This is a genomic window from Desulfuromonas carbonis (assembly GCF_054658035.1).
The window spans coordinates 1,809,499-1,867,169 of sequence record NZ_BAAHXR010000003.1 but is presented as its reverse complement, the minus strand read 5'-3'; the positions used below and the strand labels follow the sequence as shown (position 1 = coordinate 1,867,169).

General features: G+C 63.1%; 48 protein-coding genes and 2 pseudogenes (2 of these 50 only partly in view). 29 read left to right on the top strand and 21 right to left on the bottom strand.

The window, feature by feature from the left end; genetic code table 11:
- Positions 1–2,066, top strand: the 3' portion of a protein-coding gene (gene glnE / locus ACYQ8E_RS15385) for a bifunctional [glutamate--ammonia ligase]-adenylyl-L-tyrosine phosphorylase/[glutamate--ammonia-ligase] adenylyltransferase (protein WP_066724581.1). It extends 1,117 nt beyond the left edge of the window; 2,066 of the gene's 3,183 nt are visible here — the last part of the coding sequence; the start codon falls outside the window, past its left edge; its stop codon occupies positions 2,064–2,066.
- Between the two features lie 26 nt (positions 2,067–2,092).
- Positions 2,093–3,988, top strand: a complete 1,896-nt coding sequence (locus ACYQ8E_RS15380; RefSeq protein WP_066724579.1) for a response regulator — start codon at positions 2,093–2,095, stop codon at positions 3,986–3,988.
- Between the two features lie 72 nt (positions 3,989–4,060).
- Here the strand turns inward: ACYQ8E_RS15380 and ACYQ8E_RS15375 are convergent, their stop codons facing one another.
- The 6 genes and pseudogenes from ACYQ8E_RS15375 to ACYQ8E_RS15350 all read right to left on the bottom strand — a co-directional run bounded on the left by ACYQ8E_RS15375 (position 4,061) and on the right by ACYQ8E_RS15350 (position 8,094).
- Complete coding sequence (locus tag ACYQ8E_RS15375; protein ID WP_066724576.1) at positions 4,061–4,768, bottom strand: PilZ domain-containing protein; 708 nt, start codon at positions 4,766–4,768, stop codon at positions 4,061–4,063.
- Positions 4,758–5,540, bottom strand: a complete 783-nt coding sequence (locus ACYQ8E_RS15370; protein ID WP_066724573.1) for a PP2C family protein-serine/threonine phosphatase — start codon at positions 5,538–5,540, stop codon at positions 4,758–4,760. Before ACYQ8E_RS15370 ends, ACYQ8E_RS15375 begins: the two co-directional genes overlap by 11 nt.
- Before the next feature lie 61 nt (positions 5,541–5,601).
- Positions 5,602–6,363 carry a tRNA 2-thiocytidine(32) synthetase TtcA gene (ttcA, locus tag ACYQ8E_RS15365; RefSeq protein ID WP_066724570.1) on the bottom strand — a complete coding sequence of 254 codons (762 nt, stop codon included), beginning with the start codon at positions 6,361–6,363 and terminating at the stop codon, positions 5,602–5,604.
- A gap of 120 nt (positions 6,364–6,483) precedes the next feature.
- On the bottom strand, positions 6,484–6,741 hold the full coding sequence (locus ACYQ8E_RS15360) for a GSU3128 family (seleno)protein (RefSeq protein ID WP_257722363.1): 258 nt from the start codon (positions 6,739–6,741) through the stop codon (positions 6,484–6,486).
- Between the two features lie 42 nt (positions 6,742–6,783).
- A pseudogene (locus ACYQ8E_RS15355) lies at positions 6,784–7,740 on the bottom strand (IS1595 family transposase).
- A gap of 132 nt (positions 7,741–7,872) precedes the next feature.
- Positions 7,873–8,094 (bottom strand): acetone carboxylase subunit gamma, encoded by a 222-nt coding sequence (locus tag ACYQ8E_RS15350; RefSeq protein ID WP_066724565.1) that lies wholly within the window; start codon positions 8,092–8,094, stop codon positions 7,873–7,875.
- 438 nt (positions 8,095–8,532) lie between these two features.
- On the opposite strand from ACYQ8E_RS15350, the gene leuC reads away from it, so the two are divergent.
- From leuC to ilvD, 5 genes are all read left to right on the top strand, one after another.
- The gene (gene leuC, locus ACYQ8E_RS15345; protein ID WP_066724562.1) at positions 8,533–9,939 is read left to right on the top strand and encodes a 3-isopropylmalate dehydratase large subunit; all 1,407 of its coding nucleotides are present in this window, start codon (positions 8,533–8,535) and stop codon (positions 9,937–9,939) included.
- Positions 9,940–9,943: 4 nt separating this feature from the next.
- The gene (gene leuD / locus ACYQ8E_RS15340; RefSeq protein ID WP_066724559.1) at positions 9,944–10,585 is read left to right on the top strand and encodes a 3-isopropylmalate dehydratase small subunit; all 642 of its coding nucleotides are present in this window, start codon (positions 9,944–9,946) and stop codon (positions 10,583–10,585) included.
- A gap of 76 nt (positions 10,586–10,661) precedes the next feature.
- The gene (ilvB, locus tag ACYQ8E_RS15335; protein WP_066724555.1) at positions 10,662–12,392 is read left to right on the top strand and encodes a biosynthetic-type acetolactate synthase large subunit; all 1,731 of its coding nucleotides are present in this window, start codon (positions 10,662–10,664) and stop codon (positions 12,390–12,392) included.
- Positions 12,393–12,453: 61 nt separating this feature from the next.
- Positions 12,454–12,939, top strand: coding sequence for an acetolactate synthase small subunit (ilvN, locus tag ACYQ8E_RS15330; protein ID WP_082820170.1), 486 nt, complete (start codon positions 12,454–12,456; stop codon positions 12,937–12,939).
- Positions 12,940–12,946: 7 nt separating this feature from the next.
- On the top strand, positions 12,947–14,650 hold the full coding sequence (gene ilvD / locus ACYQ8E_RS15325; RefSeq protein ID WP_459861355.1) for a dihydroxy-acid dehydratase: 1,704 nt from the start codon (positions 12,947–12,949) through the stop codon (positions 14,648–14,650).
- A 421-nt stretch (positions 14,651–15,071) separates the two neighbouring features.
- Here ilvD and ACYQ8E_RS15320 read toward each other — a convergent pair whose 3' ends face one another.
- Both ACYQ8E_RS15320 and ACYQ8E_RS15315 read right to left on the bottom strand, forming a co-directional pair.
- Positions 15,072–17,918: an ankyrin repeat domain-containing protein gene (locus ACYQ8E_RS15320; protein ID WP_066724547.1), complete on the bottom strand. Its 2,847-nt coding sequence runs from the start codon at positions 17,916–17,918 to the stop codon at positions 15,072–15,074.
- A 187-nt stretch (positions 17,919–18,105) separates the two neighbouring features.
- Entirely contained in the window at positions 18,106–19,080 is a 975-nt protein-coding gene (locus ACYQ8E_RS15315) for a hypothetical protein (protein WP_197463726.1), read from the bottom strand.
- A gap of 195 nt (positions 19,081–19,275) precedes the next feature.
- Between ACYQ8E_RS15315 and ACYQ8E_RS15310 the strand changes: the two are divergent.
- The 5 genes and pseudogenes from ACYQ8E_RS15310 to ACYQ8E_RS15290 form a co-directional block, all read left to right on the top strand.
- Positions 19,276–20,376: pseudogene (locus ACYQ8E_RS15310) on the top strand (IS4 family transposase); the annotation flags it as partial.
- 236 nt (positions 20,377–20,612) lie between these two features.
- Positions 20,613–21,242 carry a hypothetical protein gene (locus ACYQ8E_RS15305; RefSeq protein ID WP_082820168.1) on the top strand — a complete coding sequence of 210 codons (630 nt, stop codon included), beginning with the start codon at positions 20,613–20,615 and terminating at the stop codon, positions 21,240–21,242.
- Between the two features lie 246 nt (positions 21,243–21,488).
- Positions 21,489–22,259, top strand: a complete 771-nt coding sequence (locus tag ACYQ8E_RS15300; RefSeq protein ID WP_197463725.1) for a caspase family protein — start codon at positions 21,489–21,491, stop codon at positions 22,257–22,259.
- A 65-nt stretch (positions 22,260–22,324) separates the two neighbouring features.
- The gene (locus ACYQ8E_RS15295; RefSeq protein ID WP_066724537.1) at positions 22,325–23,554 is read left to right on the top strand and encodes a COG3014 family protein; all 1,230 of its coding nucleotides are present in this window, start codon (positions 22,325–22,327) and stop codon (positions 23,552–23,554) included.
- 437 nt (positions 23,555–23,991) lie between these two features.
- Entirely contained in the window at positions 23,992–24,351 is a 360-nt protein-coding gene (locus ACYQ8E_RS15290) for a DUF4398 domain-containing protein (RefSeq protein ID WP_066724535.1), read from the top strand.
- Between the two features lie 178 nt (positions 24,352–24,529).
- Here ACYQ8E_RS15290 and ACYQ8E_RS15285 read toward each other — a convergent pair whose 3' ends face one another.
- From ACYQ8E_RS15285 to ACYQ8E_RS15270, 4 genes are all read right to left on the bottom strand, one after another.
- Positions 24,530–26,839 carry an FAD-dependent oxidoreductase gene (locus ACYQ8E_RS15285; RefSeq protein WP_066724533.1) on the bottom strand — a complete coding sequence of 770 codons (2,310 nt, stop codon included), beginning with the start codon at positions 26,837–26,839 and terminating at the stop codon, positions 24,530–24,532.
- 90 nt (positions 26,840–26,929) lie between these two features.
- Complete coding sequence (locus tag ACYQ8E_RS15280) at positions 26,930–28,573, bottom strand: glutamate synthase-related protein (protein ID WP_066724531.1); 1,644 nt, start codon at positions 28,571–28,573, stop codon at positions 26,930–26,932.
- Positions 28,561–29,667, bottom strand: a complete 1,107-nt coding sequence (locus ACYQ8E_RS15275) for a class II glutamine amidotransferase (RefSeq protein WP_066724529.1) — start codon at positions 29,665–29,667, stop codon at positions 28,561–28,563. The genes ACYQ8E_RS15280 and ACYQ8E_RS15275 overlap by 13 nt, the downstream gene beginning before the upstream one ends.
- 296 nt (positions 29,668–29,963) lie before the next feature.
- Positions 29,964–31,238 carry an ammonium transporter gene (locus ACYQ8E_RS15270; RefSeq protein WP_066724527.1) on the bottom strand — a complete coding sequence of 425 codons (1,275 nt, stop codon included), beginning with the start codon at positions 31,236–31,238 and terminating at the stop codon, positions 29,964–29,966.
- A 474-nt stretch (positions 31,239–31,712) separates the two neighbouring features.
- Between ACYQ8E_RS15270 and ACYQ8E_RS15265 the strand changes: the two genes are divergently transcribed.
- Positions 31,713–32,162, top strand: a complete 450-nt coding sequence (locus ACYQ8E_RS15265; RefSeq protein ID WP_066724525.1) for a response regulator — start codon at positions 31,713–31,715, stop codon at positions 32,160–32,162.
- Between the two features lie 102 nt (positions 32,163–32,264).
- Here the strand turns inward: ACYQ8E_RS15265 and ACYQ8E_RS15260 are convergent, their stop codons facing one another.
- Positions 32,265–33,329 carry a branched-chain amino acid aminotransferase gene (locus ACYQ8E_RS15260; protein ID WP_066724522.1) on the bottom strand — a complete coding sequence of 355 codons (1,065 nt, stop codon included), beginning with the start codon at positions 33,327–33,329 and terminating at the stop codon, positions 32,265–32,267.
- A gap of 153 nt (positions 33,330–33,482) precedes the next feature.
- Complete coding sequence (locus ACYQ8E_RS15255) at positions 33,483–33,662, bottom strand: hypothetical protein (protein ID WP_066724519.1); 180 nt, start codon at positions 33,660–33,662, stop codon at positions 33,483–33,485.
- A 199-nt stretch (positions 33,663–33,861) separates the two neighbouring features.
- Between ACYQ8E_RS15255 and ACYQ8E_RS15250 the strand changes: the two genes are divergently transcribed.
- Positions 33,862–34,161, top strand: coding sequence for a J domain-containing protein (locus ACYQ8E_RS15250; RefSeq protein ID WP_066724517.1), 300 nt, complete (start codon positions 33,862–33,864; stop codon positions 34,159–34,161).
- 22 nt (positions 34,162–34,183) lie between these two features.
- Here ACYQ8E_RS15250 and ACYQ8E_RS15245 read toward each other — a convergent pair whose 3' ends face one another.
- The 3 genes from ACYQ8E_RS15245 to ACYQ8E_RS15235 all read right to left on the bottom strand — a co-directional run bounded on the left by ACYQ8E_RS15245 (position 34,184) and on the right by ACYQ8E_RS15235 (position 37,224).
- The gene (locus ACYQ8E_RS15245) at positions 34,184–34,807 is read right to left on the bottom strand and encodes a carbonic anhydrase (RefSeq protein WP_066724515.1); all 624 of its coding nucleotides are present in this window, start codon (positions 34,805–34,807) and stop codon (positions 34,184–34,186) included.
- Between the two features lie 132 nt (positions 34,808–34,939).
- On the bottom strand, positions 34,940–35,389 hold the full coding sequence (locus tag ACYQ8E_RS15240) for a response regulator (protein WP_066724512.1): 450 nt from the start codon (positions 35,387–35,389) through the stop codon (positions 34,940–34,942).
- A gap of 26 nt (positions 35,390–35,415) precedes the next feature.
- Positions 35,416–37,224: a response regulator gene (locus tag ACYQ8E_RS15235; protein WP_066724509.1), complete on the bottom strand. Its 1,809-nt coding sequence runs from the start codon at positions 37,222–37,224 to the stop codon at positions 35,416–35,418.
- A 171-nt stretch (positions 37,225–37,395) separates the two neighbouring features.
- Here ACYQ8E_RS15235 and ACYQ8E_RS15230 point away from each other — a divergent pair, with 171 nt between their 5' ends.
- Positions 37,396–39,894, top strand: a complete 2,499-nt coding sequence (locus tag ACYQ8E_RS15230; RefSeq protein ID WP_066724506.1) for a TIGR03960 family B12-binding radical SAM protein — start codon at positions 37,396–37,398, stop codon at positions 39,892–39,894.
- A gap of 205 nt (positions 39,895–40,099) precedes the next feature.
- Positions 40,100–41,608, top strand: coding sequence for an Rne/Rng family ribonuclease (locus ACYQ8E_RS15225; RefSeq protein ID WP_066724503.1), 1,509 nt, complete (start codon positions 40,100–40,102; stop codon positions 41,606–41,608).
- 117 nt (positions 41,609–41,725) lie between these two features.
- Here ACYQ8E_RS15225 and ACYQ8E_RS15220 read toward each other — a convergent pair whose 3' ends face one another.
- The 4 genes from ACYQ8E_RS15220 to ACYQ8E_RS15205 all read right to left on the bottom strand — a co-directional run bounded on the left by ACYQ8E_RS15220 (position 41,726) and on the right by ACYQ8E_RS15205 (position 47,284).
- Positions 41,726–42,622 (bottom strand): universal stress protein, encoded by an 897-nt coding sequence (locus ACYQ8E_RS15220; RefSeq protein ID WP_066724501.1) that lies wholly within the window; start codon positions 42,620–42,622, stop codon positions 41,726–41,728.
- Between the two features lie 5 nt (positions 42,623–42,627).
- On the bottom strand, positions 42,628–43,935 hold the full coding sequence (locus ACYQ8E_RS15215) for an Nramp family divalent metal transporter (RefSeq protein WP_066724498.1): 1,308 nt from the start codon (positions 43,933–43,935) through the stop codon (positions 42,628–42,630).
- Between the two features lie 128 nt (positions 43,936–44,063).
- Positions 44,064–46,598 (bottom strand): ABC transporter permease, encoded by a 2,535-nt coding sequence (locus ACYQ8E_RS15210; RefSeq protein ID WP_066724494.1) that lies wholly within the window; start codon positions 46,596–46,598, stop codon positions 44,064–44,066.
- Complete coding sequence (locus ACYQ8E_RS15205) at positions 46,595–47,284, bottom strand: ABC transporter ATP-binding protein (protein WP_066724493.1); 690 nt, start codon at positions 47,282–47,284, stop codon at positions 46,595–46,597. Before ACYQ8E_RS15205 ends, ACYQ8E_RS15210 begins: the two co-directional genes overlap by 4 nt.
- Between ACYQ8E_RS15205 and ACYQ8E_RS15200 the strand changes: the two genes are divergently transcribed.
- From ACYQ8E_RS15200 to ACYQ8E_RS15140, 13 genes are all read left to right on the top strand, one after another.
- Positions 47,283–47,915, top strand: coding sequence for an arylesterase (locus ACYQ8E_RS15200; protein ID WP_066724492.1), 633 nt, complete (start codon positions 47,283–47,285; stop codon positions 47,913–47,915). The genes ACYQ8E_RS15205 and ACYQ8E_RS15200 overlap by 2 nt on opposite strands.
- A 127-nt stretch (positions 47,916–48,042) precedes the next feature.
- Positions 48,043–48,351 carry a 50S ribosomal protein L21 gene (gene rplU, locus ACYQ8E_RS15195; RefSeq protein ID WP_066724491.1) on the top strand — a complete coding sequence of 103 codons (309 nt, stop codon included), beginning with the start codon at positions 48,043–48,045 and terminating at the stop codon, positions 48,349–48,351.
- A gap of 11 nt (positions 48,352–48,362) precedes the next feature.
- Entirely contained in the window at positions 48,363–48,617 is a 255-nt protein-coding gene (gene rpmA, locus ACYQ8E_RS15190; protein WP_066724484.1) for a 50S ribosomal protein L27, read from the top strand.
- A gap of 125 nt (positions 48,618–48,742) precedes the next feature.
- Complete coding sequence (gene obgE / locus ACYQ8E_RS15185) at positions 48,743–49,783, top strand: GTPase ObgE (protein ID WP_066724480.1); 1,041 nt, start codon at positions 48,743–48,745, stop codon at positions 49,781–49,783.
- Positions 49,784–49,858: 75 nt separating this feature from the next.
- Positions 49,859–50,980 (top strand): glutamate 5-kinase, encoded by a 1,122-nt coding sequence (gene proB, locus ACYQ8E_RS15180; RefSeq protein ID WP_066724477.1) that lies wholly within the window; start codon positions 49,859–49,861, stop codon positions 50,978–50,980.
- Between the two features lie 32 nt (positions 50,981–51,012).
- The gene (locus tag ACYQ8E_RS15175) at positions 51,013–52,269 is read left to right on the top strand and encodes a glutamate-5-semialdehyde dehydrogenase (protein WP_066724475.1); all 1,257 of its coding nucleotides are present in this window, start codon (positions 51,013–51,015) and stop codon (positions 52,267–52,269) included.
- A 71-nt stretch (positions 52,270–52,340) separates the two neighbouring features.
- Entirely contained in the window at positions 52,341–52,994 is a 654-nt protein-coding gene (nadD, locus tag ACYQ8E_RS15170) for a nicotinate-nucleotide adenylyltransferase (protein ID WP_066724473.1), read from the top strand.
- Positions 52,995–52,999: 5 nt separating this feature from the next.
- Positions 53,000–53,371 carry a ribosome silencing factor gene (gene rsfS, locus ACYQ8E_RS15165; RefSeq protein WP_066724470.1) on the top strand — a complete coding sequence of 124 codons (372 nt, stop codon included), beginning with the start codon at positions 53,000–53,002 and terminating at the stop codon, positions 53,369–53,371.
- Positions 53,371–53,844, top strand: coding sequence for a 23S rRNA (pseudouridine(1915)-N(3))-methyltransferase RlmH (gene rlmH, locus ACYQ8E_RS15160; RefSeq protein WP_066724467.1), 474 nt, complete (start codon positions 53,371–53,373; stop codon positions 53,842–53,844). The genes rsfS and rlmH overlap by 1 nt, the downstream gene beginning before the upstream one ends.
- Positions 53,845–53,866: 22 nt before the next feature.
- Positions 53,867–54,220, top strand: coding sequence for a TraR/DksA family transcriptional regulator (locus ACYQ8E_RS15155; RefSeq protein WP_066724464.1), 354 nt, complete (start codon positions 53,867–53,869; stop codon positions 54,218–54,220).
- Between the two features lie 36 nt (positions 54,221–54,256).
- Positions 54,257–55,639: a tetratricopeptide repeat protein gene (locus tag ACYQ8E_RS15150; protein WP_066724461.1), complete on the top strand. Its 1,383-nt coding sequence runs from the start codon at positions 54,257–54,259 to the stop codon at positions 55,637–55,639.
- A complete protein-coding gene (gene gpmI / locus ACYQ8E_RS15145; protein ID WP_197463774.1) occupies positions 55,636–57,174 on the top strand; it encodes a 2,3-bisphosphoglycerate-independent phosphoglycerate mutase in 1,539 nt (512 codons plus the stop codon). The genes ACYQ8E_RS15150 and gpmI overlap by 4 nt, the downstream gene beginning before the upstream one ends.
- Positions 57,175–57,230: 56 nt before the next feature.
- A protein-coding gene (locus ACYQ8E_RS15140; RefSeq protein ID WP_459861330.1) for a ComF family protein crosses the window boundary here: on the top strand, positions 57,231–57,671 show its 5' portion. The gene runs 321 nt beyond the window's last position; only the first 441 of its 762 coding nucleotides appear in the window; the start codon lies at positions 57,231–57,233; its stop codon lies off the right edge, out of view.

Below are 57,671 nucleotides of genomic sequence, written 5' to 3'. Positions count from 1 at the left end.
AGGATATCAAGCTGATGAAGCAGAAGATCGACCGCAGCCTGACCCGCGAGCGGGAGGGGGAACTCAACCTCAAGCTCGGCCAGGGGGGGATCCGCGAGATCGAGTTCTTCATCCAGGCGATGCAGCTGATCTACGCCGGCAAGAACCGCTCGCTGCGCGAGAAGAACAGCCTCAGGGCCCTTGATCTGCTCCTCAAGGAAGGCCTGATCAAGGCGAAAGAGCACCAGACCCTGCGCGAGGCCTACATCTTCCTGCGCACCGTCGAACACCGGATCCAGGTGGTGCAGGAGCGCCAGACCCACAATCTGCCGGTCAAGAGCGATGAACTGCGTGCCCTCGCCCGGCGCTGCGGCTTTGCCGACGAGCCCGCCTTCCGCTGCGAACTCGACCGCCATCGCCAGGCGGTGGCGGCGATCTACCATGACCTCTTCTACACCAGCGAGGAGGAGAGTCGCGACCAGGTCCGCCCCGAAATCGCCTTCCTCCTCGACCCCAATGCCGACAGCGACCTCGCCAAGGACATCCTCGAAGAGCGCGGCTTCAAGAATCCCGATGCCGCCTTCGAGAGCCTGCAGCTGCTGCGCGGCGCGCCCCATTCCTTTCTGACCCCCCGGGCCCGCCGCCACCTCGAACGGATCGCCCCGTTCCTGCTGCAGGAGGTGGTCGACTCCCCGGAACCGGAAATGGCGCTGCTCAACCTCGAGCGTTTTCTCGGCGCTCTGCGGGCACGGGCGACCTTCTTCGCCCTCCTCGACGAGAACAAAGGGATCATCCAGCTCCTCGTCTCCCTCTTCGGCACCAGCCAGTTCCTGTCACGGATTTTCATCCAGCACCCGGAGATTCTCGACTCCCTGGTCTCCCGTTCCTATGCCGCCCCCTTCAAGGACCGGACGACCCTGGCGCAGAACCTGGCGGAGCTGATGGATAGCGCGGTCGACTATGAACAGAAGCTCGATGTCCTGCGCCGCTTTCGCAACGAGGAGTTCCTGCGCATCGCCATCGGCGACATCCATGGCCACACTCCCCAGGGGCAGGGGACATTGCAGCTCTCCCACCTCGCCGAGGTCTGCCTCGAACAGGCCCTGGCCATCGCCCGCGGCGAGCTGCTGCCACGCTTCGGCCTGCCGATCGCCAAGGCGACCGGCGAAGAGGCCCAATTCGCCATTGTCGGCATGGGCAAGCTCGGCGGCCAGGAGCTCAATTACCACTCGGACCTCGATATCATCTTCATCTACGAGGGGGACGGCCAGACCGCCCCCGGCCCGGGGTGCGACCCGGAACGCTTCCGCGAGCAGAGCAACCAGGAGTACTTCTCCCGCCTCGCCCAGCGGATCATCTCGGTATTGACGTTGATGACCCGGGAAGGGACGGTCTACCAGATCGACACCCGGTTGCGCCCTTCCGGCAACCAGGGACCGCTGGTCACCTCCCTCGCCGCCTTCGAGCGCTACCATGACGGTTCAGCGCAGCTCTGGGAGCGCCAGGCGCTGACCAAGGCCCGCGCCGTGGCCGGTGCACCGAGCCTCGCCGCCCGCGTCGACCAGCTGATCGGGCGCTGTGTCTTTGACCGCCCGGTCCCCGACGGCCTTAAAGAAGAGATCTACCGCTTGCGCGGCCGCATGGAGGCGGAAATTGCGCGGGAGGGGGTCGAACATTTCAACATCAAGACCGGCCGCGGCGGCATGGTCGATGTCGAATTCATTGTCCAGTACCTGCAGCTCCTCTACGGCGGCAGCCATCCCGGACTGCGCACCACCAACACATTGCAGGCCTTGCACATCCTTAATGAAGAAGGTATTCTGAGCGCGGCGGACTACTTCGTGCTCGAAAGCGGCTATAAATTCCTGCGGCGCCTGGAAAACAAGCTGCGCCTGGTCCATGACCAGTCGATCAACGAACTCTCCGGTGAGCGGGACTACCTGCTGCGCCTCGCCCGGCGCCTTGGCTACCCCGAGCGCCCGCGCCATCCCGCCGATCTCTTCCTGGCCGACTACCGGCGCATCACTGAGGAGATTCGCAGGGTCTTTGAACAATATCTCGGCGCGGCGACGCCAACCCCGGAATAACCAACGCCCCCTGAGCAAGACTGCAGATGAGCAAAAAAATCGCGATTATCGATGAAGACCAGAATATCTGCCGGTTTCTCAGCGAGTCGCTCAAGCTCAAGGGCTACCAAGTTGAAGTCTTCAACAGCGCTGAGGCGGCCCAGGAAACGATCGACGCCGGCAAGTTCGATCTCGCCCTCGCCGACATCCTCCTCCCCGGCATCTCCGGGCTCGAGCTCTGTCGCAACCTGCGCAACGCGGAGGCGACGGCGACCCTGCCGATCATATTGATGACCGCCTTTCAGAAGGAGACCAGGCAGATCAACGCGGCCCGGGAAGAATTCGGTGCCAACGACTACCTGCTCAAGCCCTTCACCCTGGCGACCCTGCACGAGAGGATCGACAAGTTGATCGGAGTACCGGCGACCAGGGGCCCGGCGCGCCAGCTCCATGTCGAGGGGGATCTCGCTGTCACCCCCCTCCCCGCCCTGCTGCACAACCTCTACACCCTGCAGGCAACCGGCCTGCTCCACCTCGAACGGGGCGAGCGGCGCAAGATCGTTTACGTCAAGGACGGTTACCCGATCTTCGTCCGTTCCAACCTGATCCGCGAATGCCTCGGCAAGATGCTGGTCCATGACGGCCTGATCAGCCAGGCCCAGTGCGACGACTCCCTGCAGAAGGTCAAGGAGAGCGGCCGGCTGCAGGGGACCGTCCTCATCGAGATGGGGCTGCTGACGCCGGAGCAGCTGCACCGATTTCTCAGCCGCCAGGTTACCGAAAAGCTGCTCGAGGCCTTCGGCTGGACCGACGGCAGTTTTCGCTTCCTGCAGGGAAAAGACTTCAAGTCCGGCGTCACCAGCATCGAACTTTCACCCGCCATGCTGATTCTGCAGGGGATCCGTCGCTATTTCTCCGATACCCGAACCGCCGAGCTGCTGGCGCCCCACCGCCACCACTACCTGGTGCAGACCGAGAACCCCCATTACCGCTTCCAGGACCTGGAACTCAACCGCCGCGATGCCGAGGTACTGGCCCTGTGCCGGGGCGGGTTCACCCTCGAAGAGCTCCTCGCCCAATTCCCCCTCAGCCACCGCGAACTGGAACAGTTCCTGGCGGGGCTGCTCACCGCCGAAATCCTCGAGAGCCGGGAGGCGCCGGTGGTACAGGCCGGGGAGGAGGATCTGGCGGTGCTGCACCAGTTCGCCGACACCCGGGAGCTGCGTCAGAGGATTCTTGCCGATTATGCGCGGCTGCTTTCCCTCGATCACTTTGCCCTGTTCGAAGTAACCCGCGATGCCGGAGCGGATGAGATCCGCCGCAAGTACTTTGCCCTTGCCAAGAAGTACCACCCCGACCAGTTTCTGCAGAAACACCTCTCCGAAGATCTCACCGCAAAAATCAACGAGCTCTTCAGGCACATCGGCGAGGCCTACCAGGTCATCAGCAACCCGAAAAGCCGCCAGGATTACCTCGATCAGATCAGCGGCAGGAAGAAGGAACGGCAACAGGACGTGACAGACATCCTGCAGGCCGAAACCGCCTTCCAGAAGGGGATGGTTTTCCTCCGGGCGAAAAATTATCCGGAGGCCCTCGAAGCCTTCAGCTGGGCGGTCAAGCTCAGCCCCAAAGAACCTGAGTACCTGACCAGTTACGCCTGGGCCAAGTTCAAGGCCTATCCCGGCGACCGCGAACGCCTCGGCGAGTCGATGCAGGCGCTGCAGCACTCCCTCGACCTCAACAACAGGCTCGACCGCAGCCACCTCTATCTCGGCTACCTGCTGAAACAGGAAGGGCGGGAGCGGGAGGCCGAAAAACAGTTCGAGATGGCGATCAAGTGCAATCCGCGCTGCACCGAGGCACTGCGGGAGTTGCGCCTGATCAACATGCGCCGAACCCGTCCCGACGGCGGAGGACTGCTGGCCAAGGTTTTTAAAAAATAATCTGCTCCAAAAACGACGATGGCCCGGGAAATCCGGGCCATCGTCGTTTCTGTCCTGAGAGCGGGGACCACCTTACTCCGCAACCAGAGCCTTCCGGGTGGCAGAGGGGAGCGCAAAATGGGCCAGTCCGGCATAAAACAGCTCGGAGGGAAGACGCCGGGCAACCCGCTCCAGGTAGCGGCGAACCACCAAATTCCGCAACTCCCCCCGGGTCTCGATCGCGGGATGGATAAAGAGCATGCCGATATCAAATGCGCCGGAGCCATCGAGATCGCCGCGCGGGATGACGTAGATAACCCGCCCTTCCAGGTGCCAGGTCCTTCCGTCAAGCTCGACATCGAGCTGCAGCTGCTCGTCGTTGACCAGTTCCCGCGTCAGGGAAAAGCGGGTACCGAGATCGGAAAGGCTGACGATCCGGGTCGCCTCCCGCTCACCGCGCACCGAGACCACGGCAGGACGGTCGAGATCGATGCGGATATGGGCGCGGGGCGGCCGGTGGAAGCGGGGCTCGAGGGCGGCCCAGAGCTCTTCCACTACGATGGGCAGCGCAATCCGGTCGCGGCCGGAACTCGGAAACCGGGCCAGCCGTACCACTTCCACCCCCGAAGCAGAAAACGCCAGTCCTTCCTCCAGCAAAACCAGGGTCGCTTCTTCCGCTCGCGGCACCACCGCGTACAGCCACTCCTCCAGCAGGGCACCGAGAATGGCCTGCAGCGCCGGATCGCGGACCGCCACGGCCAGTTGACGGTTTTTCCCGGCAGGCATCCGGCTATGCAGCATCGAGGCCTCCGCGCGGCGTATGAAAATCGATCACAATGGCGGTGCAGTCATCCTCCGGCGCAGTGTCGCCGGCAAAATCCCCCCGCACCGCGAAGAGCTGGTTAAGGAAATTCCGGTAGTCGCCGTCCTTTTCCCGCAGCACCTGCTGCAGCCTCTCGGTACCGAACAGTTCCCCCGCGGGGTTGGATGACTCGGTTATGCCATCGGTGTAGAGGAGCAGCCGGTCCTGGGGGTGAAAACGGAACGAACCGCTTTGAATCTCCGGTGCGTCGAAAAATCCAACCGGGGCCGAGGTGGCCGGCAGAGAGAGGATATCGTCGCCACGGCGCACCAGCGGCGCCGGGTGGCCGGCGTTGACGTACTCCATCCGCAGCGATAACGGGTCGATGCTGGCGCAGAAGAGGGTGGTGGAAAAATAATGATCGAATTCGGCGGAACGACGGGCGAAGGACTGCAGGAAAGCGTTGATTTCCCGCACCAGATCGACGGGCGAGCAGAAGGATTGGGAGGCGCGGTGAATATAGCCGTAGAGGAGTGCCATCACCACCGAGGCATGCACGCCGTGACCGGTCACATCACCGACAAAAACCGCCTGGCACCCGTCGGGCATGGCGATGAAATCGAAATAGTCCCCGCCCAGGCCGCGCGCCATCAGGTTCTTCACGCCGATACAGGCCCAGTCGCAGTAGGGGGAGCTCTTCGGAAAGAGAAGCTGCTGGACATGGCTGGCCAGGTTGAGATCGAAATCGTCGCTGATGTCGCTGCTAACCATGATTCCCCCGGAAATTCCTTACCTGAAGTTTAACCGTTTTTCCGCCCCGTTCCAGGGAGTTTCAGGATGGTTGCAGGTGAAGATCGAGCAGGTGACGGGGCTGGACGTTTCCCATCGCACCGAGCAGGCTGCGCCGCAGCTGCGGAATCTCCTGCGCCAACTGGCCGACCAGGCTCTTCATCCGCTGGCGCTGCTGTTCTTCTGTCCCCTGCACCGGGCAACCACAGTCGATAATCGGCACCTGCAGTTCGGCGGCGAGGGCGGCCACGGCCGACTCCTCGACGTAGACCAGCGGCCGGATCACCGTCTGGCGGCCGTTGTCCGCCAGCATCCGCGGGCTCATCGCCGCCAGTTTGCCGACGAAGAACTGGTTGAGGAGCAGGGTTTCGATGAAATCGTCGAGGTGGTGACCGAGTGCCAGCTTGTTGCAGCCGAGCTCGTCGCAGATGGAATAGAGGACGCCGCGCCGCAGACGGGCACAGAACGCACAGTAGGAAGAGCCGGGGCGCAGCTTGGCATCGATAATAGTGGCCATCTCGGTCGATTGCAGCCGCGAGGCAAATCCGTGTTCCTGCAGATGGGCCGCCAGCACCTCCTGCCGGTAGCCGGAAAAGCCGGCGTCGACGTTCACCGCCACCAGCTCGTAACGCACCGGCGCCCGCCGGCGCAGGCTTTCCAGCAGGTGCAGCAGGACGTAGCTGTCCTTGCCACCGGAAACCGCCACCGCGATGCGGTCGCCCGCCTCGATCAGATTGAAGTCGCCGATCGCCTTGCCGACCAGTTTGCGCAGGCGCCGGAATTGGGAGCTCTCATCGATTGCCACGGAAGTTTCTCCAGTTTTTCAACTCGTTAGGAATCGTTTTTTTAATCTATCCCGGGTAAAAAAGCAAGGGGCCGCCAGGGAAAACTCCCTGGCGGCCCCTTGCCGTCCGGAATCGTCACTTTATTGGCCGGAATCGAGCTCCCGCAACTGCCCAAGGGCGAAATTTTTTGCCCGCCCCCCGGGAGCGATCATCCCGTAGGCCATCGCTTCCCGAAGTTCTTCCCGGCTGGCGCCTGCCTGCTCCGCGACCGCGAAGTGTTTCTGCAGTCAGTCGGGGCAGCCGACCGCCACGGCGCAGGCAACCCGGATCAATTCCCGGGTGCGGATATCGAGAACTTCTTCGTACTCAAAATCGAGAAATTTCTTGCGCAGTTTCATTGCCACCTCCAGGAACAGGTTAGGGGTCAATAAACTTCCTGATTAGGTCCAATTCTCAGCGTGGCGTAGCCACGCCTCGGGCCGTTTGCCGATTGAGACGCAGGCAAATACCAGCCTCGGCAGCATGCTGCGTAGGTCAAAGCGGCGATTGAAACGGTATTGAAACTCCGCCAGGTAGCGGTGCGCGTACTTATCGAAGTCAAACGCGTGATACGTCCCGGCGATGGCGGTCTTAAGATTGCCCAAAATGGTGTTGATCCAGTGAAATCATCCCATGTCGGTACTTCTGCGTTGATCCCCGACCACCTCGCGCTGGTGGCTGCACCCCGTCTTGGTCACCGCCCGGAAACAATTCAGGCCGTCCGATACCACGAAGGCCGACGAAGAAAGGTGGTTCCTGGCCCATTGGTCAACATCATGGCTGCTGAAGGTCGTCACCCGGCTAAAAACCGCTCGCAGAGGGCGCCCCTCATGACTGGTTTCCACGGCAGCAATGAACGGCACTTTGTTTTCCGAGCCTCGTCCGACCTTGCCACCTGTGCGCTCCCCGCCCAGGTAGGCGTCGTCGATCTCGACCCGTTGCGCCAAGACGGTTTTCTCTTCGCGCTCGAACATGGCCTGCATGAGCTTATGTTTGAGCCGCCAGGTCGCCTTGTAGCTCAGTCCCAGCATCCGTCTCAGTTCCAGTATCGACTGGCCGGATTTACCCTGAGTCACGAAATAGATTGCCAGGAACCACTGCGTAAGCGGCAAGTTGGTCCCATGAAAGACCGTTCCCGAGATCAGAGACGTTTGCCTTCGGCAGCTATTGCACTGGAAGATCTTCGACCGGCTACGCCGAAAGATGATGGCACGCTCGGCCCCACACGCCGGGCAGGCAAAGCCTTTGGGCCAGCGCCATCGTTCGACAACGGCCTCGCATTGGGCCTCCGTCCCATACTCTTTCAGAAACGCGGCCAGGCTCAAGCCCGGTTGAAACTGAATGCGATTGGTGGGCATGGACGATAACCTCCTGTATTCGGGTGGGTTCCATGCCCAAAACATACGGCCTCAGCGCGACAGAAAATGTCATAGCTGAGAACCGGACCTAATCAGGATAAACTTTACCAGCCGGCAACTCAGGCCGCACGCTCAGAAGCTCTCCCGCTGCAGGTTCGACTGCTGTACACTGCCGCAATCGGGGCAGCGAAATTCCCGGGTGTCCTGCCACCAGGGCTCGGGTCCCCAGTAGGAGGGATTTTCGATGCTGCGCAGGTGTTCAACCGCATTGAAATTTTTGGTTTGCTGACAACTCTTGCAGTAGAGCCAGACTTCGCCTGCGGCGCAGGCCTGGAGGAATTCACCGGGGGCCATGCTATGACGCTCCTGGGTTGGGGGGCATTAAAAACCGGAACCTTGGGAAGAAAGATAGTCCAGTCGAGGGGAAAAAAGCAAGGGGGAGCGGGGCCTTTGACGGGGGCGGCGGGCCGGGCGGCGGTACTGGTCCCGGTGGTTGGCTGCCTGGGCAGAGGGTAGTTGGAGAACCTGACAGTGGCAATGATGGCCACAGAGAGGGCAGATCTCCTTTCATGGCATTCCCCTCTCCCCGGGGCTCCTGTAGACGAAGAGCCCGGGAGGCGGTTTCCCGGCCGCCGCACATTTATCGAACCGCCGCCGAAAAAACGGGAATGAAATCTTCCGTTTGACTTCGGCAGGTCCTGGCTCATAATTGTATTTCCATTTTGGTAATAAATCGGCGCCCGCACGGCTGTGAAGCGGTGCACTTCCTCCTTCCGACCATGGATCACGACGATGAAGCAGACCCTTTACGACAAACTCTGGGAACGTCACCTGGTGCGCTGCGACGAAGACGGCACCTGCCTGCTCTACATCGACCGGCACCTGGTCCACGAAGTCACCTCGCCGCAGGCCTTCGAAGGGCTGCGCCTGGCTGGCCTCCGTCCTTGGCGATCCGGCGCCAACGTGGCGGTACCGGACCATAACGTCCCCACCACCGACCGCAGCGGCGGCATTGCCGAGCCCCTCTCGCGGCTGCAGGTCGAAACCCTGGACGCCAACTGCGACGAGTTCGGCATCAGCGAGTTCGCCATGAACGACGTGCGCCAGGGGATCGTTCACATCATCGGCCCGGAGCAGGGTCTGACCCTCCCCGGCATGACGATCGTCTGCGGCGACTCCCATACCTCGACCCACGGAGCGCTGGGGACCCTCGCCTTCGGTATCGGCACCTCCGAGGTCGAGCACGTGCTGGCGACCCAGTGCCTGAACCAGAAGAAGGCCCGCAACATGCTGGTCAGCGTCGACGGCGAGGTCGGCCGCGGCATCACCGCCAAGGACATCATGCTGGCGATCATCGGCGCCATCGGTACCGCTGGCGGTACCGGCTACGTCATCGAATACGGCGGCGACGCGATCCGGGCGCTCTCCGTGGAAGGGCGGATGACGATCTGCAACATGTCGATCGAGGCGGGGGCCAAGGCCGGCATGATCGCCGTCGACGACAAGACCATCGAGTACGTCAAGGGACGGCCCTTCGCGCCAAAGGGGGAGCTCTGGGCGCGGGCGGAAGCCGACTGGCGCACCCTGCACAGCGACCCTGGCGCCCGTTACGACCGCACCGTGCATCTCGACGCCGCCGCGATCGAGCCCCAGGTGACCTGGGGGACCTCGCCGGAGATGGTTTCCAGCGTCGGCGGCCGCGTCCCCGACCCGGCCGCCGAGCCCGATGCGGTCAAGCGCGAGGGGATGAAGAAGGCCCTTGAGTACATGGGGCTGGCACCGGGCACGCCGATCACCGCCATCTACCCCGATACCATCTTTCTCGGCTCCTGCACCAACGCCCGCATCGAGGATTTGCGCGCCGCCGCGGCCATCGTCAAGGGGCACAAGCTGGCCGCCAACATCAAGCGGGCGCTGGTGGTGCCGGGTTCGGGGCTGGTGAAAAAACAGGCCGAGGCCGAAGGGCTCGACGCGATCTTCAAGGCCTGCGGCTTCGAGTGGCGCGAGGCAGGTTGTTCCATGTGTCTCGGCATGAACGAGGACCGGCTGGCGCCACAGGAGCGCTGCGCCTCAACCTCGAACCGCAACTTCGAGGGACGGCAGGGGCAGGGCGGGCGCACCCACCTGGTCAGTCCGGCGATGGCCGCTGCCGCCGCAATTACCGGTCATTTCGTCGATGTCCGCACCCTGGAGGACTAATATCATGCAGTCATTTACCCGGCTCAACGGGCTGGTCGCACCACTTGACCGCTCCAACGTCGATACCGACGCCATTATCCCCAAGCAGTTTCTGAAATCGATCCAGCGCACCGGATTCGGGCCGAACCTCTTCGACGAGTGGCGCTACCTCGATCACGGCGAACTCGGCATGGACTGCAGCAAGCGTCCCCTCAACCCGGACTTCGTCCTCAACCAGCCGCGCTACCAGGGGGCGCAGATCCTGCTGACCCGCGACAATTTCGGCTGCGGCTCGTCCCGCGAGCATGCCCCCTGGGCGCTCCTCGACTACGGCTTCCAGGTGGTGATCGCGCCGAGCTTCGCCGACATCTTCGCCAACAACTGCACCAAGAATGGCATCCTGCCGGTCGTTCTGACCCATGCCGAGGTCGACCGGCTCTTCGCCGCGGTGACGGCAACCCCCGGCTACCGGCTCCAGGTCGATCTGGCCGCGCAGCAGGTCACCACCCCTTTGGGAGAGGTGCTGCGCTTCGAACTCGACCCGTTCCGCAAAAAGTGCCTGCTCGAAGGGCTGGACGAGATCAGCCTCACCCTTCAGCACGCCGACGCGATCCGGGCCTTCGAGGAGCAGCGAAGACGTGCCGAACCCTGGCTGTTCGCATCGTGATGCCTGTTGAACTTACGACTTTGACCTTTTGACAGCAGACCGGCCCTGGCCGGTCTCCCTAGCGACGAGGTAACCGATGCAAGGAACGGAACTGGTTTTGAAGGCGCTGCGCGCCCGGGGCGTGAAATACATCTTCGGCTATACCGGCGGCGCGATCATGCCGGTCTTCGACGAGATGGGGAAGCAGGAACATTTCACCTTCATCATGCCGCGCCATGAGCAGGGGGCGACCTTCATGGCGCAGGGGCTCTCCCGCGCCTCCCTCTCCACCGAGACCCCGCAGATCGGGGTCTGCCTCTCGACCTCCGGACCGGGCGCCATGAACCTCGTCACCGGCGTCGCCGACGCCCACATGGACTCGGTGCCGATCGTCGCCATCACCGGCCAGGTGGCGACCGGGGTGATCGCCACCGATGCCTTCCAGGAGAGCGACGTGGTCGGGGTCATGATGCCGATCTGCAAGCAGACCTACATGCCGCTTGCCGCCGCCGAGATCGAAAAGAGCATCCACGAGGCCTTCTATGTCGCTACCACCGGGCGCTTCGGGCCGGTGGTGATCGACATCCCCAAGGATGTGCAGCTGCAGCAGACCGAAGAAGGGTACAAATTCAACCCGAAGAGTTTCCGCCCCGAGCTGCCGGGCTTCTTCTACCACCCCTCCCCGGAGCGGGATGTCCTGACCCGGGCGATCGGCATGATCAACCGCAGCGAGCGGCCGGTGATGTTCTGCGGCCACGGCGTCATCGCCAGCAACGCCGGCCAGCTGCTGCAGCAGTTCGCCGAGAAGACCAACATCCCCATCGCCTTCACCTTGCACGGGCTGTCGGCGCTGCCGGTCGATCACCCCTTGAGCCTCGGCATGATGGGGATGCACGGCACCGTCGAGGCGAACCGGGCGGTGATGAACGCCGATTTGATCATCAGCTTCGGCATGCGCTTCGACGACCGGGTCACCGGCAAGCTCAATGAGTACGCCAAAAATGCCGACGTCATCCACGTCGAGATCGACCCCTCCGAGCTCGACAAGAACGTGCGCACCACCGTCGCCATCAACGCCGACGTCTACCGAACCCTGCATGTCATGCTCGGCGACCCGGAGCTGATCTACAAGCCGCGGCGGCGCTGGCTGCAGGAGATCGCCGCCAACCGCGAGACGACCCGCGCCGAGGTCGAGGCCGAAATCGCCGCCGGGGTCGGCAGCGGCGGCAGACTACTGATGAAGAGCATCATCCGCCGTCTCTCCGATATCACCGCCGGCAGGGACATCATCGTCCCCGACGTCGGCCAGCACCAGATGATCTGCGCGCGCTTCTACAATTTCCAGACCGAGAACAGCTGGTTCACCTCGGGGGGGGCCGGCACCATGGGCTGCTCGCTGCCGATGGCGATCGGCGCCAAGCTCGCCCGGCCCGAGGAACGGGTCTGGTCGATCAGCGGCGACGGCGGCTTCCAGATGAACATCCAGGAACTCGGCACCATCATGGAGCAGCAGACCGACGTCAAGATCATCATCCTCAACAACGGCTATCTCGGCATGGTGCGCCAGTGGCAGACCCTCTTCTTCGACGGGCGCTACTCCGGCACGCCGATGCAAAGCCCCGATTACGGCCTGATCGCCCAGGCCTACGGCATCCCCTACCAGAAGGTGACGACCCTCGACCAGGTCGATGCGGCGCTGCAGGGCGCCATCGACCACGCTGGTCCCTACCTGCTCGAATTTGTCTGCGACCCGTCGGAGATCGTGCTGCCGATGATCCCCTCGGGGGGGGGCTTCGGCGACATGATCGTCTCGCGCTCCGGCAAGTGACCGGGACGCTGGCAATGAAGGCGCTTCTCCTTTAATTTCTAGCCGGGATGGGAAGAGACCCATGACAGAAAAACCGATGAAACGCCGGGCGATACTCGCCTTCGTGCAGGACAAGCCGGGGACCCTGAACAAGATCTCGATGCTGATCCGGCGCAAGATGTACAACGTCGACACCCTCACCGTCTGCAAGGCGAAGGCGCCGGGGACGAGCCGCATGACGATCACCCTGCGCGAGGACGACGAGGCGCGGGTGACCCAGGTGATCCGCCAGATCGAGAAGTTTACCGAGGTGATCCGCGCCAAGGAGCTCGATCGGGACGACAGCTACTGGCGCGAGGTGGCGATCGTCAAGTTCGAGCTCGAGGCGAAGCAGCTGGAGAAGCTGGAGAAGAAGTACCAGCTCGAAATCCTCGACAGCCAGCCCCATGACATCCACATCATCCAGATCGCCGGGCCGACCGACCGTCTCGACGGCTTCCTCCGCGACCTCGGCCCCGAGCACCTGATCGAGATCGCCCGCACCGGCGTCACCGCGCTGGAGAAATGAGGCGGGGATGAAGAGGCGCAGTACAGAGATCACCGGGCGCAAGGGGACGGAAAAATGGGTGGAACGGACCGCCGCGCGCACCATGCTGCGGGCAGTGCGTTTTTCCGACGCCGACTTCGACAAGCCGCTCATCGCCCTGGCCGTCCCCTATACCAACGGCACCCCCTGCAACGACCATCTCCGGGCGCTGGGGGACCTCGTCCAGCAGGCGATCGAGGCGGCCGGCGGCAAGGCGATCGTCTTCGGCACCCCGGTCGTCTCCGACGGCATCTCGATGGGGAGCGAGGCGATGAAATACTCGCTGGTCAGCCGCGAGGTGATCGCCGACAGCATCGAGCTGATGACCGAAGGCTACCGGGTCGACGCGGTGATCACCCTTTCCGGCTGCGACAAGACGATCCCCGCCGCCCTGATGCCAATCGCCCGCAACAACCTGGTCGGCCTGACCCTCTACGGCGGCAGCATCCTCCCCGGCGAGTACCGCGGCCAGGCCCTCAACATCGTCAGCGCCTTCGAGGCGATCGGCGCCCACTGCGCCGGAAAGATCGACGCCGATGAGTTGCACGCCATCGAATGCCGCGCCTGTCCCGGTGCCGGCTCCTGCGCCGGCATGTACACCGCCAACACCATGGCTTCCGCCATCGAGGCGATGGGGATGAGCCTCCCCGGCGCCGCCTCCAACCTCGCTGTCGATGCGCATAACGCCCTCTCCGCCGACAAGCAGGAGGACGGCGTCCGCGCCGCCCGGGCGGTCATCGCCCTGCTCAAGGCCGGCATCAGCGCCCGCGCCATCATGACCCGCAAGGCCTTCGAGAACGCCCTCACCGTCGCTTGGGCGCTGGGCGGCTCGACCAACGCCGTCCTCCACCTGCTCGCCCTCGCCCACGAAGCCGGCATCGAACTGACCCTGGCAGACATCGAGCAGATCACCGCCCGGGTCCCGCTGCTCGGCAACTTCAAGCCCTTCGGCCAGTACGTGATGAACGACCTGCATGCCATCGGCGGGCTGCCGATGGTGATGAAGCTGCTCCTCGACGCCGGCTTCCTCCACGGCGATTGCCTGACGGTGACCGGCAAAAGCCTGGCGGAAAACCTCGCGGATGCGCCACAACGCCCGCCGGACCAGGAGATCATCTTCAGTCTGGAACAGCCCTACGCCCCGGCCGGCCGCCACATCCGCGTGCTGCGCGGCAATCTCGCCAGCGAGGGATGCGTTCTGAAAATCAGCGGCAAGGAGATGGCCAACTTCAATGGCCCGGCGCGGGTCTTCGAGCGGGAGGAGGAGGCGCTCGCGGCGATTCTCGCCGGCCAGATCAAGGCCGGTGACGTCGTCGTCATCCGCTACGAAGGCCCCAGAGGCGGCCCCGGCATGCGCGAGATGCTCTCCCCCTCTTCGGCGCTGATGGGGGCGGGGCTCGGCAAGAGCGTCGCCCTGGTCACCGACGGCCGCTTCTCCGGCGGCACCCACGGCATCATGATCGGCCACGTCGCCCCCGAGGCCCAGGTCGGCGGCCTGCTGGCCCTGGTGCAGGAAGGCGACCGGATCGAGATCGATCTCGACCGTGGGGAATTGAACCTCGAGGTCCCGGAGGATGCGATTGCGGCACGCCGGGCCACCTGGCAGGCGCCAGCACCTCGCTATCTTCGGGGCGTACTGGCCAAGTACGCTCGGCTGGTCTCATCGGCCTCGATGGGAGCGGTGACCAGCTAGGGCCCAGTCCACCCGAACTGAATCGATTGTTAGTCTCCGTCGCTTCGCCCTGGTAGTCCATCCCCCCGGGCCGATTTCCCAGGCTCCCGAATCCGAGGCTGCCGCCCTTGGCGATTTCGGGTAGCCGGTCCAGCGGTTCGGGTCCCCTCCAATTCCCTGCTCGGCTACCCCGAAGGGAAACTGATCCGCCGCCCCTTCGGATTCGAGGTGGTCGGTAAGCCTTTGGCGCGAGAATCGCAAGATCCACCCGTGAGCCTGAATTCCTCCAGAATGGAACGGCATCAAAAATATCAGGGCGAAGCCTCCTCCGGCTCCGCCCTGATATGTTAATCCTGCAAATTTCGAGGATCACGCCCCCGGATAGGTTTCCCGGAAGTATGGACTACCTCGGAAACCATCCGCTGACAAGCTCCCAAGCGCGTCAATGAATGTAATTCTTGAATTCCGGATAGACCTTCACGGTAGAATCGAGCGCCTTAGTGAAATGCTCATGCTGGTTATAGGTCACATAGAGATAATCGGCCATGTCTTTCAGGCTGTTGAATGAAAGGCAGCTGGTCTTCTTGACATAGTCCCACCCGCCTGCCAGTTCGAAACCCGACTTCTTCCCAATGGTCTTGCCGGCGACGTTTCCGGCAACCCCGCCGACCAAACTTCCGAACAACCCTCCGAAGGGGACGCGCGACAGAACCTCCTCCGCGACCTTCTTTCCTGCATAAGCCCCCGCTACCGCACCGATGGTTCCACCGGCGGTGGAACCGACATCCATGCTGAGATCCATATCGACCCAATCGGTCAGGGTGCCATCATCGGTGAAGGGACACATGTACTTCCCGCTGGTTCCAACGATGGGCCGGGGTACCGGAGGCTCCGCCGGTGCAGGAGGCGCGCTGACTACCGGGACTGCCGCTGCTGCCACCGCCACCGGTACCGGTGGCGGTGGGGGCAGATTGACCATAGGTCGAGCGGCGGGAGGGGGGGAAGCCGCGACGGCTGCAGGTGCCGGTGATTGTTTCTGGGTTACGGCAAGCATCGCCGCCATGACGTCGACGGTGATCCCCAATTCGTTGGTCAACAGGATGATTTCGTCCGTTTCGAAGTTCTTGTATCCCCCCTTGGCCATATTGATCTTGGCAACAATAACGCTGTCACCAACATGGCTTTCAATCAACTTGACGATATCGAAGACCGTCATTCCGGGAGGTCCCACGGTCAGGAGCTGTAACCGCTCGGGCAACAGGTGAGTATCCGCTGGGTACTTTTCCCTGATTTTAGCGAAGAAGTCGAGCTCCTCCTGGCGATTCTTCAGACGGGAGACCAACTGGTCAAAAATGATCCGCTTTTCCTCGGCCCCGGGGTTCGTTGCCAGATAGTCCCAATAATCTTCAACGGTGATGGCGTCCTTGCGGGTCAGCAAGGTCTGAACAATCTCTGTATGATTATTGCTGGCCGCCAGAGTCAGGGCCGTCTCGCCCTGAAGGTTCCTGCCATTGGCCTTGGCCCCTTCTTCCAGCAGCAGGATTAGCAGCGGGGCGTTGCCTTGCAAGGCCGCCTCCATCAGGGCCGTGTTTCCGCAACTGTTCTTCGCCTCCAAGACGGCGCCCTGGTCGAGCAACAGGCGGGCCATGAGCGGTTCCATCAGAGAGACCGCTGCGATCAGGGGGGTGTTCCCCCTTTCGTCCTGGCTGCTGGCCTGCACATCTGCCCCCTTCTGGAGGAGGAGCTTGGCCATTTCAGGCTGGTTGCCCTCGATTGCCAGGAAGAGATTGGGGGTCAGAACTTCCGCAGAGGCATCGTTCATGGTTGTTTCCAAGAGATTTCTCGCGAACTCCAACTGTCCCGAGACAACGGCCTCTTTGAGCAAAGCGGGGCCGGCCTGCCGGTTCAAGGTCTCATCTCCGGCCGTCAAAAGCAACGACGCCATCCGGAAATCCTCCTGGCGGGCAGCGACTACGACAAGCGGGACCCCCTGCGGATCGAGCAGGCCCAGTTCAGTCTGCATGCTGAGGAGGGACGCGACAAAGTCGTGCTGACGATTGCGAACGGCGAGGGAGACCAGCGTCTCCCCGTCCCGATCGGTCGCATTAACATCGGCTCCCTGCGCCAGCAACTGCATTGCCAGCGCCGCCTGTCCTGCCTGCACCGCAAGCAGGGCCAGTGAGCCGTCCTCGCCGTCATTGACGTGAATATCGGCGCCCTTGGCCAGGAGCAGAGAGAGGATTTCCGATTGATTGGCGGTAACCGCCAGACTGACCAGAGCTCGACCATGCTTATCGCGGGCATTAATATCGGCGCCATGCTCAATCAGCAGGGCCGCCATGATCGGGTCGCCATCCCGGATTGCCGCGATGACCAACGGCTCCCCGGCAGAGTTAACAGCCTTGGCATCGGCACCATGGGTTAACAGGGCCTTGGCCAGGTCCCCTTGACGACGAGCAACGGCCATCCCCAACAGGGACTCGCCGTTTCCGGCGGTGACTCGAGCATTGGCACCATGATCTAACAGAGCCATGACCAGGGACAAATCGTTATCTTCCAGAGCGATGAAGAGCGGCGAGTCCCCATGGCTGTCCACCGCATTGACATCGACATTGCGCTCCAGAAGGATGGACACAAAATCGGACTGCCGCTTACGCATGGCGACGACCAGGAGCGGGTCGCCTTTGGCGCTTTTGGTGTTGACGTCCGGAGCAAACTCCAGCATTTTGACCGCCAGATCTGCATGGCCGTTATTCAGCGCCAGGATAAGCGGGGATTCTCCCCGGGTAGCGATGCCGCTTTCCAGAATCTGTTGAACAATTTCCTGTTGATTATCGGCAATCGCCCGATTTAAGAAGAGGACTACCAATTCGTCTTCTTCGGCCTGCAAGGCGAGTTCGAAGGCCCGTTTCCCGGGCTCGCCGGCGGTGGAGAGCTTTGCACCCCGATCAAGCAGAATCTTGGCGATCTCAACCTGCCCGGAAAGGGTGGCCAGGCTCAGGGCGTCCATGCCGCTTGCATCCCTGGCATTGACATTCGCACCGCGATCCAGCAGTTTTTGGATGATTTCGAGATTTGCCACCGAAACGGCCCAGTTCAGCGCGGTACCGGTCGGATCGGCGGCATTTGGGTTGGCTCCCTTGGCCAATAGCTCGCCAGTCTGGGCCGAGTCGCCGTTTTGGATAGACTCCAAAAGTAACTCTTCCTTGCTCCGGGAGAAACTGAACCCGGAAGAGGCCGGATCAGGTGGCAGGGTAAAGAGGCAAGCGAGGAGCAGGATCAGGGGCAAGGAGCCTCTCTGAAGTGCCCAATGACTAGGCTTCATGTCAAATCCCTCCCTGGGCCGAATGGCGGTCAAAGAAATCAATGGCTGGCGCGCCTGCGGCGAAACCCGAAAGGCAATCTCCCCTCCCGGGAATGGACGACGGACTGGCGACCAAGAACAGTGAATCGGGTTGGAAACAATTTACATTGCATTACTTGGGTGGTGCAGAGGCATCAGTGGCAATCTGAGTGCCGATCTTCTGGACCAGGGCGCGCCCCTGCTCGTTCAGTGGGAGATTACGCAAGTCCTCCACCCCCAAAGCCTTGCCGATGGCATGCAGACGGCTCTCGGCTTCCAGAACGACCGACTCAAATTCATCCTTCTTCAATCCCTTGAGCCGACGAGTCTCCTCACTGAGGTTACGTGCCCGGGTACTCCAGAAAAGAGCTCCGGACCCGGCCCGGTCCAGAGTCTCCTGGTCCCGACAATTTTGCCAGATGGCCGCCTCCCCGGCGGCGTAAACATCCTTGGCCTTTTGCAGCGACAGGGGAGCTTCCTCGTCAAGATCCCGTTCCTGCATGTCATCGAAAACCTTCTTGGCAGGACCCAGAACGATCTCAATGGTCACCTGTGCCTCTAGTTTCTGCATGTCCCCCAACAGGGCGCCACGATCCTTGAACGCGGCCGGGGTTCGATCTTCCTCGAACTGCTGGATCATGTCCGCAGTCCGTTCCTGAAAGCTGGCGAACTCTTTCGGGTAGGAAACATGGGCGTTGAGTTTTTTCAGGAACTGGTTCACCTGGAGAATTTCTTTCAACTCCAGGGTGAGGGTATCCTTCAGGTCATAGGATTCCTTGAGATACTTCTGGAGCAGCTCCGATTCCCGGATAATTTCCCGACGATTTTGATTTCCCTGAATGTTTTTCCTTACCTTGTCCCGGTAATATATGCTACGACTAAAAGTCGCGGGGGCAAAAAATTCCAGGCCATCCACCTGTCCCTGGTGGATACTCTGATCGTTGTTCTGCCCGATCTGGTCTACACTCAGCTTGGCATATTTTAGGGCCTCTGCGGCAACAACCCGGAACCCTTCATCCTTTTTTTCAAATTGCGCACACCCCGCAATAAGGCCCAAAACAACCAGCAAAAAAAGGAATTTCAATCTCATGTTCCAATACCCTCCCAAAGATTTTTAATTTGAAGAAAATTGATGAATAGCGCATATTTTATCAGTAGTGTCCGGTTAGCAAATTGCATTCACCCAAAGTTGCAGATAATTGTAAATATTTTCACAAGTTAGCGTATTTTTTGCTTGACAAATCGTCGTGAAGTCGGCGCGGTGATTTTCGTAAATACCTATTTTATATGAGGATTTACGAAAATGTCATTACTTGTTCGCTGCCACCGTACCCGGCTTAGCAGGCGCTCCATTGTCCGACTTTTTACCCCGTTCAAGGGCGCTCTCGAACATGCCCCGGTTCTTGAGGCCCGAGGCAACAGGCCACTGCAGATGACGTTTGAAGATCAGTTGAAAATCCTGACCTACTATCACCTCGAAGAGCATTCTTCGGGGCGTCATCTGCTTCAGGTTCTGACGCAGGAAGATTTTGCCGCGACTCATATTGCACCGCCCGGCGGTATCCGGAAAAGCGCCTTCTTTGAGGCGATCAATACCCGAGGGCTGGAGCAGATGATTCATGTTTACGAAGACCTGCAGAAACAGGTCTCACAAAAGATTCCTGTCGCCAAAGACATCTCCGATCTCGGCGATCTGATCGCCGTCGATGGTTCGCTGATTGACGCTACGCTGTCCATGCTCTGGGCGGACTATCGAGACGGAGCCAAAAAGGCCAAGGTTCACCTGGGGTTCGATATCGGTCGTGGTGTCCCCCAGAAAGTCACATTAACCGACGGCAAGGGCGACGAGCGTCCTCAGGCGGAACGGCTCGTGGCTCCCGGTCAGACAGGTGTCTATGACCGCTATTACCAGTGTTACAAAAACTTTGACGACTGGCAGGATCAGGGACGCCACTTTGTCTGCCGCATCAAAGCCAGTTCTCGTAAGACGGAGTTGAGCGCCAATCCTGTTGTCCCCGGCAGTCATGTTTTCTATGACGCCAGGGTGTTGCTCGGCACCAAAGATGTCAACCAGACCGAACGAGAAGTGCGTGTGGTCGGCTACAAGGTTGACCAAAAATCCTATTGGGTCGCCACCGACCGCTTCGATCTGACCGCCGAGCAGATTGCCTTGATCTACAAGCTACGCTGGACGATCGAGTCCTTCTTCGCCTGGTGGAAGCGCCACCTCAAGGTGTATCACCTGATTGCCCGCAGTCCCTACGGCCTGCTGGTGCAGATCCTCGCAGGGTTGATTACTTATTTGCTGCTGGCCATCTACTGCCACGAAGAGCATGGCGAACGTGTCAGCATCAACAGGGTGCGTGAGCTTCGCAACAATATTCGCAACGAGGCCGCCGAGGATGCGGCCGCAGGCTTAGGGCCTCCCGATATCATTGACTTGGACTTCGGAGCCTATGCAACTTCTTAACCGGACACTACTGATATTTTATCGGAATATAAAAACAAATTACAAATAATTTTTCCAGCTCACGCCAACTACAGTCCGGGACGGCAGGAATTTCGGCCCATTCCCCCAAGGAGTCAGAGCAGATTCCCCGGGGGACAAGAAATCCGCCCCTCCCCAGCAAAGAGGTGATCATGTCCACTCGATTTCTGGCCTTCGCCCTCGCCAGTCTCCTGACATCCGGCTGCGCCGCGACCGGTCGTCCCAGCGACAGCGGCCGGGCAGTGATATACGAAGATCCGTCTGCCGGTGGTACCCTTTCGGGTATCGGAATCGACAGCCAGGACATCATTGCCATGACCAGCAGCATGGTGAACACCATGCTGCAAAATCCCCTGCTCACCAACAGACCAAAGGCACCGCGTATCATCGTCGACTCCCAATACTTCAAAAACCAGAGCGCGACGCGGATCGACAAGGACCTCATCACCGATCAGTTGCGGGTCGAACTTAACCGGACGGCCAACGGCCGAATCATCTTTATCGCCCGTGAATATCAGGAGATGGTGGCCGCGGAGCGGGATCTCAAGCGGTCCGGAACTCTGACCAAGGGTTCGATCGGCATGGCTCAGGCCCAGGCCGGCGCCGATTTTCGACTGGTCGGCCGGATCACTTCCCAGGACAATCTGGGCGCCACCAGCGGCTTCAAGAGCCGTTATCATCAGATCGTTTTCGAACTGGTCGATCTCGAAACCTCCGGCATCATCTGGAATGACAGGTACTCTTTCAAAAAGACCGGACAGGACGATGTCGTCTACCGCTGACAAGGACGGGGAACTATGAAACCCTTGCGCCCAAGAACCGCCTGCATCTGGCTGCTGGCCTTGTGCCTGGTGACGATTTACTCGGCCTGCACTGCCGCCCCCAGCCGAACCGCAGCCGCTCCCCTCCCCTCTCCGCCTGTCCCGGATGCCGCCGCCCTGGAACGAAACCTCATGGATCTTTACGGAGGCCAAACTGTCCAGCAAGCCGGGGACGGATCCCCCTCCGGGGAGCAAGAGACGAGTGCATTGGCGACTGCCCTGGAGAAGGTCCCCACTTTCACCCAGGCTTTCAGCGAGGATGACCTTGCCATCATTATCGGTATCGAAAAATACAAGGGTCTTCCTCCGGTCGAATTCGCCGCCAACGACGCAAATTCTGTCCGTAGCTATGTCGAGAAACTGGGAATCCCTCCCCGCAATACCCGTTTTCTGATCAATGGCGACGCGACCGAGTCCGCTATCCGCGTCGCCATTGAGCGCTGGGCGGTAAATGTCAGCCGTCCAACCAGCCGGCTTTTCTTCTTTTATTCCGGGCACGGCGCCCCGGAGCCCGACAAGGGAGATGCCTACCTCATGCCCTACGACGGTGATCCCGAGTATCTGGCCGACACCGCCTACTCCCTCCAGCGCCTTTACACCAACCTGGGGCAGCTGCCGCTCAAATCAGTCATCGTCGTCATTGATGCCTGCTTTTCCGGAAGCGGGCCCCGTTCGGTGGTCGCCAAGGGGGTCCGCTCCATCTCCCTGAGGAAAAAAGAGACCCGCCCTGCCAACATGGCGATCCTCTCGGCGACCCAGGACCTGCAGATCGCCACATCGCTGCCGGAAAAACAGCACGGCCTCTTCTCCTATGAATTTCTCAACGCCCTTAACTCCGGCCAAAAAACCCTCGAAGAGATATTCACCTTTGTCGAGGCACGGGTCGCCGATGAGGCCAAACGGCAAAACGTCTCCCAAGTTCCCCGCCTGCAGGTTCCAGAAGGTGCCGATCCTGACCTGTTCCGTCTGGCCCGTTGAAGACCATGTCAGCCAATCCGGCCACCAGTTTGGGTCTTCCAGACCGTCAGGGGAAACCTCGTGCCATGGGGCGACGATGCCTGGCCGGGCTGCTTGTGCTGCTGTTGTTCGCCAGCAGCTGCGCCCCACGCCAGCATTTCGAGACCCAAGCCGTTCCCGAAGCCACCCTGCAGAGTTACCTTGCGGACAAGTCCCCCCGATTGAGTCCAGCCTATCGCCGACTTCTGGAGGAAGGCAAACGAAACCAGGCGCTAAACCTGATGCGCCTGGGGCTCGATGCCTTGCAGCTCGGATTGACCGAGGAGGCGACCCGGGCCTTCTCCGAGGTCACCCAGATCATCGACGCCATCTATGCCGACGACCCGGAGGCGGCCAAGGCCAGAAGCCTCTGGTACGAGGAGGGTCAAAAGGACTTTAAAGGGGAACCCTATGAACGTGCCATGGCCTATTACTATCTGGGCCTTATCGATGCGTGGCACGGAGATCTGGAAAACGCGCGGGCCTCCTTTAAGAGCGGGATTCTGCAGGATGCCTTCGCCGAGGAGGATCAGAACCGCTGCGACTTTGCCTCGCTGATCTATCTGGCCGGCTGGGTCTCGCGGAAAAACGGGGATGAGGAGTTGGCCAGGACGGCCTTTGAGGAAGTCCGCCAGCTGCGTGGCGAGCTGGCTCCTCCGGACTCGGGGAACAGCCTGCTCCTGATTGAAACCGGGACGGCGCCGCGCAAGGTGGCCGATGGCCCCGGGCACTCGGAGTTGAAGTTCCGGCGCGGCCGTCACTTCCAGGAAAATGCCGTCTTCGTCTCGATCGATGGCGGGGACTACACCCCGGCCTATCTGTTGGAAGATCTCTATTGGCAATCTACCAGTCGGGGAGGACGCCCGGTGGACAAGATCGTCAAAGGGAAAGCTCAGTTCCGGAACACCAATGCCGAAATCGGCGGCGACCTGGGAAGCGTTTCCGACCATCTGCTCATCGCAGGAGCGGCACTCTCTTCCACGCCGGGGCTGACCTATGCCGGGGCGGCTCTCGGCCTGGTCAGTGTCACCCAAATTGCCCTGGCCGCCCGCTCACGAACCTACGCGGACGTACGCTATTGGGACAACCTGCCGGACAAAATCCATGTTCTGCCGATGGACCTCCCTCCCGGCTCCCATTCCCTTTCCATAATCTTTACCGACAGCAACGGACAGCACCTTGCCGACCTCGATCACACCCTGAAATTGGAGGCTGGCAAAGGTGGCGCCCCCCTGACCTGGGTGACCTCCCGGCAGCGCCTCAGCACCTCGCCCTAGTACCAATATTCTTCGGGATTCTCTACCGGCTGAAACCTGTGGTTTCCCGGATTGCAGCCGACCACTCTCACCGCTCGAAATGCATCTGAAAATCCAGTGTCTGCCGTCCCTCAAGAGCTTGTCCAGCCTGGCAACCCTAACTCCCCACCGCATTTCCTTCGCTGCGCCAAAATAACCCTTAAGCGAGATTCCCCCGTCTATCTCAAAAGAATGGGAACGCGGGACGACTTGTCGTCCCACGGTCCCATCGAAAACTTCCTCAATTGCGGAATTCCGAATCCTCAAAGAAGGAACCTCGCTGGCCGGTCAAACAGCGAATCCCTATAAAAACGCCGTTTTACAAATTGGCCTTTCCCTTGCTGTTCACCAGTTTACCACTCTCGGGGTGAGCCCGGGGTGGAAGATCACAGCGGATCTCAAAGGGGAGACATGCGACGATGAAAAAGAGGATGTTACTGGTTTGGGTCGGGTTGGTCATGGTCAGCTTGTTGACGGCTTGCAACAATCCCCCCAGCACGGACCTGGCCGACGCACGGGCGGCTCTCGATGCGGTGGTCGCGGCAGGTGCCGAGCAGTATGCCCCGGAAGTTCTGGTCAGGATCAACAACAAGATGGACGCGGCTCTCAAGGATATCGAAGCCCAGAATGCTTTTACGTTCAGGGATTACTCGGTGGCCAAGTTCAACCTCATCCAGGTCTATGACGACAGCAATCAGTTGCGGGCCAAAATCGCCGAAATGAAGGGTGAGCCGAAAGTGGTAGTGGCGATGAAAGCGAAGCCCTTCGCCGAGCAGTAAGCCCGGCGGCGATCCGCCCGGACGCTGCTGATGACAAAAAAAATGCGGAGCGCGCGGCAGGTTGCACCTGTCGTTCGCTCCGCATTTTATCTCCGGGCTCCCCGTACCTCGATTATCGGCGTGGGGGCCCTTTTCTGAGACGCCAGACCCTCTTGCCAGGCAGCTTGTACCCTGCCCCTTACACCACCTGCTCCATCGCCCATATCCCGCAGGGACAGATTCCGGCGCAGATGCCGCAGCCGATACAGAGGTGATCGTCGGAAACGTACTCGAAGCCGCCGCCGACGGTCTCGACGCGCCGGATCACCCCTTCCGGACAGGCCTCGAGGCACATCGAGCAATCGCGGCAGGTACCGCAGGAGAGACAGCGGTTGCTCTCGTCCTTGGCGTCGGTGACGCAGAAACGGCCGCGATTGCGCGGTTTGAAGAGCTCCTTGGAGAGACAGCTCTGCGGGATCAGCTCCGGCTTCTTGATCGGCACCAGCGTCCTGCCGGCAAGGTAGTCGTCCATCAGCAGGGCGACCTCGGCGCCGGCGCCAATGGCGTGGGTCAGAAGCCCCGGCTTGATGGTGTCGCCGATGGCGAAGACGCCGGGAGCCTTGACCGCCTGCCAGCAGCCGTCGACGTCCATCATCCCCTTGTCGGTCAGCCACTCGCGGGGGACGTAGGAGAGGTCGGGGCGCTCGCCGATGGCGATGATTACGGTATCCGCCTCGATCAGTTCCCCCTCCTTGGTCAACAGCCCCTGCTCGGTGATCTTCTCGGTGAAAACCGGCCAGCGAATCTCGCCGCCGAGTTCCTTGACCCGGTCGATCTCGTGCTTGTAGGCGGCCGGGCGCTGGACGTCGATGGCGATGACCTGCTTCGCCCCCACCGCGTAGGCGCCGAGGCAGACATCCATGCCGGCATTGCCGGCGCCGATGACCACCACTCGCTCGCCGACCTTGGGCCGCCCGCCGAGGTTGATCTCCTTGAGAAAATCGAGCCCTTTCAGCATCCGCTCGTGGCCGGGGAAGGGAATCACCACCGGGTTATGAGCGCCGCTGGCAATGACCACGGCATCGTTCTGTTCGCGGATGCTGGCAAAGAGGGCCGGGTCGACCCGGGTCGACGTCTTTACCTCGACGCCGAGGTTCTTGATGCGATCGATCTCGTTATCAAGGACCTGGCGCGGCAGGCGCTCGGTGGGGATGACCTGGCGCAGTTTGCCGCCGACCTCGCTGTCGGCCTCGTAGACGGTCACCCCATGCCCGGCAAGACGGAGCTGCCAAGCGGCGGAGAGCCCGCCGGGGCCACCGCCGATGACCGCGACTTTTTTCCCGGTCGACGCCTTCGGCACCGGCGCGGCGGCGTCGTGGGAGAGCCGGCCGAGCTCCTTCATCGCCACCGGGTGGTCGATGAAGCGCCGGCTGCAGGCGTCCATGCAGAGGTTGGGGCAGACTTCACCGCAGACACTGGCCGGAAAGGGGGAGTAGTTGAGCACCAGTTCCAGCGCCTCCTGGACCTTCCCCTGGCGCAGCAGGTTGATGCGGTCCTGGGTCGGGATCGCCGACGGACAGGTCGCCTGGCAGGGGGCGCCGTAACGCTTGTCCTGCCAGCGGGGAATCTTCAGGCGGTCGTCCCCGGCATTGACCAGCCCGGCGACGTGGGAGTAGTCGTCCTTGACGATATCGCCGAAGATGCCGTTCTGCACCCACTTCTGGGTACGGAATTCGCGCATGGTGATGCGGTGGTGGACCTTGCGCTCCTCGTAGGTTTTGGCGACGATCTTGCGCCACTGGGAAAAGTCACTGAGCTGCGGGAGGAGCTGGGGGCGCTCGATTTTGCCGAGGAAGACCGGCAAGCCGGTGCTCAAAAAGTCGCGGTCGGCGTCATCGAGGTCGAGGAGCCAGACATCCTCGGAAAGACCCTGGACCGGTCCGCGCACGTAGATCGTCCCGCCGACCATGCCGGCACAGCCGCGGTCACCGAGAATCGAGTCGAGGCCTTCGCAGCCGAGGCCGCAGATCACCGCCAGGCCGCCGCCCATGAATTCGAAGGAGAAGGAGCCGGTATTCTTCAGCACCCAGAACTCCGGCGGCTCATAGGCCGGGTCGTGCTTCATCAGCGAGCCGGAGCGGGTGCCGACGCGGCCGGCGACGTAGATCTTCCCGGCCGCTGCGCAGTGGGCGGTGGTGTCGCCGCCATCACCGAGGATGGTCAGGGTGGCGCCGGCGTTGAGCCAGCCGGCGTCGGCCGGCGCCGAACCTTCGACGACGATCTCGGTGCCATCGAGGCCGAAAGAGCCGACCCGCTGCCCCGGATTTTTGACCCGGAACTTGAGGGGAGTGCCGTCTTCGGTCCACAAGGGTCCGCCGATGTCATGGTGGCCGGAGGAGAGGACCTCGAACTCGGTCTCCCCCGCCTCCAGCGACTTGTAAATCTGCTGCAGCAGCTGCTGGGTGGAGATGCGCTTGTTGTTGGTGTCGAAACCGGATATCTGAGCCATATCGAAACCTCAAAGAAAATTTTGAATTACGAATTTTGGATTTTGAATTGAATTCAAAATTTCGAATTCAAAATTCAAAACTGGTTTGCGTCAGCAAACATACTGAATCTGCAGCCGCTCGGCGACCGCCCGGTCGGTGGCGACCAGGGCGTCGGCACGGCCGACGGGGAGCGAGGAGTTGCCGATGGGGGCCATCAGCTTCTTCAGCTCCTGGTCCATCGCCAGGAAGTAGTTGACGATGTTCTGCGCCGCGCGGTCGACGTCGAAGCGGTGCACCAGCGCCGGCTCCTGGGTGGTAATGCCGACCGGACAGAGGCCGGTGTTGCAGGCGTTGCAGCGCCCCATCTCGTTGCCGACGCAGCCGGCCATCTGCAGGATCAGCTTGCCGGTGAAGACGCCGTTGGCGCCGAGGCAGATCATCTTGAAGGCGTCGGCGGCGAGATCGCCGGTCTTCCCCAGCCCCCCGGCGGCCCAGAGCGGAATCTGCCCCTGGCGCCCCTGGTTGACGGCGGCGAGGTAGCAGTCGCGCAGCTTGGAGACGATGGGGTGGCCGGTATGGTCGAGGGAGACCTCGTGGGCGGCACCGGTGCCACCGTCGATGCCGTCGACGAAGAAGCCGCCGACGATGTTGTAGGGGTCGCGCACCAGGTTGTTGAAGACGCTGACGCTGGTCGCCGAGGCCGCCACCTTGATTGCCACCGGCACCCGGAACTTGAAGGCGGCGTTGAAGGAGAGGAACATCTTCTGCACGCTCTCCTCGATGGAGTAGAGCCCCTGGTGGTTGGGGGGCGAGAGGAGGTCGGCCTTGGGGACGCCGCGGATCGCCTGGATATGCTCGGCCACTTTCTGCGCCATCAGCAGGCCGCCGTCACCGGGCTTGGCCCCCTGGCCGATCTTGATCAGCACCCCGGCGGGGTCCTCGATCATGTGCGGCATCGCCTTGGCGATCCGGTTCCAGCCGAAGTGGCCGGATGCGATCTGCAGAATCATGTACTTGAGATATTTCGATTTCAGCAGCTTGACCGGCACCCCCCCCTCGCCGGAGCACATCCGCACCGGCAGGCCGCACTCCTCGTTGAGGTAGGCAACCGCCATCGCCACCGCCTCCCACATCCGCCAGGAGAGGGCGCCGATCGACATGTCGCCGATTATCACCGGGTAGATCCAGTGCACCGGCGGGGTCTGGCCGTCCGCCTGCAGCAGCCCTTCGGGGCTCACCCCCAGTGGCAGCTTGCGCGACGGCAGGATACGCCCGAAGGGGGCGAGCATGTCGAAGGTGTGGCGCTGGGCGTCGAGGGAGGGGTCGGTCATCTGCGAAATGCGGCCGACCCGGAGCCGGTCGAGGGTGCGCGTGGTCCCCTCAAGGTTTTTGCGCCCGCCGCGCTTGATCGAGTCGCCACCGAGGCAGCGGGTGACGATGGGATGACGCGAGTCGACGTTGCGCACCGGACCGATGGCGTCGTTGGGGCAGACCTTTTCGCAGATGCCGCAACCGCGGCAGTAGTTCTTGATCGAATGGGCCTGGCGGATCACCGGCACCGCACTGAAGCGCTGCTTCGGCTCGGGAAAATCCCCCTCAGAAAAAACCATCCGACGCCGCTCGACCTTGGGAATAATGGCGCGGAAGGAACAGGCGGCGACGCAGGAGCCACAGAGGGTGCAGCGGCTGGCGTCGTAACGGATCTTCCACGGCAGGTCGTTGGCGGTGATGTCGTTCACTTTCATTGTTTCCATCTGTGCACCTCCAGACTGCTGTCGATCGCCACCACTTCGCGCTCGTGCGGGTAAATGTCGGTCTCCCAGTCACGGTCGGGGAGGATCTCGTTGACTCCGCAGACCTCGGAGGAGAAGACCACCATCTCCGCCGAACGGCCGATCACCACCGGCCGCAGCTTCTTGGCGTCGCAGCAGGTAAAGAGCGTATTGTCCGGCAACACACCGATAATCGTATTGGGGCCGTTGATCTCCAGGTGCGCCAGCGACTGGCGAATAGCCAGCAGCGAGGCCTGGTCTTCCCGCTTGCCGATCTCCTCGAAGGGGAGCGGGGTGATGACATGCTTGAAGTAGGAGAGGGGCCAGCCGAGCTCGCGGTGGACGTAGTGCAGGGTGTAGAGGAAGCACTGCGAATCGGATTCAAAGCCGATGTAGCCGCGATGCAGCTTGCGCTGGTATTCGACGTTTTTCAGGTAGAAGGTATTCTCGCCGTTGGCCAGCGCGGTGTACCCCTGCAGGAAGAAGGGGTGGGCGGCGTAGCGGACGATGTCATAGTTGGTATTCTGCCGGCACTGGGCGGTGATCACCTTGGCGGTGAACTTGGTGTCCGGCTCCCAGAGGTTGAAGTAGGTGCCGATATCCTTCGGGTCGCCGATCTCCTTGAGGGTCAGCACGTCGGGCCAGAAAGAATAGACGAAGCCGAGCTCGTCCTTCTCCAGCGCCTTGCGCAGCTTCAGGCGCATGTCGAGAAGGAGGTCCTCCTTCTCCTTGGCTTCCGCCTTCTTGTAGTGCTTCGGATAGTCGAAGGTCTCGAAGACGTAGTTGGGCATGGCGATGATATCGAGACCCGGCTGCTGACTGGTATCCGGCACCCACTGCAGCACGCGCTGAAAGCCGGCGGCATGCAGCATATCTTCAGCGATCTTCAGCCCTTCGTCGGTGCAGGCCAGCGACAGCGTGGGAAGATGCTTGTAGCCTTCGAAGATCCCGCCGAGGTCGTGCATGACCATGGCGAACCCCGAGTTGTCATGCCCTTTTTGCTGCGACTGCATAAGCAGCAGGGCCTGGCTCGGATGTACATAGTTAAGGCTCTTGATGGCGCCGATGCGACACATGGCCATTACCTCCACAAAGTTGATGTCCCGCGGATGAAACGCGCGGGCGGACAGATCTTTTGCAAACCTGGTACCAATTTCTCATCCCCTTCCCGGGCCCCACAATTTAATCACGCCATTAATGGATTTCCGCTATTTTTTCAATATGTTTTCGCTTACGTGCAGGCCTGTTCCGGGAACTCCCCCCCCCTCCCAGGAGCCGCCTAACCCGCGCCCAAAAACTCACTTGAGTACCTTTGGCACACAAAAAAGGCAGCGCCGCGCGGCGCTGCCTTTCAGCCCGATCTCTGACCGGATCAGATATTGTAACCCGCCTCGGAATGCGCGGATTGATCGAGGCCCATGACTTCCTCGTCTTTCTCGACCCGCAATCCCATGGTCGCCTTGAGGACCACCAGGAGCACGGCGGTCACGACCACAGCGTAGGCGCCGGCAGCCACCACGCCGATGATTTGGACCCAGAGCTGATGGCTATTGCCGGCCAGCAGGCCGCTGGCACCGACGCTGGCAAAGACCCCGGTCGCAAGGGCGCCGAAAGCGCCGCCGACCCCATGAACCCCGAAGGCATCCAGGGAATCATCGTAACCAAGTTTGTGCTTGAGCATCACCCCGCCGTAACAGACCCCCCCCGCGAGCAGACCCATCACCAGCGCCGCGGCTGGCGTGACGAACCCGGCCGCCGGCGTAATCACCACCAGCCCGGCGACCACCCCCGAGGCGGCGCCCAGGGCGCTCGGCTTGCCGGCTCTGATCCACTCGACCAGCATCCAGGAGAGGGCTCCCGCGGCGGCGGCCGTCTGCGTGGTGGTAAAGGCGAGGGCCGCACTTCCCCCGGCGCTGAGGGCACTGCCGGCATTAAAGCCAAACCAGCCGAACCAGAGCAGGCCGGCCCCGAGCAGGGTCATCGGCAGGTTATGCGGCGCCATCCGCTCGTGGGGGTACCCCTTGCGCTTGCCGAGAAAGAGGGTCAGAACCAGAGCGGAAATTCCCGAGGAGAGATGGACGACGGTCCCGCCGGCAAAATCGAGGGCACCCAGCGACAGCAGCCAGCCCCCTTCACCCCAGACCCAATGACAGAGCGGGTCGTAGACCAGGATTCCCCAGAGGAGAATAAAGACGCAGTAGGTCGAGAATTTCATCCGCTCGGCCACCGCCCCGGAGATCAGCGCCGGGGTAATGATGGCGAACATCCCCTGGAACATGACAAAGACGTAGGTCGGGATGGAGCCGGAGAGGGAATCGGGCGTGATGCCATTCAATAGCAGGTGGTCGAGGCCGCCGATAAAGGCGCCGGCACCGCCGAAGGCCAGGGTGTAACCGAGGACAACCCACTGCACGCCGATGATCGCCATCGCGGCAAAGGTGTGCATGGTCGTGGAGAGAACATTCTTCGAGCGCACCATTCCGCCATAGAAAAGGGCCAGGCCCGGTAACATCACCAGGACCAGGGCCGAGGAGACCAGCATCCAGGCGGTATCTCCCGCGCTCAGGAGATCCCCGGCAAAGGCCGGCAACGGGGCGAGCAGCAATCCGGCAAGCAGGAGTGGCAACGAAACCGATATTTTTTTCATGATCAGGCCTCCGCGTTGAAGTCAGGACGGCTGCACCCTTGCAGCAAACCTCCTCCCTCAACACTTCAGCAAGCGGCGTGCCACCACTGTTTCTCTTTAATTTTCGGATACCTGGAGATATTTACCGCCAGCCGGCCGGACCTGGTGCCCAATTTTTCGGCACAGCTGCCTGCCAGCCGGGCGGGAACGGCGGTGAGAGAATTGTCAGAACGGGCTGTTATAAGAGGAGCTCATCTATAGGAGGGGAGACCTTATGCTTTTTGGATACATCGTTGCCGCCTCGCTTGGCGCCCTGGCCGTGATTCTCGGTCTGGTCATTCACCACCTCTTGCAAGGGGACCCCGGCGAGCCGCGCCGCAAAGACCTTTAATTCGCCCTACCCCCGGCAAATCGGCGAGCTGCCCCCGGCCTCCCTTGCGGCAGCGGCGGGAATTGCACTCGCTCACCAGCGGCTAACGGGAAGCGGATATCGCCATGCGCATCCTTTTGTTTGAAGACGACAGGGACACGCGCACCCTTTTCTGCATCTTCCTGCGCGGGAAGGGGTTTGAGGTGCATGAATTCGCCTCCCCTGCAACCTGCGCCCTGGTCTCAGCCGACCGATGCAAGTGTCCCGGGGAATTTGCCTGCGCCGATATCATCATCACCGACATGAGGATGACTTCGATGAACGGCCTGGAGCTGGTTCGCCACCAGCTGGAGATGGGGTGTCAGGTCCCGTCCGCCAACAAAGCGGTCCTCTCCGCCGCACTGACCCCGGAACAGGAGGACGAATTCCGCGCTCTGGGTTGTCGACTCCTGCGTAAACCAATAAAGCTGAACACCCTGCTCGACTGGATCAGGGACTGCGAGAAGAACATCCCCGCCGGCCGCAAACTTCTCCCCCTTGAAAAGCTCCAGGAAAGGGAAACCGATACCGCCTAGCCGGCGCAGGTCAATCTTCGACGGCACAGGGAACCGCAGAAAATGCAAAAAGCCCCCGTCGGCTCGACGGGGGCTTTTTGCATTACAGTTATATCGACCCGCCTAAAGCAGCGTCACCCAGCCGTGGGGGTCAGGAAGCCGCCCATACTGGATGCCGGTGAGGGTATTGAACAGCTTCATGGTCAATTCGCCGGCCGCGCCGCCACCCAGGGTCGCGGTGCGCTCGCGGTAGGTAAACTGGCCGACCGGTGAAACCACTGCCGCAGTACCGGTACCGAAGGCCTCGGTGAGCCGGCCGCTTTCCGCGCCGTCCAGGATCTCACCAATGGAGAGCGCCCGCTCTTCGACCTGGTAGCCCATCTCCTTGACCAGGGTAAGAATCGAGCGACGGGTAATGCCGTCGAGAATGGTCCCCTTAAGGGGCGAGGTAACCACCTTGCCGTCGTAGAGAAAGCAGATATTCATACTGCCCACTTCCTCGACATATTTGCGGTGTACCGCATCGAGCCAGAGCACCTGGTCAAAGCCATGCTCGGCAGCTTCCATCGACGCCCGCAGGCTGGCAGCGTAATTGCCGCCGGTTTTGGCCTCGCCGGTCCCACCCGGGGCCGAGCGGACATATTCATCACTGATCCAGATCTTCACCGGACTGAACCCGCCCTTGTAGTAGGCCCCCACCGGCGAGAGGATGACATAACAGAGGTAGGTATCGGCCGGCCGGACCCCGAGGTAGGGGTCGACGGCAATCATCGTCGGCCGGATGTAGAGGCTGGTCCCCTCGCTGCGCGGCACCCAACCCGACTCGAGCTTTACCAGCTGCTTGATGGCATCGAGGAAAAAACCGGGGTCGACCTGCGGCATGCACATCCGCTCGGCGCTGCGATTGAAGCGGGAGACGTTGTCGGCCGGGCGGAAGAGGGCAATGTTGCCGTCGGGACGGCGAAAGGCCTTCAGCCCTTCGAAAATCTCCTGGGCGTAATGCAATACCGCGGCCGCCGGGTCGAGGCTGAAAGGACCGTAGGGCTGGATGCGCGCCGTATGCCACCCTTTGCCGGTGGCATACTCCATGACCAGCATGCGATCGGTGAACTGCTTGCCGAAGGCAAGCTTCGATTCATCCGCGAGCGGGGGTTTGGGTGCGGTGACAGGCAGAATCTGCAGTTCCATGGGGCGACCTCCGGAGACAACAGGATGGGAGCAACGGGTCAGATTATTTAGCATACAACCACCCACCCTGGCAAGGAGCATTGAGCGCCAACGCGAAACGCCACCGGCGAGGGGCCGGAGGCGTTTCGAAGCGGAGTGGTGACGCGCAGAAGGTCAGCCGGGCTTTTTGTCTTTCTCGCCCGCGGCGAGACTCGCGTTGCCATAGAGGAGGTTGCGCATGTTGCTGACCTTTTCCTCGTCGTGAAAACGCCGCAGCAGCAGGTCGTACTCGGCACGGTCACCGAGGTCGTTGACGCGGTAACCTATGTCGCGCAGTTTCCAAAGATTTTCCATGACTATTCTCCTGATTTGGGGTTGAACCACCCTGGAGCAACCGGTCACCATGCTAGCACTCGAAAAACGTCCGTCAAGGTAATTTTTACCCGAAAAAGTATAACACCGTTCGCAACCAACCGCCGGTGGCATTGTCCACCACCATTAAACGTGGTAACAGTGGCAATCGGTCGTTCTAAACTCGCACCGGGAGCCGGAAATGAATTTTCAGGAATTGGTCCAGGCGCTAGGCACCCTTGAACTCGGAGAACGGGCGAGCCTAGCCGAAATCCGCCGTCGCTACCACCAGTTGGTGCGACGGCACCACCCCGACGCCGGGGGCGAAGATGCCGCGGCCATCCGCCGCGTCAATGCCGCTTACCAGCTGCTGACCAGCTACTGCCGCAATTATCGTTTCAGCTTCAGTCATGAGGAATTCCTCGAACAGTTTCCCGAAGAACGGCTGCGGGAACAGTTCAGCCAGGATCCGGTATGGGGCGGGGGGAACTCGGAGGGATGAGTGCTGAGTATCGGGCAGGGAATCAGGAGATCAGCTCGAAGAGCTGACTTTCATCGTTAAAGCTGAAGATTTCGCCGGTTTCAATAATGTAGTGCCACCCATAGATACTGAGCGTCCCCTTTTCGAAACGCTCCCTGACGTAGGGATAAGTCAGCAGGTTGCGCATCTGCACCAGGATATTCACCTGCTCCGTCAACCATTCCCGTTCTTCCGGCGAATTCCCGGTCATCAGCCGGTCGACCCGCCCCCGCACCTCCTTGGAAACATCGAGCCACTTGCGCACGTGGGGAAGATGCGACAGCTCGGCGGCACTGAGATTCATCGCCGCACAGCCGCCGCAGTTGGAATGGCCGCAGACGACGATGCTGTCGACCTTCAGGGCCTGCACCGCATACTCCACGGCCGAGGTGGTGGCGACATACTCCTCGGTTTTGCGGTAGGGCGGTACGATATTGGCAATATTGCGGACGATGAAGAGCTCGCCCGGATGGGTGTTGGTGATCAGGTTGGGAACCACCCGGGAATCGGAGCAACCGATGAAGAGGGTATGCGGCGCCTGGCTCCGCCCCAGCTGCTGGAAGAGCTCCTGGTGACCGGCAAAGTCCTCCTGGCGGAATTTCATGTAGCCCTTAAAGAGTCGTTCCATGGCGCATCCCGAACAGCTTTTTCAGTTTCGCTAAAATAATCCCTCCCGCTAAATACCCCAGCGCATCCAATCTTGGCAACAAAAAACCACCGCCCGCACCCGGGCGCCCCGGGGTAGATTTGAGTCACGCCCTCAAGGGTTCTTGCGCAACAGGGCCAACTCTTCCTCCTGGCGATGCACCAGCTCGTGCAGGCGCCGGTTCTCGCGGATCAGCTCCAGATAATTCAAGGCGCTGCGAATGGCGCTCTTCATGTCCTCGTTATCCCAGGGCTTGGTGAAAAAGCGGTAAATTTCCCCCTCGTTGATGGCGCGGATGATGAACTCGGGGTCGGCATGCCCGGTGAGGATAAACCGCATCGTCTCCGGATGGCGCTGGCGTACCAGCTTGAGAAATTCCAGACCGCTCATCCCCGGCATCTTTTCGTCGGAGATGATCAGATCGACCGGCTCCTCAAGGAGAATCTCCATCGCCTCGGTCGCCGATGACGCCGTTACCAGATCGAACCCCTCCCGTCGCAGCAGGCGAATCAGGGAATTGCGGACGTTCTCCTCGTCATCGACGATCATGATCTTGTAAGCCATACCTTCCTCCTTGAGTCATTCCGGATTCAGCCGGCGGCCGCCCGTTGCAGCGGGAGCTCGACGACCATGCAGGTTCCCTTGCCCGGCAGCGACCGGACCCGCAGCCGGCCGCCGTGGCGTTGCACGATTTCATAGGTCAGCGAGAGACCGAGACCGGTCCCCTCGCCGGGGCGCTTGGTGGTAAAGAAGGGATCGAGAATGCGTTTGCGCAGCTGGGCCGGAATGCCGCACCCGGTATCGGCGACAATCACCCGCACCTTGTCCTTGAGCGCCCGGCTGCGCAAGCGCACCACCCCCTTGGTCTCGATCGCCTGGGCGGCGTTGACCAGCAGGTTGAGAAAGACCTGGGAGAGCCGGTTGGGGGCACAGAGGACCGGTGGCAGCTCGGCCAGCTCCTTCTTGACCTCGGTCTTGTACTTGAGCTGGTTCCAGGCGATGGTCAGGGCACTCTCCAGAGCCTTGTTGACATCGGCCGACACCATCTCCCAATTGTCCTGGCGGGAGAAAACCTTGAGGTCGAGGACGATCTTGCTGACACGGGCGATCCCCTGCCGGCTCTCCCCGACCAGCTTGGGGATATCGTCGAGCAGAAAATCAAGGTCAAGATCCTCCAGCGCCCGCCGCAGTTCGGCGAGCTGAGCCTGCGGATCCCGTCCGGCGGCGAAGACGGCCAGAGTGTCGTGGCTCACCCGCAGGTAGCGGTTGAGGTCGGTGAAATAGTCCCCCAGGGTTTCCAGGTTGGAATTGATAAAGCCGATCGGGTTGTTGATTTCGTGGGCCACTCCCGCGGCAACGACCCCGAGCGAAGCCATCTTTTCCTGGGAGATTAGCCGGTCCCGAGTCTCCCGCAACTGCCGGTTCGACTGCTCGAGATTGGCGGTGGTCTGGACCAGCCGGGAATGGGCCGCCTGCAGTTCGGAATGGCGCTGTTCGAGCTCCAGGGTGCGCTCCCGCACCTTGGCCTCCAGGGTCACGGAATATTCCTCGACGATCTCCTTTGATTTGCGCAGATCCCGGGTCAGGCGGGCATTCTCGGTAGCGATCGCCAGGAAACTGACCAGCGCCTTGTAGATCTCGAAATCCTCCGGGTCAAAGGCACGCTGTCCCGGCTCGCGGCTTACCCCCATCACCCCGATCGGCCGGTTGCCGACCACCAGCGGCGCGACCATTGCCGGAAACTCCCGGTCGAGGCAGAGCGGCGTGCCGTCTTCCATCACCTGCCGCGCCAGCTGGACCACGGCCCGGGTTTCGCTCCCCTGGCCACCATAGAGGAGGAGCTTGCGCCCCTGCTCCTGGCGCAGCCAGAGCTGCACCCGGCAATGAAAAAGCTGGCCGAGAGTTTCGCGGGCCAGCGCGATCAGGTCATCGAACTGCAGGGTAGCGGTGACCGCCATGCCGACCTGGTTGACGAGATCGAGACGCTGGACCCGTTCCTCCAGGCGGCGGATCAGCTCCCGGTTGGAGCGGATCAGGCCGTAACTGGCGAGGGCCTTGTCGATGGAGTTGCTGAGCAGGACCGGATCGAGGGGCTTGGTGATGTAATCGTAGGCCCCCTTCTTGATCGCCTCGACCGCCGAATCGAGGCTCGCATAGGCGGTCATGATGACCACCGGCAGGTCGGGACGCAGCTGGTGAATCCGCGGCAACAGGTCGAGGCCGTTATGGTCGGGGAGGATCAGGTCGAGCAGGACGGTGCTGAATTCCTGGCTGGCGATGACCTGCAGGCACTCCTCCCCGCACTTAGCCGTCTGCACCGCAAGGCCGTTGCGGACCAGCAGATCTTCCGCCATGTTCCGCAACAGCCGGTCGTCATCCACCACCAGGACCTTGTCCACGCCCGTCAACTCCTCAAAATTATTCGACTTCACTGGAGTTTCCCGCGCAGAAGACCGATTGTCAAGCAGCCGCGGGCCGAATCCTTTCCGATATATTAAAAGGCCTTGTAACTGCGGCTGCCATCATGATATTTTTTCTGTTTCACAACTTTTGCCCCGAAAGCTTTCACCATGAATCTCGACCAGCTCCTGGGCCAGATCAATCGACCGTCCCGTTACCTCGGCGGTGAGCGCGGCAGTGTGCACAAACCGGAAGCGCAGGTCGACCTCCACTTTGCCCTCGCCTTCCCCGATGTCTACGAAGTCGGCATGAGCCATCTCGGCTTTGCCATCCTCTACCACATTCTCAACGGCCTCGACGACATTGCCGCCGAGCGGGTCTACGCCCCCTGGCCCGACATGGAGGGCCACCTGCGTGAAACCGGCGCACCGCTGGTCTCTCTCGAAAGCGAGCGACCGCTGGCCAGCTTCGACATCGTCGGCTTTACCCTGCAGTACGAACTCTCTTACAGCAATATCCTCAACATGCTGCAACTCGGCGGCATCCCCCTGCGCCGCGAGCAGCGCGGCGCCGCGGATCCGCTGATCGTCGTCGGCGGCCCCTGCGCCTTCAACCCCGAGCCGCTCGCCGATTTCATCGATTGCGCCGTCATCGGTGACGGTGAGGAGGCGGTGGTCGAGCTTTGCGCCGCCCTGCGCACCTCCCGTGCCGCGGGCGAGGATCGACCCGCCCTCTACCGGCGCCTGGCGCAGATCGAGGGGCTCTACCTGCCGGCCCTGTTTGACGTCGACTACCAGCCAGATGGCAGCATCAAGGCGATCCAGCCGCAGCAACCGGGCTACGCAACGGTCCGCCGCCGTTTTCTCGCCGACCTCGACGCCGTCCCCTACCCGACGGCGCCGATCGTTCCCTTCATGAACACCGTCCACGACCGGGTCGCGGTGGAGATCGCCCGCGGTTGTACCCGTGGCTGCCGTTTCTGCCAGGCCGGCTACATCTACCGGCCGGTGCGCGAGCGTGCACCGCAGCGCATTGCCGATGTGATCGAGGCCTCCCTCGCCAGCTCCGGCTACGAGGAGGTCTCGCTCCTCTCCCTCTCCACCGGCGACTACAGCTGCATCGAACCGCTCCTCAAGGGGCTGATGGATCGCTACGCGGCGGAGAAGGTGGCGATCTCCTTCCCGAGCCTGCGGGTCGGCTCCCTGACCCCCGAGCTGATGGAGGAGATCAAAAAAGTGCGCAAGACCGGCTTCACCCTCGCCCCGGAGGCGGGGAGCGAGCGGCTGCGCAACGTCATCAACAAGGGGATCAGCGAGGACGACCTGCTCGCGACCGCCCAGAGCGCCTTCGGCCTCGGCTGGCGGATCCTCAAGCTCTACTTCATGCTCGGCCTGCCGACCGAAACCGACGCCGACCTGGCGGCGATTATCGATCTCGCGGCCCGGGTCAAGCGCAGCGGCAAGGGGACCGAAGGGGGCGCCGACGTTAACGTCGCGGTCTCCACTTTCGTCCCCAAGGCGCACACCCCCTTTCAGTGGGAGGCGCAGCTCGGCATCGAGGAGACCTTGCGCCGCCAGGTGCTGCTGCGCGACGGGTTGCGCCAGAAGAAGTTGCGGCTCAAGTGGCACGAGGCGGAACTCTCCTTCATGGAGGGGGTCTTTGCCCGCGGCGACCGGCGCCTCGCCCCGGTGCTGGAACGGGCCCAGCAGCTCGGCTGCCGTTTCGACGGCTGGCGCGACCATTTCCGCTTCGAGCTCTGGCAGCAGGCGTTTGCCGACTGCGGGATCGACCCGTCCTGGTACCTGCGGGAGCGGGATGAGGCCGAAGTTCTCCCCTGGGACCACATCGACTGCGGTATCCCCAAGGACTTCTTTGTCCGCGAACGCCGCCGCGCCAGGGAACTGGCTTACACCCCCGACTGCCGGGGAGGAGACTGCAGCGGCTGCGGAGTCTGTGACTTCGAGGCGTTGCGCATGCGCCTGGTCGAGCATGGCGAACTGCTGCTCCCCCCCGCCCCACCGGCACAGCCGGCCGGCGATGAGGAACGTTACAAAATCCGGCTACGGCTGCGCAAGGACGGCAAGGCGCGCTTTGTCGGCCACCTCGAGTTCATGACCGTGATCCACCGCGCCGCGCGCCGCGCCCGGTTGCCAGTCCGTTTTTCCGGTGGCTTTCACCCCCAGCCCCGCATCTCCTTTCCCGATGCCCTGCCGACCGGAGTGGCGAGCGATGCCGAGATCATCGACATCGAACTCTTCCAGCCCCTCACGGCCCAGGCCGTGGTCGAGGGGCTCAACGCCGAGCTGCCGCAGGGCTTCCGGATTCTCGAAGGTGCGGCTCTCCATTGGCAGACCCCGTCCCCCTCTGTTAGCATTAGGGAAGTTGTTTACCGGGTCCTGCTCCCCGCTTCGGCGCCGCAAGACCTTGCCGCCCGGGTGGCGACGTTCCTCGCCGCCACCAGCCTGCCGGTGACGCGCAGCAAGGGACACAAGACCGTCACCGTCGATTTGCGTCCCGAGGTTCTCGACCTGGTACTCGAAAAGGATGTCCTCTGGCTGCACCTGCGCAAGGGGAGTCCGGCGCTACTCGCCGCCCACCTGCTCGGCATCACCAGCGAGGCAGCCCGGTCGCTGGAAATCCGCAAGACGGCGGCGCTGCTGGGGGATTGAACGGCAAAATCGTCTCTCACTCGCTCCTTGCTTGCAGTCGCTAGAGGGCACAGAGGTCACAGAGGAATATCCGCCCCCAAAAGCCTGGGTTGCTCCGTCTCCTCTGTGATCTCAAGTGAGCAAAGCGAACGAGTGAGAGCCGCATAATCGAATTTTTCCGCTTTCGCGGTTTTCTTTTTACATCTTTCAAGAATCCGGAGGTTATATGGCCAAGGAACTGGTCATCAACACGACCTCCCACGAGACCCGCGTTGCGCTGCTGGAGGCCGGCCACATTGCCGAGCTTTACATCGAGCGCAGCCGGGAGCGCGGGATCGTCGGCAACATTTACCAGGGGAAGGTGATCCGGGTGCTGCCCGGGATGCAGGCGGCTTTCGTCGATATCGGCCTGGAGAAGGCGGCGTTTCTCTACGTCGCCGATGTCCATGACGAGATGGAAGCGGTGGAGCAGTTTGTCGAGGGCGCCAGCCAGCACGCCAAACCGGCCGAGGGGGGGGACGAGGAGCGGCAGCTGCCGCCGATCGAGGACCTGCTCCAGGAGGGGCAGGAGATCCTGGTCCAGGTCGCCAAGGAACCCCTCGGCACCAAGGGAGCCCGCATCACCTCCCACATCTCCCTCCCCGGCCGGCACTTGGTCTACATGCCGACCGTCGACCATGTCGGCATCTCGCGGCGCATTGAGCTCGAGGAGGAGAAAAATCGCCTGCGCGAGCTGATCGAAGCGATCCGCCCGCCGGGTACCGGCTTCATCGTCCGCACCGCCGCAGAGGGGAAGAGCGAAGAAGATTTGCGCGCCGACATGGAATTTCTCGTCGGCCTCTGGCGCGAAATCGTCCGCCGCCGTGAAAACTGCGGCGCTCCGGCGCTGATCCATTCCGATCTCGACGTCACCAGCAAGGTGCTGCGCGACATCCTCACCGAGGATGTCGCCCGCATCGTCGTCGACACCCGCGAGGAGTATGCCAAGATCGTCGGCTTTTTAAGCACCTTCATGCCCAAGCTCAAGTATGCCCTCGAACTGCACGACGGCGACGAGCCGATCTTCGACAACTTCGGCCTCGAGGTGGAGATCTCCCGGGCCCTCGGGCGCAAGGTCTGGCTGAAGAGCGGCGGCTACATCATCATCGAGCAGACCGAGGCGCTGACCGCCGTCGACGTCAACACCGGGCGTTTTGTCGGCAAACACAACCTCGAGGACACCATCCTCAAGACCAACCTCGAGGCGGTCAAGGAGATCGCCTACCAGCTACGGCTGCGCAACATCGGCGGGCTGATCATCATCGACTTCATCGACATGGAGAAGGAAGCGCACCGCGAAAAGGTCCATTCCGCCCTCGAAGAGGCGCTCAAGAGCGACAAGAGCAAGACCAACATCCTCAAGATCTCCGAGCTCGGCCTGGTCGAGATGACCCGCAAGCGGGTGCGGGAGAGCATCGGCCGCACCCTCTGCGAGCCCTGCCCCTACTGCGAGGGGAAAGGGTACGTCAAGAGCCGCACCACCATGGTCTACGAGATCTTCCGTGAGCTGTGCCGGGAGCTGCGCGACCTCCCCGGTTACCGGGTCACCCTCCTCACCCACCCCGACGTCGCCGCTCTCCTCTCCGACGAGGAGCACCCCGGCATCGAGGAGATCGAGCGCCAGTTCGAAAAACAGATCGCCATCAATGCCCGCCCCAACTTTCACATCGAGCAGTTCGAGATCATGCTCGGCTGAAGGGGACGGACAAACAATCCCGACAGAAACCTTGATTGGACAACAGCAGCGGGGGCGGCCGAAATGGCCGCCCCCGCTCTTTTTCCCCTGCTGATCCGGCCTGCCAGCATGTCCCGTTCAGACCGGCACCAGCAGCAGCGGACGACTGGTTTTAGCCTGCACCGCCCCGGCGACGCTGTTGGCCCAGAACGCCTTGGCGCCCGCCTTGCCGTGGGTAGCCATGACGATCAGGTCGGCAGCGCCGGCGCTGGCCGCCTCGGCGATCACCACCGGCACCTTGCCGGCACGGAGTTCGGCACTGGCGGTGATCCCCTCGGCTGCGGCCCGTGCCAGGGCGGCATCGAGAAATTGTCGCAGACCTTGCTGCGCCAGTTCCTGGAGTTTTTGCGAGGAGGCCGGCAGAAACCGGGAGAGGGTTGCTTCGGTCCCGGCCAGGGACGGCAGCGTGGCGACGATCGACAGCAGCTGCAGGCAGGCGCCGGCGGCGGCGGCCAGTTCCATGGCGAGGTCGAGACCGGCGCCATGTTCGGCCCGGCCGTCGAGGGGTACCAGGATCTGCTGCAGGGAAAAGATGTCCTCACGACCGCTGCTGTCAGGACGCACCAGCAGCAGCGGGGTCTGGCCGAGTTCCACCACCTGCTGGGCGAGGCTGCCGCGCATGCGCCGGGCAAGCCCGGCCGGACCATGGGTGCACATGACGATCAGGTCGGGACGAAGTTCCTGTTGGTGGGCGGCAATGCCGGCGGCGACGTCGACGACGGCGGTGGCGTGGACGTGGCAGTCGATGCGCAGTCCCGCCACCTGCAACCGCTGCTGCAGGCGCTGCAGGTAGGCCGCGGCCGCGGTCGCTTCGGTCAGGTGCGGTTCGCCATGGATCAGCTCTGCGGCGTCCTCTTCGATGACATGCATCAGGGTGATCCGGGCATCCAGCGCCAGCGCCAGCGCCTGGGCCACGGGGAGGGCCGCTTCGGCCAGGGTCGAGCCGTCAAGGGGGACCAGAAGATGTTGAATCATGGTCGTCAGGCTCCCAGGAAAGTCTGCCAGAGCAGATAGAGATTCAGGGCAATGACCAGCAACGCCACCCCCCAGGCGAGGAGGTTGGTCGGCCGGCTATTGACCAGGTCTCCCATCAGGTCGCGCCGCTGGCAGAAGAGGATCAGCGGCAGGACGGCGAAGGGGAGACCAAAGCTTAACACCACCTGGCTGATGACCAGGGTGCGGGTCGGGTCGAAGCCGAGGAAGATGATCACCAGGGAGGGGACGATGGTGATCAGGCGCCGCAGCCAGATCGGAATCTGCCGCTTCAGAAATCCCTGCATGATCACCTGCCCGGCCATGGTGCCGACGGTGGTGGAGGCGAGGCCGGCGGCGAGGAGCGAAATGGCGAAGACCCAGCCGGCGGCGGCGCCGAGGAGCGGCTCCAGGGTGCGGTGGGCCTCTTCGATGGTGGCAATGTGACTGTAGCCGGCGCGGTGAAAGGTAGCGGCCGCCATCATCAGCATCGCCGCGTTGACAAAGCCGGCGATCGACATGGCGATCGTCACGTCGACGATCTGGAAGCGAAAGAGGCCCCGTTTCTGCACCGGGTCGGTCACGACGATGCGTCCCTGGGTCAGCGAAGAGTGCAGGAAGATCACGTGCGGCATCACCGTGGCGCCGAGGATCCCCGCCGCCAGCAGCACGCTTTCGGCCCCGGCGAAGCGCGGCGTCACCGCATGGAAAATCACCAGCGACCAGTCCGGCTTGTCGAGAAAGGTCTCGATCACGTAACAGACTGCGATCACCCCGAGCAGGGCGGTGATAACCGCCTCTAGGGGGCGGAAGCCGCGGGACTGCAGGGCGAGGATCAGGAAGGTGATGACCGCGGTGAGCAGCCCGGCGATCCCGAGCGGCATGCCGAAGAGAAGGTTGAGGCCTACCGCGGCGCCGATGAATTCGGCGAGGTCGGTGGCCATCGCCACCAGCTCCATGACGACCCACATCCCCCACACCACCGGCCGGGGGAAATGGAGCCGGCAGAGCTCGGCAAGGTTGTACCCGGTGGCGATGCCGACCTTGGCGGCGAGAATTTGGACCAGCATCGCCATCAGGTTGCAGGCGACGACGACCCAGAGCAGGGTGTAGCCGAACTTGGCGCCCCCCTCGATGTTGGTGGCGAAGTTGCCGGGATCGACATAGGCGATGCTGGCGATGAAGGCGGGACCGAGGAAGGGGAGGAGCCGCGCCATTCCGCGCCGCGGCCCGGCCCCGGTGAGAACCCTGGTGGCGGCGGCGACGGTACGGACGTCGCCGGGGGCAGGCTGGGGCGCTGGAGGACGGTCGTTCATTGGTCGTCTATCCCGTAAATCTGTCAATTCTGTTTCTTGCCACCGCTGGGCGCCAGGTCTTTTCCGCACCGTAACAGCTCTGCAAGTTCACCACATTTGGCGCCGTAATACCACCTGCCACCATGATATTATTCTTCGCGCAGGTACCCGGCCGGCTTCTGCCCCAGCGCCCGCCAGGTGCCGGAGAGGCCGAGCAGCAGGGTCAGGCCGATGCCGGCACCGAGCGTTGCCAGTACCGTGGTCACCGGCAGCTGAAAGGGGGTCTCCATCAACCCCTGGAGGATGCCCCAGGCGGCGAGACTGCCGACCACCGCGGCGATCGCCCCGGCGGCCAGCCCCAGCAGCAGAAATTCGGCGGCAAAGGCGGCCAGCAGGTCGCGCCGGGTTGCGCCGCAGACCTTGAAGATCACCGCGGCATGGATGCGCCGGTGCTGGTCAGCGGAAAGTGCGCCGGCCAGTACCAGGAAGCCGCTCAGGAGCGCCACGGCGGCCACGGCGCGAAACGCCATGGCCAGCCGGCCCAGGGTGCGGGCGACATTGGCCAGCACCTCGCGCACGGTGACCGCCGAAATATTGGGAAAGCGGTCGGTGACCGCCCGGTAGACCCGGGCTTCGTCGGCCGCCGCCAGGTAGGCGGTGGCGATATAGGTCTGGGGTGCCCCTTCCAGGACCCCGGGCGAGAAGAGGAGGGCGAAGTTGAGATCGAGGGTCGACCAGTCGACCTCGCGCAGGCTCGCGATGCGGGCGGTTATCTCGCGGCCGAGCAGGCTGACGGTCAGTTCGTCGCCAACGGTGACGCCGAAACCGCTGGCGAGATCGGCGGTCAGCGACAGCTGCGGCGGCCCCTGGTAAGCGGCCGGCCACCAACTCCCGGCCACCAGCCGGGTCTGCGCCGGCATCGCTGCCGTGTAGCTCAGCCAGCGGTCGCCGCGCACCGCCCACTCGACATTGGGGGCGATATTCGCCGCCTCGACCGGTACCCCCTTGATCGCGACGATCCGTCCGCGCAGAGTCGGGAAGCGTTCACTGCGCCGCACGCCCGGCAGGGTTTCCATGAGTTCGGAGAAGGCCGGCACCTGGTCGGGCTGGAGGTCGAAAAAGAAGAAGGCCGGCGCCTCCGCCGGCAGGGTTTCGTCCACCAGCCGGGTGAGGTTGGCCTGGACCAGGGCGAGGATCACCAGTGCCGTCAAACCGAGACCGAGGGAAAAGATGGCGCTCGCAGCCGGTGAGCCGCGGCGGTGAATATTGCCGAGAGCGAGGCGCAAAAAGGGGCGTTTGGGCCGCGGCGCCAGGCGCGAGGCAGCGACCACCAGCAGCGCCAGGCCCCGAAAAAGGAGAAAGCAGAGCGCGGCGCCGGCCAGAAACCAGAGCGCCAGACGCCGGTCGGCGCTGCTCGCCACCGCCACCGCGACCAGTGCCAGAGCGACCCCTCCGGTTAGCAGGCGGATCCCGCTCCCGCTCCCCGACGCCACCTCGCCGGCATAGCCACGGAAGAGCATCGCCGGCGACACCCGACGGGCCGCCGCCAGGGGACCAAGACTGAAAAGGAGGGCGACCAGCAGGCCGCAAAGGGCGGCGGTGACGAGCGGGAGAGGATAAAAGCCGGGCTGCAGCGGCAGCGGCAGGGCCGCGCCGGCCAGGGTCACGGCGAGCCAGGGGACCGCTGCGGCGAGGAGGAGCCCGGCACCGGCACCGAGCGCACCGAGGAACAGCACCTGCACCAGGTAGCCGGCAAAGATGGTGCGGCCGCTGGCGCCGAGACACTTCATGGTCGCGATATGGTAGACCTTGCCGGCAAGGTAGCCCCGGACCGCGCCGGCGACACCGACCCCGCCTATGAGGAGGGCACAAAGCCCGACCAGGCTGAGGTTGACGCTAAGCCGGTCGAGAATCCGCCGCACCCGCGGCGCCGCCTCGCGCCAGATGTGAATCCGCCATCCCGCCCGGGGATAGGCGGCCTGCAGGCGGCTGCGCACGTCTTCGGCACTTCCCCCCGGCGCCAGGCGCAACCGGTAATTGTAGGTCACCAGACTTCCCGGCTGCAGCAGGCCGCTCGCCGCCAGCGCGGTGCGACTCACCAGCAGCCGCGGCCCGAGGTTGAACCCGCGCAGGCTCCGGTCCGGCTCACGGGTCAGCACCCCGACCAGCCGCAGGCGGATCGCGCCGAGCTGCAGCTCATCCCCCACCGCAAGCTGCAGCCGTTGCAGCAGCGCCGCCTCGCCGAGGGCGCCGAAGAGCCCGTCCGCCTCCCTCTGCAGAGCGCTGGCGAGGGGCTGGGGCGGTGCACTCTCAACGCTGCCATAGAGGGGATAATTGCCGTCGACCGCCTTTATCTCGACCAGGGCCCGGGCCGGGTTGCCGATCGCCCGCGCCATGGAACGCAGGGTGGAGACCTCCGAGACTGAACCGGCGCTGCGCAGCCACTCCAGCTGGTCCGGGTCGAGTTCCCGCTGCGCCCGGTGGACTTCGAGATCGCCGCCAAGCAGGGCCCGGGCATCGTTGAGGAGCCCCTGGCGTGCGCTTGCCGAGAAGGTGCCGATGGCGGCGATGGCAAAGACCCCGAGAAAGAGACAGCCGAGGAAGACCCCGAAGCCGTGCAGACCACCGCGCAACTCCCGCCGCGCCAGTCGCCAGGCCTGGGGAAGGAGGGCCGGGTCTGTCATCGGCTTTTCCCGGGGCCGGCCAGCAGGACCCCGTCGCGCATCAGCAGGCGCCGGCTGCAGCGCTCCGCCAGGGCCGGGTCGTGGGTCACCAGCAGCAGCGTCGTGCCCTGCTCCGCCTGCAGGGCGAAGAGGAGCTCCATGACCCGGGCACCGGTTTCGGCGTCGAGATTGCCGGTCGGTTCGTCGGCCAGCAAAAGCGCCGGGCGCGCGACAAAGGCCCTTGCCAGGGCGACCCGCTGCTGCTCGCCGCCGGAGAGCTGCCCCGGGTAGTGGTGGCGGCGCGCCGCAAGGCCGACGCTGGCAAGGGCCGCCGCCGCCTGTTCGGCGGCATCGGGGATACCGGCGAACTCGAGGGGGAGCGCGATATTCTCGGCGGCGGTCATCGTCGCCACCAGGTGAAAGGATTGGAAAACAATGCCGACATGACGCCGCCGAAAGCGGGCCAGGGCGTCTTCGTCGAGCCCGGTGATATCGACTCCGGCGATGCGGATGCGTCCGGCGCTCACCTGCTCCAGGCCGGCAATCGCCATCAGCAGGGTGGTCTTGCCCGCCCCCGAGGTGCCGGCGACGCTGAGGGTCTCCCCGGCCGCGAGCTGCAGGTCGATCCCGCGCAGGATATTGACCCGGCCGCTGCCGCCGACTAGACTCAGATGCAGATCATCAATTGCAACCAGGGGATTCCCCATGCCGGTTCCTTTCCTTCTGCTGCTGCTTCTTCTTCTCTTCGCGCCAGCCCCGGCCCAGTCCGCGACGCCGCCTTTTCGCCTCACCGTCCTCGGTGACAGCCTCGTCGCCGGCTACGGGCTGGACGCCGCCGATGCCTTCCCGGCCCAGCTGGAACGGGCCCTGCGCGAGCAGGGTTGCCGGGTCGCCGTGAGCAACGCCGGGGTTTCCGGCGACACCACCGCGGGGGGGCGCGCCCGGCTCGACTGGGTGCTCGCCGAGCCACCAAAGCTGGTGATCGTCGAACTGGGAGCCAACGATGCGCTGCGGGGGCTCCCCCCGCAAGCGGCGGCCGACAACCTCGGCGCCATCCTCGCCCGCCTGCGCGAGCGGGGCATTCCGGCCCTGCTCGCCGGCATGCGCGCCCCGCGCAACCTCGGCGCAGAGTATTATACCAAGTTCGACGCCCTTTACCCCCAGCTTGCGGAGCGCTTTCAGGTCCCTCTCTATCCCTTTTTCCTGGAAGGGGTCACTGGGGTGGCAGAGCTGAACCAGGAGGACGGCATCCACCCGAACCGCCGGGGAGTGGCGGAGATCGTGCGGCGGATGCTGCCCTTGGTGACAACCACTCTCGGACCGGGAGTGTGTCCATAGGTCCTATGCGACCCATACGACCTATGATCAAGACCAAAAAGAATTTTCCCTTGACAGGTCCTGGACCCAGGGTCTAGACTGCGGCGTTCAAGATTCAGATAATGCACAGAGAGTGAGGTGAAGCGGTATGTACGCGGTGATCAAGACCGGAGGGAAGCAGTACAAAGTTTCCGAAGGAGACCTGGTAAAGGTCGAGAAGATCGAAGGCACGGTAGGTGATGCCATCGAGTTGAACGAGGTCCTCATGGTCGGCGGAGAAGAGGTTAAAATCGGAGCACCTCTATTGCCGGGCGCGAAAGTCAAGGCGCAGATCGTCGAGCAGGACAAGGACAAGAAGATCCTTGTTTTCCACTCGAAACGGCGCAAGGGCTATCGCAAGAAGTATGGACACCGTCAACCCATCACCCGCCTGAAGATTACAGGCATCGAAGCTTAAGGAGGCATCCCATGGCACACAAAAAAGCTGGCGGCAGTACCCGCAACGGCCGCGATAGCGCCGGCAAGCGCCTGGGCGTAAAGCGCTTCGGTGGTCAGCAGGTCACTGCCGGCTCGATTCTGGTGCGGCAACGGGGCACCACGTTTCACCCGGGCAATAATGTCGGCTGCGGCAAGGACTACACCTTGTTCGCCCTGGTCGACGGCGTCGTCAAGTTCGAACGCAAGGACAAGACCCGCCAGAAAATCAGTGTTTACCCCGCCTGAGGGCGCGGGCTTCATTCTGATAAAAAGCCCGGGGTTCGCAGTGCGAGCCCCGGGCTTTTTGTTGAACCCCGGCAACCGTGATCCAGGCTCGAACTCCTGACCGGACATCTTTTCCCAGGACCCTTATGCGTTTCGTCGATGAAGTCAAGATCAACGTCAAGGCCGGCGACGGCGGCCGCGGCTGCGTTTCCTTCCGCCGCGAGAAGTTCGTCCCCTTAGGCGGCCCCGACGGCGGTGACGGCGGTGACGGCGGCAGCGTCTGGTTCAGCGTCGATCCCGGGCTCGGCACCCTGCTCGATTTTCGCTACAAGGTCCACTACAAGGCGCAGAGCGGCGGCCACGGCATGGGAAGCAACCGCCACGGCAAAAACGGCGACGACCTTGAGATCCGGGTGCCGCCGGGAACCCTGGTCTATGACTTCGAAAGTGGTGAACTGCTTGCCGACCTGACGGAACCCGGCCAGCGCCTCAAGCTGCTCGCCGGCGGGCGCGGCGGCCAGGGAAATGCGCGTTTCACCACCAGCACCAACCGCGCCCCGCGCTTCGCCCAGCCCGGCCTCCCCGGCGCCGAACGGGTCCTGCGCCTCGAGCTCAAGCTCCTCGCCGATGTCGGCCTGGTCGGGCTTCCCAACGCCGGCAAGTCGACGCTGATCGCCGCGGTCTCCGCGGCACGGCCGAAGATCGCCGATTACCCCTTCACCACCCTGGTCCCCAACCTCGGCGTGGTGCGCTACGGCGGCTACAAGAGTTTCGTCATGGCCGACATTCCCGGCCTGATCGCCGGGGCGAGCGAAGGGCACGGCCTCGGGACGCGCTTTCTGCGCCACATCGAGCGCACCGACCTCTTTCTCCACCTGGTCGACCTCTCGGGAATGCAGCAGGGCGATCCGCTGGAAAACTTCGCCACCATCAACCGTGAGCTCGAACGGCACAACGCCGAGCTGCTCGCCAAGCCGCAGTTCGTCGTCTTTACCAAGGCGGACATTCCGGAAGTCCGCAGCGCGGCCGGGGAGCTGAAACCCTGGTTCGAGGAGCGGGGGTACCGGACCTTTCTCCTCTCCGCCGTCACCGGTGACGGCACCGCGCCCCTGGTCGAAGCGGTCGGCGCGGAACTGGAGAACCGGCGGAAAGCCGCGCCCACCGCAGCAGAGCCCTGGGTGCCTTGACAAGCCCCCCCACCGGAGTTAAGATTTCGGCCGGTTTTGCTTAAAATACGGCCACTTCCGCGAAAGCTTCTGGCAATGCGCAAAAACCTGCTCTCCCATGTTCGCCGGGTCGTCGTCAAGGTCGGCAGCGGCGTCATCTCCGGGCCGGAAGGCCTTGACGAGGGGATGCTCGCCACCCTCTCCCACGACCTCTCCGAGCTGATCCGCCGCGGTTACGAGGTGGTGCTGGTCTCTTCCGGCGCCGTAGCCGCCGGCAAGGGTGCCCTCGGCATCAGCGGGCGACCGGCGACCATTCCCCTCAAGCAGGCGGCGGCGGCGATCGGTCAGAGCCGGATGATGCACGCCTACCAGGGGGCCTTCGGCCAGGCCGGCCACACCGTCGCCCAGGTCCTGCTGACCCGCGACGACCTCGCCAACCGTCGGCGCTATCTCAACGCCCGCAATACCCTGATGACCCTGCTCGACTTCAAGGTCGTGCCGATCATCAATGAGAACGACACCGTGGTGGTCGATGAAATCCGCTTCGGCGACAACGACAACCTCTCGGCGATGGTGACCAACCTTGTCGAGGCGAACCTGCTGGTGATCCTTTCCGACGTGAACGGCCTCTATGATCGGGACCCCAACCTGCACCCCGACGCCAAACTGATCCCGCTGGTCGAACGGATTGGCGAGGAGATCGAAGCCGCCGCCGGCGACACCGGCACCGACCACGGCACCGGCGGCATGGCGACCAAGATCAAGGCGGCCAAGCGCGCCACCCTCTACGGCGTCGGTACCGCCATTGTCAACGGCCGCACTCCCGGCGTCCTGCAACGCCTTTTCGACGGCGAAGAGCTCGGCACCTATTTTCTGCCGGCCCGCGACCGGATGGCGGCGAAGAAGCACTGGATCGCCTTCACCAAGAAGCCGCGCGGCAAACTGCTCCTCGACGACGGCGCCAAGCGCGCCCTGGTGGAACGGGGCAAGAGCCTGCTCCCTTCCGGCATCCAGGGGGTTGAGGGGGGATTCGATCGCGGTGACGCGGTGCGCATCTGCGATCTCGCCGGCGAGGAGTTCGCGATCGGCGTCATCAACTATGCCCTCGCCGAACTGCTGCGCATCATGGGCAAGAAGACCTCGGAAATCGAGGGGGTGCTCGGCTACAAGTACTACGACGAAGTCATCCACCGCGACAACCTCGTCCTGAAAAAATAGGCAAAGCCAACGGAAGTCAAAGGAGTTTGCGCATGAACCTACGCGAAACGATGCTCGCCCTGGCGCAGGAGGCGAATGCGGCCGCCCGGGTTATGGCCAACCTTTCGACGACGGTCAAGAATGAGCTGCTGGAACGGATGGCGGCAGCCCTCGAGGCGCGCAGCGCCGAGCTGCTGGCGGCCAACGAGCTCGACCTGAGCGCTGCCCGTGATCGCGGCATGGCGCCGGCCATGGTCGACCGCCTCACCCTCGATGCGGACCGCATCCGGGCGATGGCGGACGGCCTGCGCGAAGTCGCCCTCCTCCCCGACCCGGTCGGCGAAGTGACCGGCATGTGGCGGCGCCCCAACGGCATCCAGGTCGGCCGCATGCGCATCCCGCTGGGGGTGATCGGCATCATCTATGAGTCGCGCCCCAACGTCACCGCCGATGCCGCCGGGCTCTGCCTGAAGAGCGGCAACGCCGTGGTGCTGCGCGGCGGCTCCGAGGCGCTCCACTCCAACAGCGCCATCGGCAGCGTGCTGAAGGGGGAACTGGCCCGGCTCGGCCTGCCACCGGCCGCCCTGCAGGTGGTCGCCACCAGCGACCGCGAGGCGGTCCTCGAACTCCTCAAGCTCGAAGAGGAGATCGACCTGATCATCCCCCGCGGCGGTGAAAGCCTGATCCGCTTCGTCAGCGAGCACTCGCGGATTCCGGTGATCAAGCACTACAAGGGGGTCTGCCACACCTTCATCGACGCCAGCGCCGACTACGCCATGGCCGAGGAGATCTGCGTCAACGCCAAGGTACAGCGCCCGGGCGTCTGCAACGCGATGGAGACCCTCCTCATCCACAAGGACATCGCCGAGACCTTTGTGCCACTCATTGCCGCCACCCTGCGGGCCAAGGGGGTGGAGCTGCGCGGCTGCCCGATCACCCGGGAGTTCGCCCCGGATGTGGCGGCTGCCAGCGCTGGCGACTGGGGGATGGAATTCCTCGACCTGATCCTGGCGGTCAAGGTCGTCGACGATCTCGACGAGGCGATCGCCCATATCCAGCGCTACGGTTCGCTGCATACCGAGGTGATCGTCACCGGTGACTACCGCAACTCGCAGCGCTTCCTGCGCGAGGTCAATTCGAGCGTGGTCATGGTCAACGCCTCGTCGCGCTTCTCCGATGGCAACCAGTTGGGACTCGGCGCCGAAATCGGCATCTCCACCACCAAACTCCACTCCTTCGGCCCGATGGGGCTGGAGGATCTGACCACCCGCAAATTCGTGGTCTTCGGCGACGGACAGATTCGATCGTAACGCGCCACGAGCGCCGAGGTGCGAGAACTCTCCCCCTCCTGGCTCGTGGCCCATCGCTCATCGCTGGCCCTATGCGCATCGGCATCTTTGGCGGCACCTTCAACCCGATTCACCTCGCGCACCTGCGCGTCGCCGAAGAGGTGCGCGAAGTCTGCGCCCTCGATCGGGTAATGTTCCTCCCCGCGGCAACGCCGCCGCACAAGTCGGTGGCTGAAGAAGTCCCCTTTGCCGAACGCCTGGCGATGGTCGAGGCGGCGATTGCCGACCATCCCGACTTCTTCGCCTCCGACCTCGAGGGGAGGCGCCTCGGCAAGAGCTTCTCCGTCGATACCCTGGAGATCCTCCGGCGCGAGCAGCCAAGCGATGAGTTCTTCTTCCTCATCGGCATGGACTCCTTTCGCGACCTCCCGACCTGGCGCGACTACCGCCGGCTCTTCAGCCTGGCCCATATCGTCGTTGCGCCGCGTCCCGGGGTGAACAGCGAACAACCGCAGGAGCTGCTCCCCGTTGCCATGCGCGACCAGTTCTGCTATGATGCGACGTCAAAAACCTGGCGGCATGCAGGCGGTACTTCGCTGATTTTCCTGGCGGAAACCTACCTCGACATTTCCTCGACGCGGATTCGCCAGCTGGTCGCCGCCGGCCGCTCGATCCGCTATCTCGTTCCGCCCGCCGTGGCGGAGCATATCCGACACCGGGGGTTCTATCGCCCCCTGGAAAGGTAACGCCGTTGCTGTCCAAAGACCGCGCCCTGCTGGCCGCCGATTTCGCCCTCGACAAGAAGGCCTTCAATCTTCGCATTCTCGAGGTCAAAGAGCTCTCCTCCCTGACCGATTACCTGCTGCTCGCCTCCGGACGCTCGGACCGGCAGGTGCAGGCGATCGCCGAGGGGGTGCGCCTCGGCCTCAAAAACGACCATGCCACGGCGCCGCTGGCGGTGGAAGGGATGAACGAGGGGCGCTGGGTGCTGCTCGATTACGGCGACGTCATGGTCCATATCTTTCAGGAGCCGGTCCGGGAGTTTTATGACCTCGACGGTCTTTGGAGCGAGGCGCCGACGGTGCCGGTTCCGGAACCGGAAGGCGCCGCGGCGCCGCGCTGATGCGCCTGACGCTCTACTGCATCGGCAGGCTCTCCGAGCCCTGGCTGCAGGCCGGGGTCGCCGAGTACGCCGGTCGGATCGGGCGCTACCTTGGCTTTACCGAGGTGGAACTCAAAGAAGAGAAGGGGGGCCGCAAGCACGACCAGCGGCTGATCCGCGAACACGAAGGGGAGCGATTGCTGGCGCGACTGCCGGCGAAGGCCTTCACCATCGTCCTCGACGAAGGGGGGCGCCAGTTCAGCTCGGAGATGCTGGCCGACCTGCTCGGCAAACAGATGCTGGACGGGACCGGTGAGGTGGCGCTGGTGATCGGCGGCGCCTACGGGCTGAGTGATGCAGTGAAGGCGCGGGCTGACCTGCTCCTCTCCCTCTCCGCCCTGACCCTGACCCACCAGATGGCCCGTCTGCTCCTTTGCGAGCAGCTCTACCGCGGGCTGACGATTCTGCGCAACGAACCCTACCACAACCGCTGACCATGCGCGGCAAGGAGAGGTCATGACCGAAGAGGAACTCGAGGGGGCGCGCCGGCGGTTGCTGCAGTTGCGCAAGGAATTGTTGCAGGAAGTCCGGGATGCCCATGCCGCCAGCCGTGAACTCGGCCAGGACGGCGTTCCCGACCTCGGGGACATGTCCGCCAATACCTACAGCCGCGACGTGCTCCTCAATCTCAGCGAGACCCAGCAGCAAACCGTGCGCGACATCGATGCGGCGCTGGAGCGCATTGAAAGCGGCGATTACGGCATCTGTCTGCGCTGCGAAGAGGAGATCGCACCGCGCCGCCTCGACGTCCGGCCCTTTTCCCGCTATTGTATCGAATGCAAAACCGACATCGAAAAGTTCGGTGAATAAGGTTTTTATCTCGGGCGCCGTCCCCAGGAGAAGCTCATGACCATCATGTCATTCCTGCTGCTGATCATCCTGTTTCTGGTCTTCTTCCTTTATTTTTCCGGCCTCAACCCCCAGGACTTGACGATCTATTTCTGGCCCGAGCACAGCGTCACCTACTCGGTTGCGATCATCATCGTCGGTGCGATCCTGATCGGGCTGATCGTCGGTTACGCCGCCCACCTCTATGGCACCGTCAGCCACATGCTCAAGCATTGGCGGCGCGACCGTCTGGAGAAAAAGGCCAAGGAGGTGGGGGCGATCTACCGGGAGGGGGTCGGCCGGCTCCTCTCCGGCGACATCAAGCGCGCCCACGGTCTGCTGCAAAAGGCGCTGGAGCGCGATCCGGCCCGGGTTGACACCTATATCGCCATGGCCAACGTCCACCTCCAGGAGGGACACCCCCAGGAGGCCCTCAACCAGCTCCTCAAGGCGCGCAGCATCGAACCACGCAGCCTCGAGGTCCTCTTCAAGCTCGCCACCACCTACGAAGAGACCGGCCAGGACGACCAGGCCACCCAGGTCTACCAGGACCTGCTGCAGATCGAAGGGGACAACCGCAAGGCGCTGCGCTGCCTGCGTGACCTGCATATTCGCCACGGCCGCTGGACCGAGGCCCTGGCCCTGCAGAAACGGATCCTCAAGGCGGGACCGGGGGCCAACCGCCTCGCCGAGGAGAAACAGAAGGCGCTATACCTGCGCTACGAGGTGGCCCAGCAGGGGCTGGAAACCGCGGAGGCCGACCAGGCCAAGGGCGAACTCAAGGAGATCATCAAGCAGGACCCGGCCTTCGTCCCGGCCCGGGTTACCCTCGGGGACGTCTACCGCCTGCAAAAGCGGAATGATGCGGCCGTCGAGGTCTGGCAGGAAGGGTACCGACAACTCGGCAAGAGCATTTTCCTTTCGCGTCTGGAGGAGATCTACCTCGCCAACGAAGACCCGGCAACGCTGCTCGGCCTCTACCGGAACTTTCTCAATGACCGCAACGACGACCTCGTGCTGCGCCTCTTTTACGGCAAACTCTGCCTGCGCCTGGAGATGGTCGACGAGGCGCTCGAACAACTCTACGCGGTGGAAAGCACCGGCGTCGAATCGCGTCAGCTTCACCTGCTGCTGGCCGAGGCGCACCGCCGCCGCAAGCGGATGGATGACGCCATCGCCGAATACAAAAAGGCCCTCGGTATCGACTCCCACCTCCGCCTCGGCTATATTTGCGATGTCTGCGAAGAGACCGTCGACGAGTGGCGCAGCCGCTGTCCCGCCTGCGCCACCTGGGGGAGTTTCAGCCTCGCCGGGCGCAAGCAGATCCAGGATATCCCGCCCGTCGAAATGCGGGCCATCCACCATGGCGAGAGGGAAGAATGGAACGAGGACCAGGATTGAACGGCCCGGTCGCCCTCATCATCCTTGACGGCTGGGGAATCAACCCCGACTGCACCGCCAACGCCGTCTGCCAGGCCAGCACACCGCGCCTCGACGGGCTGTTCCGGGACTATCCCCACACCCGCATCGGCGCCTCCGGTGAAGATGTCGGTCTCCCCGCCGGCCAGATGGGGAACTCGGAGGTCGGCCATCTCAACCTCGGCGCCGGACGGATCGTCTACCAGGAACTGACCCGCATCAGCAAGAGCATCGCGAACGGCGAATTCTTCGCCAACCCGGTCTTCTGCGCCGCCCTGGCGCGGCTCAAGCACAGCGGTGGCAAGCTGCACCTGATGGGGCTCCTCTCCGACGGCGGCGTCCATTCCCACAACGAGCACCTCTATGCCCTGGTCGACCTCGCCCGGCGTCAGGGGATTGCCGACATCTGCATTCACGCCTTTCTCGACGGGCGTGACACCCCGCCGCAAAGTGCTACCGACTACCTGAAACAGCTGGAAACGAAACTTGCCGATCTGAAATGCGGCCGGGTGGCGAGCATTACCGGCCGCTACTATGCCATGGACCGCGACAATCGCTGGGAGCGCGTCGAGCGGGCCTGGCGGGGGCTGGTTCTCGGCGAGGGGGAGCTGGCGGCATCAAGTGGCGCGGCGATCGCCGCCGCCTACGCCGCCGGCGAAACCGACGAGTTTGTCAAACCACGCATCATCGCGGACAAGGGGGCAGCGCCCGCAACCGTGGCCGACGGCGACGCCATCATTTTTTTCAACTTCCGCTCCGACCGCGCCCGGGAACTGACCCGCACCTTCACCGAGCCGGCCTTCAACGGCTTTGTCCGCCCCCGGGTCCCGCGCCTGGCGAGTTACGTCTGCCTGACCGAGTACGACGAGACCTTTGAGCTGCCGGTCGCCTTCCCCTCCCAGAGCTATGCCCACCTCCTCGGCGAGGTGGTCGCCGACAGCGGGGGAGGCCAGCTGCGTATCGCCGAGACCGAAAAGTACGCCCATGTCACCTTCTTCTTCAATGGCGGCAGCGAGGTTCCCTTCCCGGGGGAGGAGCGGGTCCTGATCCCGTCGCCCAAGGAAGTCGCCACCTACGACCAGAAACCGGAGATGAGCGCGGCGACGGTCACGGACGAGGTCGTCGCCCGCATCGCAACCGGCGAGTTCGCCCTGATCGTCCTCAACTTCGCCAACCCGGACATGGTCGGCCACACCGGCCAGCTCAGCGCCGCCATTCGTGCCATGGAGTGCGTCGACGGCTGCGTCGGCCGGGTCGTCGACGCGGTGCTCGCAGCCGGCGGGCGCCTGCTGATCACCGCCGACCATGGCAACTGTGAGCAGATGGTCGATGCCGAGGGGCGGCCGCATACCGCCCACACCGCCAACCCGGTGCCGCTTCTGCTGGTTGATCCCGATCGCCGCGACGCCACCCTGCGCAGCGGCGGCATCCTCGCCGATATCGCACCGACTCTCCTCCACCTGCTCGGCCTGGAGCAGCCACGGGAGATGACCGGCAAGAGCCTGCTGGAGCCCTGATCCGCAATCGCCGCCCACCGGGCGGCAACAACCAGATCGCCCTGGGGGGGGAAGAAATGCGCCTTGCCGCCTGGCTGACGCAGGCCGCCAACGAACTCCTCGACCTCCTGCTCCCGCCGGCCTGTCCCCTCTGTTTCGACCTGCTCCCCCCCGGCCCGGCCACCGTCTTCTGCCCGGCCTGCCGCGCAGAGATCCCGCCCCTTTCCACCCCCTGCTGCAGTCGCTGTGCTCTTCCGTTTGTCACCGCAGGCGGTCAGAACCATCTCTGCGCCGAGTGCCTCGGCGAGCAAGACCCGCCCTTTTCCCGGGTGCAGGCCGCGGGACTTTACGACGGATTGCTGCGCCGGGCCGTACAGCGCTTCAAGTACTCCGACGCGATCGGCCTCGACCACCCCCTTGGCGCCCTCCTCGCTGCCCGTCTCGATCCCGGCCCGGCGCAGCTGCTCGTTCCGGTCCCGCTCCACCCCTCCCGCCTGCGCCAGCGCTGCTACAACCAG

Bases quoted from the DNA above. Each gene is read 5' to 3' on its own strand.
- ACYQ8E_RS15380 (WP_066724579.1), top strand. From the start codon at position 2,093: ATGAGCAAAAAAATCGCGATTATCGATGAAGACCAGAATATCTGCCGG.
- ACYQ8E_RS15375 (WP_066724576.1), bottom strand. From the start codon at position 4,768: ATGCTGCATAGCCGGATGCCTGCCGGGAAAAACCGTCAACTGGCCGTG.
- ACYQ8E_RS15370 (WP_066724573.1), bottom strand. From the start codon at position 5,540: ATGGTTAGCAGCGACATCAGCGACGATTTCGATCTCAACCTGGCCAGC.
- ACYQ8E_RS15350 (WP_066724565.1), bottom strand. From the start codon at position 8,094: ATGGCCCCCGGTGAATTCCTCCAGGCCTGCGCCGCAGGCGAAGTCTGG.
- leuC (WP_066724562.1), top strand. From the start codon at position 8,533: ATGAAGCAGACCCTTTACGACAAACTCTGGGAACGTCACCTGGTGCGC.
- leuD (WP_066724559.1), top strand. From the start codon at position 9,944: ATGCAGTCATTTACCCGGCTCAACGGGCTGGTCGCACCACTTGACCGC.
- ilvB (WP_066724555.1), top strand. From the start codon at position 10,662: ATGCAAGGAACGGAACTGGTTTTGAAGGCGCTGCGCGCCCGGGGCGTG.
- ilvN (WP_082820170.1), top strand. From the start codon at position 12,454: ATGACAGAAAAACCGATGAAACGCCGGGCGATACTCGCCTTCGTGCAG.
- ilvD (WP_459861355.1), top strand. From the start codon at position 12,947: ATGAAGAGGCGCAGTACAGAGATCACCGGGCGCAAGGGGACGGAAAAA.
- ACYQ8E_RS15305 (WP_082820168.1), top strand. From the start codon at position 20,613: ATGTCCACTCGATTTCTGGCCTTCGCCCTCGCCAGTCTCCTGACATCC.
- ACYQ8E_RS15295 (WP_066724537.1), top strand. From the start codon at position 22,325: ATGGGGCGACGATGCCTGGCCGGGCTGCTTGTGCTGCTGTTGTTCGCC.
- ACYQ8E_RS15290 (WP_066724535.1), top strand. From the start codon at position 23,992: ATGAAAAAGAGGATGTTACTGGTTTGGGTCGGGTTGGTCATGGTCAGC.
- ACYQ8E_RS15285 (WP_066724533.1), bottom strand. From the start codon at position 26,839: ATGGCTCAGATATCCGGTTTCGACACCAACAACAAGCGCATCTCCACC.
- ACYQ8E_RS15280 (WP_066724531.1), bottom strand. From the start codon at position 28,573: ATGGAAACAATGAAAGTGAACGACATCACCGCCAACGACCTGCCGTGG.
- ACYQ8E_RS15275 (WP_066724529.1), bottom strand. From the start codon at position 29,667: ATGTGTCGCATCGGCGCCATCAAGAGCCTTAACTATGTACATCCGAGC.
- ACYQ8E_RS15270 (WP_066724527.1), bottom strand. From the start codon at position 31,238: ATGAAAAAAATATCGGTTTCGTTGCCACTCCTGCTTGCCGGATTGCTG.
- ACYQ8E_RS15265 (WP_066724525.1), top strand. From the start codon at position 31,713: ATGCGCATCCTTTTGTTTGAAGACGACAGGGACACGCGCACCCTTTTC.
- ACYQ8E_RS15260 (WP_066724522.1), bottom strand. From the start codon at position 33,329: ATGGAACTGCAGATTCTGCCTGTCACCGCACCCAAACCCCCGCTCGCG.
- ACYQ8E_RS15255 (WP_066724519.1), bottom strand. From the start codon at position 33,662: ATGGAAAATCTTTGGAAACTGCGCGACATAGGTTACCGCGTCAACGAC.
- ACYQ8E_RS15250 (WP_066724517.1), top strand. From the start codon at position 33,862: ATGAATTTTCAGGAATTGGTCCAGGCGCTAGGCACCCTTGAACTCGGA.
- ACYQ8E_RS15245 (WP_066724515.1), bottom strand. From the start codon at position 34,807: ATGGAACGACTCTTTAAGGGCTACATGAAATTCCGCCAGGAGGACTTT.
- ACYQ8E_RS15240 (WP_066724512.1), bottom strand. From the start codon at position 35,389: ATGGCTTACAAGATCATGATCGTCGATGACGAGGAGAACGTCCGCAAT.
- ACYQ8E_RS15230 (WP_066724506.1), top strand. From the start codon at position 37,396: ATGAATCTCGACCAGCTCCTGGGCCAGATCAATCGACCGTCCCGTTAC.
- ACYQ8E_RS15225 (WP_066724503.1), top strand. From the start codon at position 40,100: ATGGCCAAGGAACTGGTCATCAACACGACCTCCCACGAGACCCGCGTT.
- ACYQ8E_RS15220 (WP_066724501.1), bottom strand. From the start codon at position 42,622: ATGATTCAACATCTTCTGGTCCCCCTTGACGGCTCGACCCTGGCCGAA.
- ACYQ8E_RS15215 (WP_066724498.1), bottom strand. From the start codon at position 43,935: ATGAACGACCGTCCTCCAGCGCCCCAGCCTGCCCCCGGCGACGTCCGT.
- ACYQ8E_RS15210 (WP_066724494.1), bottom strand. From the start codon at position 46,598: ATGACAGACCCGGCCCTCCTTCCCCAGGCCTGGCGACTGGCGCGGCGG.
- ACYQ8E_RS15200 (WP_066724492.1), top strand. From the start codon at position 47,283: ATGCCGGTTCCTTTCCTTCTGCTGCTGCTTCTTCTTCTCTTCGCGCCA.
- ACYQ8E_RS15205 (WP_066724493.1), bottom strand. From the start codon at position 47,284: ATGGGGAATCCCCTGGTTGCAATTGATGATCTGCATCTGAGTCTAGTC.
- rplU (WP_066724491.1), top strand. From the start codon at position 48,043: ATGTACGCGGTGATCAAGACCGGAGGGAAGCAGTACAAAGTTTCCGAA.
- rpmA (WP_066724484.1), top strand. From the start codon at position 48,363: ATGGCACACAAAAAAGCTGGCGGCAGTACCCGCAACGGCCGCGATAGC.
- obgE (WP_066724480.1), top strand. From the start codon at position 48,743: ATGCGTTTCGTCGATGAAGTCAAGATCAACGTCAAGGCCGGCGACGGC.
- proB (WP_066724477.1), top strand. From the start codon at position 49,859: ATGCGCAAAAACCTGCTCTCCCATGTTCGCCGGGTCGTCGTCAAGGTC.
- ACYQ8E_RS15175 (WP_066724475.1), top strand. From the start codon at position 51,013: ATGAACCTACGCGAAACGATGCTCGCCCTGGCGCAGGAGGCGAATGCG.
- nadD (WP_066724473.1), top strand. From the start codon at position 52,341: ATGCGCATCGGCATCTTTGGCGGCACCTTCAACCCGATTCACCTCGCG.
- rlmH (WP_066724467.1), top strand. From the start codon at position 53,371: ATGCGCCTGACGCTCTACTGCATCGGCAGGCTCTCCGAGCCCTGGCTG.
- ACYQ8E_RS15155 (WP_066724464.1), top strand. From the start codon at position 53,867: ATGACCGAAGAGGAACTCGAGGGGGCGCGCCGGCGGTTGCTGCAGTTG.
- ACYQ8E_RS15150 (WP_066724461.1), top strand. From the start codon at position 54,257: ATGACCATCATGTCATTCCTGCTGCTGATCATCCTGTTTCTGGTCTTC.